General features: G+C 46.1%; 44 protein-coding genes, 15 tRNA genes, 2 rRNA genes and 1 pseudogene (1 of these 62 running past the window's edge). 41 read left to right on the forward strand and 21 right to left on the reverse strand.

Features of this window, described 5'->3' with window-relative positions; all coding sequences use genetic code 11:
- The 17 genes from J2T20_RS18250 to J2T20_RS18330 all read left to right on the forward strand — a co-directional run.
- A 23S ribosomal RNA gene (locus J2T20_RS18250) occupies positions 1-88 on the forward strand; the annotation flags it as partial.
- 69 nt (positions 89-157) lie between these two features.
- A 5S ribosomal RNA gene (gene rrf, locus J2T20_RS18255) occupies positions 158-274 on the forward strand.
- 57 nt (positions 275-331) lie between these two features.
- A tRNA-Ile gene (locus tag J2T20_RS18260) sits at positions 332-408 on the forward strand.
- A gap of 3 nt (positions 409-411) precedes the next feature.
- Positions 412-487 (forward strand) — tRNA-Asn (locus J2T20_RS18265).
- Between the two features lie 4 nt (positions 488-491).
- A tRNA-Ser gene (locus J2T20_RS18270) sits at positions 492-581 on the forward strand.
- 70 nt (positions 582-651) lie between these two features.
- Positions 652-723 (forward strand) — tRNA-Glu (locus J2T20_RS18275).
- A gap of 6 nt (positions 724-729) precedes the next feature.
- Positions 730-805: transfer RNA gene (locus J2T20_RS18280), tRNA-Val, on the forward strand.
- Between the two features lie 20 nt (positions 806-825).
- Positions 826-902, forward strand: a tRNA-Met gene (locus J2T20_RS18285).
- Between the two features lie 71 nt (positions 903-973).
- Positions 974-1050, forward strand: a tRNA-Met gene (locus J2T20_RS18290).
- Positions 1051-1074: 24 nt separating this feature from the next.
- A tRNA-Asp gene (locus J2T20_RS18295) sits at positions 1075-1152 on the forward strand.
- A gap of 90 nt (positions 1153-1242) precedes the next feature.
- Positions 1243-1317 (forward strand) — tRNA-Gln (locus J2T20_RS18300).
- 68 nt (positions 1318-1385) lie between these two features.
- Positions 1386-1458 (forward strand) — tRNA-Lys (locus J2T20_RS18305).
- Between the two features lie 16 nt (positions 1459-1474).
- Positions 1475-1558, forward strand: a tRNA-Leu gene (locus tag J2T20_RS18310).
- 6 nt (positions 1559-1564) lie between these two features.
- Positions 1565-1639, forward strand: a tRNA-Gly gene (locus tag J2T20_RS18315).
- Between the two features lie 10 nt (positions 1640-1649).
- A tRNA-Arg gene (locus tag J2T20_RS18320) sits at positions 1650-1726 on the forward strand.
- Positions 1727-1753: 27 nt separating this feature from the next.
- Positions 1754-1827 (forward strand) — tRNA-Pro (locus tag J2T20_RS18325).
- Between the two features lie 12 nt (positions 1828-1839).
- Positions 1840-1910: transfer RNA gene (locus tag J2T20_RS18330), tRNA-Gly, on the forward strand.
- Between the two features lie 125 nt (positions 1911-2035).
- Here the strand turns inward: J2T20_RS18330 and J2T20_RS18335 are convergent.
- Together J2T20_RS18335 and katA are read right to left on the reverse strand one after the other, a co-directional pair.
- On the reverse strand, positions 2036-3823 hold the full coding sequence (locus tag J2T20_RS18335; protein ID WP_307590790.1) for a stalk domain-containing protein: 1788 nt from the start codon (positions 3821-3823) through the stop codon (positions 2036-2038).
- Positions 3824-3999: 176 nt separating this feature from the next.
- Positions 4000-5454: a catalase KatA gene (gene katA, locus J2T20_RS18340; protein ID WP_307590791.1), complete on the reverse strand. Its 1455-nt coding sequence runs from the start codon at positions 5452-5454 to the stop codon at positions 4000-4002.
- 192 nt (positions 5455-5646) lie between these two features.
- Between katA and J2T20_RS18345 the strand changes: the two genes are divergently transcribed.
- Positions 5647-6897: a GGDEF domain-containing protein gene (locus tag J2T20_RS18345; protein ID WP_307590792.1), complete on the forward strand. Its 1251-nt coding sequence runs from the start codon at positions 5647-5649 to the stop codon at positions 6895-6897.
- 37 nt (positions 6898-6934) lie between these two features.
- On the opposite strand, the gene glgP is transcribed toward J2T20_RS18345, so the two are convergent.
- On the reverse strand, positions 6935-8551 hold the full coding sequence (gene glgP / locus J2T20_RS18350) for an alpha-glucan family phosphorylase (protein WP_307590793.1): 1617 nt from the start codon (positions 8549-8551) through the stop codon (positions 6935-6937).
- A 320-nt stretch (positions 8552-8871) separates the two neighbouring features.
- Between glgP and J2T20_RS18355 the strand changes: the two genes are divergently transcribed.
- From J2T20_RS18355 to rbsK, 3 genes are all read left to right on the forward strand, one after another.
- Positions 8872-9738: a copper amine oxidase N-terminal domain-containing protein gene (locus tag J2T20_RS18355; protein ID WP_307590794.1), complete on the forward strand. Its 867-nt coding sequence runs from the start codon at positions 8872-8874 to the stop codon at positions 9736-9738.
- A 207-nt stretch (positions 9739-9945) separates the two neighbouring features.
- The gene (gene aroD / locus J2T20_RS18360; protein ID WP_307590795.1) at positions 9946-10710 is read left to right on the forward strand and encodes a type I 3-dehydroquinate dehydratase; all 765 of its coding nucleotides are present in this window, start codon (positions 9946-9948) and stop codon (positions 10708-10710) included.
- Between the two features lie 45 nt (positions 10711-10755).
- Positions 10756-11676, forward strand: a complete 921-nt coding sequence (rbsK, locus tag J2T20_RS18365; RefSeq protein WP_307590796.1) for a ribokinase — start codon at positions 10756-10758, stop codon at positions 11674-11676.
- Positions 11677-11736: 60 nt separating this feature from the next.
- Here the strand turns inward: rbsK and J2T20_RS18370 are convergent, their stop codons facing one another.
- Both J2T20_RS18370 and J2T20_RS18375 read right to left on the reverse strand, forming a co-directional pair.
- The gene (locus tag J2T20_RS18370) at positions 11737-12516 is read right to left on the reverse strand and encodes a MerR family transcriptional regulator (protein WP_307590848.1); all 780 of its coding nucleotides are present in this window, start codon (positions 12514-12516) and stop codon (positions 11737-11739) included.
- A 172-nt stretch (positions 12517-12688) separates the two neighbouring features.
- Entirely contained in the window at positions 12689-13438 is a 750-nt protein-coding gene (locus J2T20_RS18375) for a 3'-5' exonuclease (RefSeq protein ID WP_307590797.1), read from the reverse strand.
- 232 nt (positions 13439-13670) lie between these two features.
- Here J2T20_RS18375 and J2T20_RS18380 point away from each other — a divergent pair, with 232 nt between their 5' ends.
- Positions 13671-14888, forward strand: coding sequence for a chromate transporter (locus tag J2T20_RS18380; protein WP_307590798.1), 1218 nt, complete (start codon positions 13671-13673; stop codon positions 14886-14888).
- Positions 14889-16272: 1384 nt separating this feature from the next.
- Here J2T20_RS18380 and J2T20_RS18385 read toward each other — a convergent pair.
- From J2T20_RS18385 to J2T20_RS18405, 5 genes are all read right to left on the reverse strand, one after another.
- Positions 16273-17766 (reverse strand): response regulator transcription factor, encoded by a 1494-nt coding sequence (locus J2T20_RS18385; RefSeq protein ID WP_307590799.1) that lies wholly within the window; start codon positions 17764-17766, stop codon positions 16273-16275.
- Positions 17767-17793: 27 nt separating this feature from the next.
- Positions 17794-19611 carry a sensor histidine kinase gene (locus tag J2T20_RS18390; RefSeq protein ID WP_307590800.1) on the reverse strand — a complete coding sequence of 606 codons (1818 nt, stop codon included), beginning with the start codon at positions 19609-19611 and terminating at the stop codon, positions 17794-17796.
- Between the two features lie 27 nt (positions 19612-19638).
- The gene (locus tag J2T20_RS18395) at positions 19639-20472 is read right to left on the reverse strand and encodes a carbohydrate ABC transporter permease (RefSeq protein WP_307590801.1); all 834 of its coding nucleotides are present in this window, start codon (positions 20470-20472) and stop codon (positions 19639-19641) included.
- A 2-nt stretch (positions 20473-20474) separates the two neighbouring features.
- Positions 20475-21368, reverse strand: a complete 894-nt coding sequence (locus tag J2T20_RS18400) for a carbohydrate ABC transporter permease (RefSeq protein WP_307590802.1) — start codon at positions 21366-21368, stop codon at positions 20475-20477.
- Between the two features lie 139 nt (positions 21369-21507).
- The gene (locus tag J2T20_RS18405) at positions 21508-22845 is read right to left on the reverse strand and encodes an ABC transporter substrate-binding protein (protein WP_307590803.1); all 1338 of its coding nucleotides are present in this window, start codon (positions 22843-22845) and stop codon (positions 21508-21510) included.
- A gap of 242 nt (positions 22846-23087) precedes the next feature.
- Here J2T20_RS18405 and J2T20_RS18410 point away from each other — a divergent pair, with 242 nt between their 5' ends.
- The 6 genes from J2T20_RS18410 (at position 23088) to J2T20_RS18435 (ending at position 32865) form a co-directional block, all read left to right on the forward strand.
- Positions 23088-25640 (forward strand): beta-mannosidase, encoded by a 2553-nt coding sequence (locus J2T20_RS18410; protein ID WP_307590804.1) that lies wholly within the window; start codon positions 23088-23090, stop codon positions 25638-25640.
- A gap of 42 nt (positions 25641-25682) precedes the next feature.
- Complete coding sequence (locus tag J2T20_RS18415; protein WP_307590805.1) at positions 25683-27848, forward strand: alpha-galactosidase; 2166 nt, start codon at positions 25683-25685, stop codon at positions 27846-27848.
- A gap of 912 nt (positions 27849-28760) precedes the next feature.
- Entirely contained in the window at positions 28761-29264 is a 504-nt protein-coding gene (locus tag J2T20_RS18420; protein WP_307590806.1) for a CYTH domain-containing protein, read from the forward strand.
- Positions 29265-29407: 143 nt separating this feature from the next.
- The gene (thrC, locus tag J2T20_RS18425) at positions 29408-30802 is read left to right on the forward strand and encodes a threonine synthase (RefSeq protein WP_307590807.1); all 1395 of its coding nucleotides are present in this window, start codon (positions 29408-29410) and stop codon (positions 30800-30802) included.
- A gap of 165 nt (positions 30803-30967) precedes the next feature.
- Positions 30968-31954 (forward strand): Gfo/Idh/MocA family protein, encoded by a 987-nt coding sequence (locus J2T20_RS18430; RefSeq protein WP_307590808.1) that lies wholly within the window; start codon positions 30968-30970, stop codon positions 31952-31954.
- Between the two features lie 35 nt (positions 31955-31989).
- The gene (locus tag J2T20_RS18435) at positions 31990-32865 is read left to right on the forward strand and encodes a radical SAM/SPASM domain-containing protein (protein ID WP_307590809.1); all 876 of its coding nucleotides are present in this window, start codon (positions 31990-31992) and stop codon (positions 32863-32865) included.
- 5 nt (positions 32866-32870) lie between these two features.
- Here the strand turns inward: J2T20_RS18435 and J2T20_RS18440 are convergent, their stop codons facing one another.
- Positions 32871-33788 carry an AraC family transcriptional regulator gene (locus J2T20_RS18440; protein WP_307590810.1) on the reverse strand — a complete coding sequence of 306 codons (918 nt, stop codon included), beginning with the start codon at positions 33786-33788 and terminating at the stop codon, positions 32871-32873.
- A 127-nt stretch (positions 33789-33915) separates the two neighbouring features.
- On the opposite strand from J2T20_RS18440, the gene yicI reads away from it, so the two are divergent.
- Positions 33916-36237 (forward strand): alpha-xylosidase, encoded by a 2322-nt coding sequence (gene yicI, locus J2T20_RS18445; protein WP_307590811.1) that lies wholly within the window; start codon positions 33916-33918, stop codon positions 36235-36237.
- Positions 36238-36305: 68 nt separating this feature from the next.
- Here the strand turns inward: yicI and J2T20_RS18450 are convergent, their stop codons facing one another.
- Genes J2T20_RS18450 through J2T20_RS18460 form a run of 3 tightly spaced genes read right to left on the reverse strand, consistent with a single transcriptional unit; the run spans position 36306 to position 40817 of the window.
- Positions 36306-37664: an ABC transporter permease gene (locus J2T20_RS18450; protein ID WP_307590812.1), complete on the reverse strand. Its 1359-nt coding sequence runs from the start codon at positions 37662-37664 to the stop codon at positions 36306-36308.
- Positions 37651-40098, reverse strand: coding sequence for a COG1361 S-layer family protein (locus J2T20_RS18455; protein WP_307590813.1), 2448 nt, complete (start codon positions 40096-40098; stop codon positions 37651-37653). The genes J2T20_RS18450 and J2T20_RS18455 overlap by 14 nt, the downstream gene beginning before the upstream one ends.
- A complete protein-coding gene (locus tag J2T20_RS18460) occupies positions 40095-40817 on the reverse strand; it encodes an ABC transporter ATP-binding protein (RefSeq protein ID WP_307590814.1) in 723 nt (240 codons plus the stop codon). Before J2T20_RS18460 ends, J2T20_RS18455 begins: the two co-directional genes overlap by 4 nt.
- 400 nt (positions 40818-41217) lie before the next feature.
- Here J2T20_RS18460 and J2T20_RS18465 point away from each other — a divergent pair.
- Both J2T20_RS18465 and J2T20_RS18470 read left to right on the forward strand, forming a co-directional pair.
- Positions 41218-41544, forward strand: a pseudogene (locus tag J2T20_RS18465) (beta-galactosidase).
- Between the two features lie 159 nt (positions 41545-41703).
- Positions 41704-42360, forward strand: a complete 657-nt coding sequence (locus J2T20_RS18470) for a hypothetical protein (protein WP_307590815.1) — start codon at positions 41704-41706, stop codon at positions 42358-42360.
- Positions 42361-42916: 556 nt separating this feature from the next.
- On the opposite strand, the gene J2T20_RS18475 is transcribed toward J2T20_RS18470, so the two are convergent.
- On the reverse strand, positions 42917-43750 hold the full coding sequence (locus J2T20_RS18475; protein WP_307590816.1) for an AraC family transcriptional regulator: 834 nt from the start codon (positions 43748-43750) through the stop codon (positions 42917-42919).
- Positions 43751-43869: 119 nt separating this feature from the next.
- Between J2T20_RS18475 and J2T20_RS18480 the strand changes: the two genes are divergently transcribed.
- From J2T20_RS18480 to J2T20_RS18495, 4 genes are all read left to right on the forward strand, one after another.
- Positions 43870-45939 carry a beta-galactosidase gene (locus J2T20_RS18480; protein ID WP_307590817.1) on the forward strand — a complete coding sequence of 690 codons (2070 nt, stop codon included), beginning with the start codon at positions 43870-43872 and terminating at the stop codon, positions 45937-45939.
- Positions 45940-46120: 181 nt separating this feature from the next.
- Positions 46121-46576: a VOC family protein gene (locus J2T20_RS18485; RefSeq protein ID WP_307590818.1), complete on the forward strand. Its 456-nt coding sequence runs from the start codon at positions 46121-46123 to the stop codon at positions 46574-46576.
- Between the two features lie 38 nt (positions 46577-46614).
- Complete coding sequence (locus J2T20_RS18490; protein WP_307590819.1) at positions 46615-47316, forward strand: SDR family NAD(P)-dependent oxidoreductase; 702 nt, start codon at positions 46615-46617, stop codon at positions 47314-47316.
- A gap of 24 nt (positions 47317-47340) precedes the next feature.
- Positions 47341-48000, forward strand: coding sequence for a ThuA domain-containing protein (locus J2T20_RS18495; RefSeq protein WP_307590820.1), 660 nt, complete (start codon positions 47341-47343; stop codon positions 47998-48000).
- Between the two features lie 47 nt (positions 48001-48047).
- Here the strand turns inward: J2T20_RS18495 and J2T20_RS18500 are convergent, their stop codons facing one another.
- Entirely contained in the window at positions 48048-49061 is a 1014-nt protein-coding gene (locus tag J2T20_RS18500; protein WP_307590821.1) for a zinc-dependent alcohol dehydrogenase family protein, read from the reverse strand.
- 117 nt (positions 49062-49178) lie between these two features.
- On the opposite strand from J2T20_RS18500, the gene J2T20_RS18505 reads away from it, so the two are divergent.
- Together J2T20_RS18505 and J2T20_RS18510 are read left to right on the forward strand one after the other, a co-directional pair.
- Complete coding sequence (locus J2T20_RS18505) at positions 49179-49538, forward strand: winged helix-turn-helix transcriptional regulator (RefSeq protein ID WP_036650091.1); 360 nt, start codon at positions 49179-49181, stop codon at positions 49536-49538.
- A gap of 34 nt (positions 49539-49572) precedes the next feature.
- Positions 49573-50130: a DUF1273 domain-containing protein gene (locus J2T20_RS18510; RefSeq protein ID WP_307590822.1), complete on the forward strand. Its 558-nt coding sequence runs from the start codon at positions 49573-49575 to the stop codon at positions 50128-50130.
- A gap of 58 nt (positions 50131-50188) precedes the next feature.
- On the opposite strand, the gene J2T20_RS18515 is transcribed toward J2T20_RS18510, so the two are convergent.
- The 5 genes from J2T20_RS18515 to J2T20_RS18535 form a co-directional block, all read right to left on the reverse strand.
- The gene (locus J2T20_RS18515; RefSeq protein WP_307590823.1) at positions 50189-51646 is read right to left on the reverse strand and encodes an amidase family protein; all 1458 of its coding nucleotides are present in this window, start codon (positions 51644-51646) and stop codon (positions 50189-50191) included.
- Between the two features lie 188 nt (positions 51647-51834).
- A complete protein-coding gene (locus J2T20_RS18520) occupies positions 51835-52479 on the reverse strand; it encodes a hypothetical protein (RefSeq protein WP_307590824.1) in 645 nt (214 codons plus the stop codon).
- 145 nt (positions 52480-52624) lie between these two features.
- A complete protein-coding gene (locus J2T20_RS18525) occupies positions 52625-53122 on the reverse strand; it encodes a hypothetical protein (RefSeq protein ID WP_307590825.1) in 498 nt (165 codons plus the stop codon).
- Between the two features lie 93 nt (positions 53123-53215).
- Complete coding sequence (locus tag J2T20_RS18530) at positions 53216-54622, reverse strand: sensor histidine kinase (protein ID WP_307590826.1); 1407 nt, start codon at positions 54620-54622, stop codon at positions 53216-53218.
- Complete coding sequence (locus tag J2T20_RS18535) at positions 54610-55290, reverse strand: response regulator transcription factor (RefSeq protein WP_307590827.1); 681 nt, start codon at positions 55288-55290, stop codon at positions 54610-54612. The genes J2T20_RS18530 and J2T20_RS18535 overlap by 13 nt, the downstream gene beginning before the upstream one ends.
- Before the next feature lie 193 nt (positions 55291-55483).
- Here J2T20_RS18535 and J2T20_RS18540 point away from each other — a divergent pair, with 193 nt between their 5' ends.
- From J2T20_RS18540 to J2T20_RS18555, 4 genes are all read left to right on the forward strand, one after another.
- A complete protein-coding gene (locus J2T20_RS18540) occupies positions 55484-56215 on the forward strand; it encodes a YceI family protein (RefSeq protein WP_307590828.1) in 732 nt (243 codons plus the stop codon).
- Between the two features lie 120 nt (positions 56216-56335).
- Complete coding sequence (gene mutT / locus J2T20_RS18545) at positions 56336-56725, forward strand: 8-oxo-dGTP diphosphatase MutT (RefSeq protein WP_307590829.1); 390 nt, start codon at positions 56336-56338, stop codon at positions 56723-56725.
- Positions 56726-56768: 43 nt separating this feature from the next.
- On the forward strand, positions 56769-57092 hold the full coding sequence (locus J2T20_RS18550; protein WP_307590830.1) for a nucleoside triphosphate pyrophosphohydrolase: 324 nt from the start codon (positions 56769-56771) through the stop codon (positions 57090-57092).
- A gap of 50 nt (positions 57093-57142) precedes the next feature.
- A protein-coding gene (locus tag J2T20_RS18555) for a Gfo/Idh/MocA family protein (protein ID WP_307590831.1) crosses the window boundary here: on the forward strand, positions 57143-57671 show its 5' portion. The gene runs 470 nt beyond the window's last position; only the first 529 of its 999 coding nucleotides appear in the window; the start codon lies at positions 57143-57145; the stop codon falls past the right edge of the window.

The following is a 57671-nucleotide window of genomic DNA, read 5'->3' on the forward strand; positions in this document are numbered from 1 at the left end:
CTTGAAGACGACGAGGTAGATAGGTTGGAGGTGGAAGTGCAGCAATGCATGGAGCTGACCAATACTAATCGGTCGAGGGCTTATCCAAATATCTAGACGCAGATTCGTTTCGGATCCAGTTTTCAGGCATCAAGCCTGATATATTCTATGTAATTCGTTTGGTGGCGATAGCGGAGGGGTTCCACACGTACCCATCCCGAACACGACCGTTAAGACCTCCAGCGCCGATGGTACTTGGACCGAAGGGTCCTGGGAGAGTAGGACGCCGCCAAGCGAATAACCACAATGACTGTGGTATTTTTTTTGCTCATAACATTTATATACGTTAGAAGGGCCCTTAGCTCAGCTGGTTAGAGCGCACCCCTGATAAGGGTGAGGTCGGTGGTTCGAGTCCACTAGGGCCCACCATTTTCCCTGATAGCTCAGTTGGTAGAGCACTCGACTGTTAATCGAGTTGTCACAGGTTCGAGCCCTGTTCGGGGAGCCACTATGGAGAGGTGTCCGAGTTTGGCCGAAGGAGCACGATTGGAAATCGTGTAGGCGCCACAAGCGTCTCGAGGGTTCGAATCCCTCTCTCTCCGTTGCATTACTTCCTTAGCAAGGGATGAGAACCCTCAGAGGTTCATCGCAATATTATTTTCTTAGTAGTTTGGCCCGTTGGTCAAGGGGTTAAGACACCTCCCTTTCACGGAGGTAACATGGGTTCGAATCCCATACGGGTCATATCATGGAGGCTTAGCTCAGCTGGGAGAGCATCTGCCTTACAAGCAGAGGGTCGGGGGTTCGAACCCCTCAGCCTCCACCATAATTGTATATTGCTTATGACGCGGGGTGGAGCAGCCCGGTAGCTCGTCGGGCTCATAACCCGAAGGCCGCAGGTTCAAATCCTGCCCCCGCAACCAATTTTCTTTATGCCATATTTTCTTGGGTAATGGTAATATGGTATAGTGTAAACAAGCATATTAATTTCTGACGCGGGGTGGAGCAGCCCGGTAGCTCGTCGGGCTCATAACCCGAAGGCCGCAGGTTCAAATCCTGCCCCCGCAACCAATTCTTACTTATGCAATATATCATGGAACCGTGGTGTAGTTGGCCTAACATGCCTGCCTGTCACGCAGGAGATCGCGGGTTCGAATCCCGTCGGTTCCGCCATTTATTTTTCGACAGGGATGAGAACTAGAAAGTTGGGTTCCTTGGAGCATGGGAGTATCCAGTCAGTTCCGCCATTTCGTTAATTAGTATTGGGGATTAGCCAAGCGGTAAGGCAACGGACTTTGACTCCGTCATGCATAGGTTCAAATCCTATATCCCCAGCCACTTCACCCTATGATGTGAAGTTAAGCTTCAAAGGTAATCCGAGTAACTCTCGGACGCCTCTTATATGCGAGCCATTAGCTCAGTTGGTAGAGCACCTGACTTTTAATCAGGGTGTCGAAGGTTCGAGTCCTTCATGGCTCACTTTTATTAGTATCGTGCGCGTGTGGCGGAATGGCAGACGCACCAGACTTAGGATCTGGCGTTTCACGACGTGGGGGTTCAAGTCCCTTCACGCGCACCATATTTTGCGGACGTGGCTCAGCGGTAGAGCATCGCCTTGCCAAGGCGAGGGTCGCGGGTTCGATTCCCGTCGTCCGCTCCATATAGATTTTGCGCCCTTAGCTCAGCTGGATAGAGCGTTTGACTACGAATCAAAAGGTCGGGAGTTCGAATCTCTCAGGGCGCGCCATTTATATTCTTAACCCATTTATATTGTCGGGACGTAGCTCAGCTTGGTAGAGCACCTGGTTTGGGACCAGGGGGTCGCATGTTCAAATCGTGTCGTCCCGATTTTACATTTATGCGGGTGTAGTTCAATGGTAGAACTTTAGCCTTCCAAGCTAATAGCGTGGGTTCGATTCCCATCACCCGCTTACTGATAGACCAACATCATAGAATACATCATCTGGGAGCTGCGGATTACGCGGCTCTTTTTTGATTATTAACGAAAGAGAGCAGTCTAATCATGATCTCCATGAGTTAGACTGCCCTTTATTCTCTACTGAATTACTACGGTGAATGTCACTATTGCAGCCAAATCTGCTTTGGGTATGGAGCCAGGTGGATTATAGAGCGTAACCAGATAGGTTCCTGGGCCTTCACTGGGCTTAAACCGATAGGAGAAACCATCCTTAGTTATCGGAAATGATACAGGCTTGCTTTCGATGCTGCCCGTCTTGCGGTATGTTAATCGCAGGGAGGGGAAGTTGAAGCCGCCGGATTGAATACTACCGTTAATATCCACATAAGACGAGCTCTCAGCATAACCGGCCGGCCAGGCTTGCCCATCTTTAGAGGTCAACTTCAGCTTCATCTGCAGTGATTCGTATAATACGTACCCACTATAATTAAATGGGATATCCGCAGGTGATATATCTGCCGTTATAGGAATGGAGTTAATTACTCTTCCGTTGGAATTATCACGGTATACGAATTCGTTAGACCCAGGTAAAAGAGGAATGGTTACCTGCTCTATGGTATATTTGGACCCGTTATACCCCTGAGGGGGTTTGTGTTCAATATATCCCCATGAACCGGAAGACCCTAATCGGCTATTCTCATAGTTGAAAGAAGGCCCCACGGTAGTGAGAACGTTAAGAGTTGCTTCTGCTTTCACTGCCTTTTCCGGAATCCGAGAATTCGTAAACCAACTCTTATATAATAAGGTCACTTTTTTAGAAGTTGCATTATAACTAAGCTTCAGGCCAAATTGATCCCGTAAGAAGCTTAGCGGAACAAGTGTTGAACCACTCTTTTTCTTAACCGAAATTTGAGCAATCTTAGTGTTTTTTCTATAGACTTCCCCAGTCTTTAATTGGAGTCTAAGTGTATTATAATAGCCGTTCTCAGAGAAGTAGACAGCATTTTCTTGTGCAACATATTGCATCTGTCCTTTGATAAATTGGACGATATCCTTGAGAGGTAGATATACTGATCCGTCAATGACTGTAGGCGACGTACTGAGCGAAATAAATTCGTTCTCTCGAGACTGAAAGGCTTGTGAACGTCCGATTCCCAGTGTAAGCTCATCTTCAATGGGAAGCAGTACCACATCGGCGCTCTTGAGCAGATTAATAACGGGCCTGAAGCTGTAGAGCATAGAAATGAAATCAGAAAGAGAAGTCCTGCTCTCAAACGTATAGCCTACCTTATGATCAAAAGTCCAATAAGCGGAATAAGCTCTGTCTGCACCGGATCCGGTCACTGTCACAATACCGTCTGTCCCGGGAAATGGGATGCTGAATTTGGTTGCATTAGTAAAGGCTTTAGTGAGCTTCTGTTTCTGGGTCACTTTACCGCCAGCTGCCTGATCGGCATAGAAGCTCCATTTGTCTTTTTGGTGCAAAAAAATATCGGATGTTGCCATCGTTTGGGCGTTACCGGCTGAGATTTGAAAAAGAGCGTGCTTGGAGTCAGGTGGAGTACTGGGAGTATTGGATGTGGACGGCAGCGTACTGTTTTTAGAGGGTAGAAGTGTACTCTTAAATACCTCAATCTTATAACCATCCTCCAGCAGCTTGCTCGATATTGCGAAATACTGCCAGTCCGAGTCGGGTAAGCGAGTAGGTAAATAAGAGATGACCGGACTTTGAGTATACAACTGATTAGCTAGCGGTTCCCAGATACTCCGGTAGCCGTAACCCGGATCCAACACGACACGCTCAGTATTGCTGCCCGGTTGTGCTGCATGTACTTCTATTGATGAGGTAAGAGACAAGGAGCTTATGAGTAAAAGAGCTGCAAGTGTTAGAGTAATCCATCTTCGTGCTTTTCTAAATTGGACCACTATGGTACCTCCTTAATAAAGTGTAATAGGGATGGTTATTTTCAATATAGACGCTATGATTTCCAAAAAGTTGCAATTATGGTCAAGGTTAAGGGGCGTCCCAGCGGCCATTACATGGCGTGGAACACCCCTTTAGCTATAACATACTAGATTCAACTGTATGGTCGGTTTTCCCTTTATACTTCCTGCGGAGCAGGTAAACCAAGCCCGGCGGCGATACGTCGCCCGAACTCCGGATCGGCTTTGAAGAAATGCCCGATTTGGCGAATTTTGATATCATCTCTGTCGACGGGAGCCATGGCACCCACGATATTGTGCACTAGCCGTAAACGCTCCTCTTCACTGAGCAGACGGTATAAGTCACCAGGCTGTGTGTAATGATCGTTATGATCATAGGCAACGCTGTCTGCTAAGCCGGATACTTCAAAGGGAAGAGATTTATGTTGCGGAGATTCTGTCGGTCCGCCGTAGCTGTTAGGCTCGTAATAAACGGAACCGCCACCGTTATTGCCGTTAGTCATGGAGCCGTCCCTTTGATAGTTCTTCACTTCTGCCTTGGGTTGATTAATGGGCAGACTGTTATGATTGGCACCTACACGGTAGCGATGGGCGTCGGAGTAGGCAAACAGGCGGCCTTGCAGCATTTTATCAGGAGAGGCTTCAATTCCCGGTACGAAAGAGCCAGGAGAGAAGGTAGCCTGTTCGACTTCTGCAAAATAGTTCTCCGGATTACGGTCGAGCACCATGCGCCCCACTTCAATTAGAGGGTAATCCTTCTGCGACCATACCTTTGTAACATCAAACGGATCAAAACGATACGTAGTTGCGTCTTCGATCGGCATAATTTGCACATGCAATCTCCAGGCTGGAAAGTCTCCTTTATCAATTGCGTTGAACAAATCCTCAGTATGATAATCCGGGTTTTCCCCGGCTATTTTAGGAGCCAAATCCACATCTAAATTCTGTACGCCCTGTTCTGTTTTGAAATGATATTTTACCCAGACTGCGCCACCCTCCGCATTTACCCATTTAAACGTGTGGCTTCCGAAGCCGTGCATATGTCTCAGTGTAGCCGGTATTCCACGGTCTGACATTAGTATAGATACCTGGTGCAGAGACTCAGGAGATAGAGACCAGAAGTCCCAGACGGCATTCGGATTCTTCAGGTGGGTCTGAGGATGACGTTTCTGTGTATGAATAAAGTCGGGGAATTTGATGGCATCACGAATAAAAAAGACCGGTGTATTATTCCCTACAAGGTCATAATTTCCTTCCTCTGTATAGAATTTAACGGCAAAGCCGCGTGGATCACGCACCGTATCAGCAGAGCCCAGCTCGCCGGCAACTGTAGAGAAACGAATGAACATGGGTGTACGTTTTCCTAATTCGGATAAAAAGCTCGCCTTGGTATATTGGGATAGATCATTGGTTACCTCAAAATATCCATGGGCTCCAGCACCCTTAGCATGGACAACACGTTCCGGGACACGCTCTCTGTTAAAATGCGCCAATTTCTCAAGTAAATGAACATCTTGTATTAAAGTTGGGCCACGGGAACCTGCTGTCATGGAATTTTGATTATCGCCTACAGGAGCACCCCAGCTCGTTGTAAGGTTGTTGTTGGAACTCATAAATAGGATCACCTCTTAGGATTTGATTTTAGATTAAGTATAAATACTATGATAACAATTCTCATTGAAATTGCAATCCTTTTTTATAATAATTTTAAATAAGCAACTCTATAGGATTAAAAAATATAAATTGTGCTATGTTTCCTGATCATATATTGTGGATATATTACAAGTCGAGAGATGGAGATCGTGATGCGAAGACTAATACATATGCCCTATGAATTTACATCGGAGGAATATTCATTCATACGGGAGTTAATGCTGGACGAGAATGTGCGGAGAAGTACATTATTCGCTAAAGTAATTATTGGAATAGAGACTGTTTTGGCGGTTGTAGATCTAGGTGCTTCTGTCTCCAATATCCATGGCAGCTTTCATTTTAGCTTTTATTTCATGATGTATATGCTGATGATCATCCTTAATATAGGCGTGTTAATCGTAGCTAAACGTTATGAGAAGTGGAAGGGACCGGTCCAGCAAAAGATTATCTGTTACGAGACGCTTTTTGTTATATATGCCGTAGTGTTCATGTTATGGGGCAGTATTATCACTTTGGTAGATCAAAGATTATATGGCCAGCTTATGGCCTTTGTGGTTAATGTTATCAGTCTCTCGGTAGTTTTTTATTTTAGAAATAGGCTCCTGCTCATTCCGTACATACTCTCGACCCTTGTGTTGTTTATTGGATTACCTTTTTATCAGACCTCGACCAATGTATTAATAGGCCATTATGTTAACATTAGTATTTTTTTATTTTTTTCGTGGGTGGCTACAAGAATTTTGTATATTACGTTCTTTGAAAGTCTATATAGAAAGGTACTCCTCAGTAAGAGTAACGAAAGATTGCAGGAGGAGATTGAAGAGAATAAGAGGGTGCATAGGCAGCTTACCAGTGTGAACGAGGAGTTAATGAGATTATCCTTTGTAGATGAGCTTACAGGCATACCCAATCGCAGGGCTCTTTATCAGAGGATAGAGAGGCTGCTGCTAGAGGAGCAAGAGCTCCACAACCCGGTTTCGCTCATTATGGTGGATATCGATTATTTTAAACCCTTTAATGATAATTATGGGCATGTAGAAGGAGATCGGGTCATCAAAGCCATCGGGCAGGAAATCAATATGGCTGTCAGACACTCTACAGATTTGGCTTGCCGGATAGGTGGAGAGGAGTTCCTGTTTGTAGCCTGCAACACTAAGGAGAACGAAATTGCCCGGCTGGCGGAGAATATCAGAAGAAGAATAAATGAGATGGCCATCAGACATGAATATTCTGCTATCAACGACTATGTTTCGGTAAGTCTCGGAACGGCAACGGGGATCATAAAGAACAGCAGACAATTTACAGATCTGATGCGCTTATCAGATGAATCGTTATATGTGGCTAAATCAGAGGGACGTAATTGCGTGAGAAGTAGTCCGAACTTAATCAATCCCACCCTATGATCAGAGTGGGATTGGGATTAGTTTTTGTGATGATAAGTTATTTTTTAATATACATTCTGTTGTAATACTCATCTAGCATACGTTCTGTCGCAAATTCAATTCGTGTGGTTTCGATACTTTTCTTCATCATTTCAACCCACTGATCACGTTGGTCATAATAGGTTGGAAGTACACGGTTCAGAAGAGTGTCGTATAGCGCATCACTATCATGCTGATCTAGGACTTTGAAGTCAGTGGTTTCGAAGCCGTCTCCAATTTGCCAGCCATTCTCACCATCTATACACGCTTCTGGCCACCATCCGTCCAGAATAGAACAGTTGAGCACACCATTCATTGCTGCTTTCATGCCGGAGGTCCCGCTGGCTTCCAACGGACGACGCGGATTGTTTAGCCAAATATCAGAGCCGCGGGTCAGCTGTGCCCCAATAGTCATATCGTAATTCTCCAAGAAGACGACGCTTTTCGGATATTTTTTCATCATAGCTACCAGGTTGCTGACAATCTTCTTGCCATTATCATCGAGTGGATGAGCCTTGCCGGAGAAGACGATCTGGATCTTACCACTTTCCAGATACGGCTCGATAATATCCGGCTGCGAGAAGATCAGGTCACTTCGTTTGTAAGGTGCAGCTCTGCGTGAGAAGCCAATCAGGAGATTGTCAGGATTCAAGGAAATCCCAGACCGATCTTTGATGAATTCAATTAACTCACCCTTGATCTCTGTATGTGTAGCCCACAGATCTCCACCCTCTTCGAAGGTTTGAGTTATACGTTCATCCACCCAGGTAGGGGTATGAATAGCATTGGTGATCCCGATAATTTCGGATCTGCCGGCGACTTCCTTCCACATTTTCCTTGCGGTCACGGCATGCAGTTGAGCTACAGCGTTGGAAATACGCGACAGACGTAGTCCGGCAACGGTCATATTGAACGGCTCGCCGCCAATGCGTTCCATTTGCTCGCGGGATAACCCGTTGAAAGCGCCCATATATTCTAGACGGTCCAGAGGATGGGCCTCATTCCCCTCCATAATGGGAGTGTGGGTAGTGAATACGACTTCTTCCCGTGTCGCTTTCCATGCTTCCTCAAACGTATGGCCCCCGGACATCTTTTCACGAATTAATTCAATAGCCGCCAGAGCAGCATGACCTTCGTTGAAATGATATACATCAATAGGTATATCCAAGGCCCGCATTGCTTTTACACCGCCGATACCAAGGACAATTTCCTGTGCGATCCGTTCCTCGCCGAACCAGCCGTATAACTGACCGGTAATCCAGGCATCGCTATTCTCTGGAATGTCTGTATCCAGCAAATATAACGGTTTGTTGCCGAATTGCTCCGTTTTCCACACCTTACAGATCACATCGATCTTTCTGACTTTTACTGTAACCCGTACTCCTGTGTCTTCCAGAAAATCGTATACATAATTATGATAGGAGTCGTATGGACGGCCTTCTGCATCAATCTTTTGATCGGTATAACCTTGCTTCCACTTCAAACCGATAGGGATGATCGGTGCATCAATATCCTTGGCGCCCTTGATGTAATCACCTGCCAGAATCCCCAGACCCCCGGCGTACATTTTAAAATCGGAATGCAGTCCATACTCCATACTGAAATAAGCCACTGTTGGTAATTTGGTCTCGTTCACTTGATAAGCCTCCTAATAACGAATTAGATTTAATAAAGGTAAATCTGTCGGCATTATCTTAGGTGCAAACGTTTGCTCAAAAATACATAATAGGACTTGCTGAAAGCGATTGCACATATATTCTAGCACACATGAAGCGGAAAAGCATATCGAAGTTTTTGAATCCTTTTTAAAGTAGGTCTGTTTGTCTAGTGCTGAAGTAGCGTTCCAATTCTTGCCCCGAGCTATATTTCCCAAATAATGCGTCTTCTATAACAAAGCCAAAGCATGTAACCGAAAATAATAAAGTTACATACAACAACCTGGGAGGTACAGAACACATGAAAAAAAGCTACATGATTCTTGTTAGCTGCGTTTTGGCAGTTAGCCTGACGTCGGGTGCTGCTTTGGCTAAATCCCCAAATGGGAATGGAAACGGAAATAAGCAGGGTGCCACAGAAACTAAGCCTGTTACTGCACCAACAAAAACTAACGACAAAGTGGTAAAAGACAAAGCAACCGTGACTTCCGCTACATACGCTACGTATGGAACTAACGGACACAATGGATATAAGGGACTTCTCAATGCGATCGAAAATGTTAAGGACAAGCCGGCCGGTGCCGTTATTGCCGACCTTTTGCTGACCAAGTATAATACTCAGCTTACTCCTGAAATGAAAGCTCAGCTTGAAGCGATTAAGGAAAAGGATGCGGCGTTATCAGCACTTGCCGACATTCTGGCCCAAAAAGGTAGCGTAACCGATGCGGTTTATGTGGAAAAAGAAGCTATTCTAGCCAATGTCAAAAACCTGGATTCCTATAAGAAGCTGGGCAAGCTGTACGAAAAAAGCGGTAAAAGAGGTGTGAAGCTATTCGTTAACGGTGTAGAGTCCTCTTCGGAAGTTGCTCCTATTCTAACATCCGGAAGCACATTAGTGCCGTTCCGTGCTATTTCTGAGGCATTACAAGCAGAGGTGGTCTGGAATCAGAAAGAACGCTCCGTTACCGTAACCCGCGATGGAGTTACTGTGAAGCTCATTATTGATAAAAAGACCGCATACGTCAACGGTCAACCTGTCGCGCTGCAAGTACCCGCATCCATTGTAAAAGGCAGCACAGTTGTACCTGTTCGCTTCGTGAGTGAAGCCCTGAAGGCTACTGTGAAGTGGGAGCCGGAATCCCAAACGGTTGTAATCTACGAAGAGTAGGGTTATAAACTGAGGTATACTAAGAATTGTAGAAGTATAAAGGTTAGTTAGAAGGGACACGGCATAGCTGCCGTGTCCTTTATTATTTCAGGATGGGTGAAACGGTTGGTTGATTAAACGGGTCAAAGCCAATAAGATAGAGATTATGAGCAATTAAGCAACCGAGGCGTGTAGCAGATATCACTTAAAGAAATAAGGAGCTGTAATATGAGCCGTACAGTAACCGTGAAAAATGTAATCATCGGTGAGGGTACACCGAAGATTTGTGTGCCGATTATGGGGGCCACCGTATTGGAATTGAAGCAGGAGGCGGAGTCGCTGAAATCGCTATCTCCCGATCTGGTCGAATGGAGGACAGATTTCTTTGAGCAAGTAGAGGATATTGAAGCCGTTAAGGAAGCACTATTAGAAATCCATTCTGTCATTCCAGACCTGCCGCTCATCTTCACCTTCCGCAGTGCCAAAGAAGGCGGTCAGAAGGGAATTAGCACAGAATATTATATCACGCTGAATAAGATGGCCGTCGAAAGCGGTCTAGTCGATATGATTGACGTTGAATTATTTAATGATGAAGCGGATGTCAAAGAAATCATTGCAGCCGCACATGCCAAGCATGTGTTCGTAATTATATCTAACCATGACTTTCATGGAACCCCTCCCAAGGAGGAAATCGTATCACGCCTGCGAAGAGCTCAGGAGCTTGGGGGAGATCTTCCCAAAATTGCGGTGATGCCAAACCATCCGGGGGATGTGCTGACTCTGCTGGAAGCCACCTATATCATGAAGGAACAATATGCAGACCGTCCGATTATAACGATGTCTATGGCGGGGACAGGCGTAATCAGCCGTCTTACGGGGGAAATATTCGGTTCGGCCCTGACTTTCGGCGCGGCTCATAAAGTCTCAGCACCGGGCCAGGTGGCCGTCGCTGAGATGAGGGATATGCTGTCCTTGTTACATCGAAATCTATAAGAACTTTCCGCCTTATCAAGAGACTCAACAAGGAGGAGGGATGAGATGAAGACACCTCATATAGTTGTAATCGGCAGTTTAAATATGGATATTGTCATAGAAGCAGATAGATCCCCACAGCTGGGAGAAACCATTCTAGGACATAATGCTCGGTTCATACCGGGCGGTAAGGGTGCGAATCAAGCGGTAGCGGCTGCTAGACTGGGAGCTAGAACGACAATGATCGGCGCAGTCGGAGCAGACAGCTTTGGTCAAGATCTCCTGCTGGCCTTGGATACCGATAAGATCCACAGAGGTTCCGTTAAAGTCGTTGAGGGCAGCTCCACGGGAGTAGCTTCTATCTTTATCACTGGCGGCGATAATAGCATTGTGGTTGTACCGGGTGCTAATTACAAGCTGCTGCCTGAGGATATCGACAAATATGATGACATTATTCAGGAAGCAGATATCGTTCTTCTGCAGCTGGAGATTCCACTTGAAATGGTGCGTCACGCGGTAACAAAAGCCAAAGCCATGGGCAAGACAATCATTTTGAATCCTGCACCTGCACAGGCTTTACCTGAGGATCTGCTGAGAAATGTGGATTACATTACGCCTAACCGGTCAGAACTAAGTTTACTTACGGGGATGAACACCGAAGGCAAAGCGCTGGAAGCTGCAATGAGAACTCTAGCACAACTGGGAAGTAATGTAGTGACAACCCTTGGGGAAGAGGGATCAGCTTTTCTGGAAGAGAAGAGCACTCTTCAAAAGGTATCCGGTTATAAAGTTCCAGTTATTGATACTACCGGTGCAGGAGATTCGTTCAATGCGGGATTAGCCTATTCGCTGGCATTAGGGAACAGCTTGGAGCAATCCGTTGCATTCGCAGCTAAGGTATCTGCATTAGCCGTTACCCGATTTGGGGCCCAAGCAGGTATGCCTAGCCTAGAGGAAGTAACGATGTTCGGAAATAATACGTTGTGATTTGAATGTAAAAAGAAGTCGCTCCTATTAGAGAGCGATTTCTTTTTTTAACTTAGTTAATTACTTTTCCGTCCCCGTATAATGATGCACAGCATCTCTGAGGAAAGCTGCAAGGCCGGGCTGCCGCTTGTCGTAATACGCGGTAAACCGTTCATCGTCTACATACATCTGTGCAACTCCGGCATGAGCTTCCTTGGAATACGTGCCCCAGTAGAAGGATAAGCATTGACGGTGCAGGTCGGCTGCTTTTTGTGCCAATACACTTGCCGGGTCGCCTCCTTCCATGGCATCAACTAACGATTCAAACATCTCCTCCTCCAGCCTTTGGATATCCGCATGTTGTTCTTCCGTCATGTTTTTCACTTTTTGATTCGATTGATCTATAGCGCTATCGCCGTATTTCTCACGTATTTCTTGTCCATATTTTTCCTCATTGTCATCAATCAGCTTTTGCTTGAAACCCTCGAATTTTTCTTTATCACTCATTGTTATTCTCCCTTCTGTAGATGCCAGTGTTTTTTCGACGTTGGCGATTAACAGGTTTAGTTGTTTTCTTTTCTCCAACAGCTTGTCGTGGTGTTCCTGCAATGCTTTAGCCCCATCAAATGAAGGTGCGGTTACAATGTCCTTGATGCTCTCTAGACTTAAGCCAAGCTCACGGTAAAAAAGAATCTGCTGAAGTCGGTCTACCTCGGCCTGCCCATAAATTCGGTAACCGGATGAGTTGATTCTTGCCGGCTTAAGAATTCCAAACTCATCGTAGTAACGCAGTGTTCGAGTGCTTATCCCTGCCAGCGTTCCCAGCTTTTGCACGGTGTATTCCGTAGTACCACCCCCCAGATCTGTTGTCAGCTTGTGCTTACAAATTAACTGTACTCCTTTACGTAACGGCAATGTCAAACCCTTATTTTGAAAAAGTAGATCCGTATGTAAAACAGCGCCAGTTCCCTATCGGATGAAGCTCTAGGGAGACTGCCGCTGTTATTTTGGAGAATCAGAAGTAGGATGGAGATTAGCCCTTATTAACCTGTGCCGCAAAATAATCCTGCAGCTCTGCTAGCTTGCGGGGATCAGCCAACACCTTTTCCGGGAAATAATGCTCAGCCACAAGATCCCAGGTAGGAACAATTTTTTGAGCTGTGATGGCTTTGATAGCGATCTTCACCGTTTTGCGTTCTCTGGCATTGGAGAAGGTATCCTTGTAATGCTGTATCCGTTCAAAGTCCAGTTCGTTGAAGACCGCCCGGAAAATCTCTGAGGTCATCCGCGCATCATCCAGTGCACGGTGTGCAGAGCCTGAAGGATCAAGCTCAAACAATGCCATTGCGCCCTCTACACTAATATCGTTACTAAGGCCGCGAGCCCGCAGAACGCCCTTCAGCAGGTCGAAATAAGGAGCAGCCAGCCAGTAGGAAACATCCATTTTGTGTATACGGACATCCTGTATAATCCGCTTCATATCCTCGCCGCCCCATGTAAGCAGTAGAACTCCATCTGTGCTTAGGTCGAGCCATTCTCTAAAATCGGTGATAACCTTGGGGAAGCGATCGGCTACGTCGATCTCCTCTTGGGGAATACCGGTCTTTTTCTTAATAAAGGAATTCAGGGTCGAGAAATATATGGGTTTGATCAAGGAAGAGAATTCATCCTTATACTGCAATGAAGAGTCTAACCGGACGGCTCCAATCTCAATGACCTCCATAGGGTGGTCGCTGGCAAACTTACGGCCGTTGAATTCGATGTCCAGAATAATATAATCCACAGGTACTTGCCTCCGTTTCCGTGACTGACGCGTAACACGTGCTTGCGCCGACAACTCTATTTTAACAAAAAAAGCGGGACAACGGGGAATAAGGAAGTAAATCAAGTATGTGATGCTTGCTAAGATTGTATCCTTCGTTTGTAAAGTTTTCGTAAAAGGGTTGAATTAAACCGAAGGGACAGCTTAAACTAAATTGAAATTCATGTTATTAGAAAAGGAGTAACCTACCTGTATGGAAACGGACCCACAAGCAGAAGTAACACCGGGCATCGGCAAGGGGAAGTTATCGGCACTTATTGAGGTATGGGGTGTCTCTACAAAACTCGGATTAACCTCTTTCGGAGGGCCCATTGCGCACCTTGGTTATTTCCATGACGAGTATATTCGGCGGCGTAAATGGATGGATGAACGAAGCTACGCCGATCTGGTTGCCCTCTGTCAGTTCCTTCCCGGTCCTGCAAGTAGTCAGGTTGGGATTGGTATCGGAGTCGTAAGAGCTGGACTGCTGGGCGGCATCGTTGCATGGTTAGGCTTTACGTTACCTTCTGTCATAGCTTTAGTGGCTTTTGCGTATCTTCTTCAAGGCTTCGATATTGGACATGCAGGCTGGATCCATGGATTGAAAATCGTAGCTGTAGCAATTGTAGCTCATGCCATCTGGGGTATGGGGCAGAAACTTACTCCGGACCCTGTTCGGGTCACCCTAGCGGTTATTGCCATGGCAATCACTTTGTCTTGGCAAACGGCTTACAGTCAGGTCATTATTATTCTTGCCGCTGGAGGTATTGGTTTAGGGTTGTATCGCAAAAAAGCTATAGAGGGTACGCAGAGCTTGCCCATTAAGATAAGCAGAACGTTTGGTGTGGTGTGCCTTACTTTATTCTTCGCTCTGATTCTATTGCTGCCGTTATTCAGACAGTGGGGGGACAGCAAAGGCTTGTCGATGATTGACAGCTTTTACCGTTCAGGATCCTTGGTTTTTGGCGGGGGGCACGTTGTGCTGCCGCTTTTGCAGCAGGAAGTGGTTCCTGCGGGCTGGGTTACACAGGCGAATTTTTTGGCAGGGTATGGAGCCACTCAGGCTGTCCCAGGTCCTCTTTTTACATTTGCGGGTTATCTTGGAGCTATGGCGGGAGGCGTGCCCGGGGCCATCATTGCTGTCTTAGCCATTTTCCTGCCGGCCTTTCTTCTTGTCGTTGGGGTGTTGCCTTTTTGGAACGGCTTAAGAAATAATCCGAAGATCCAAGGTGCATTGATGGGTGTAAATGCGGCTGTCGTTGGAATCTTGCTGGCGGCTCTATATGATCCCCTTTGGACTACGGCCATTCTGCAACCTATGGATTTTGTATTAGCTGTTTTATTGTTTACCATGCTTGTGTTTTGGAAGCTGCCCCCTTGGATGATTGTTCTAACGGGAGCTGCCGGAGGGTTGGTGCTTGGTTTTATTTAAGCAAATAACAGGATATTTCCGGATCAACCGCAAAATCAGTGCTTGACTATGTAGCCGACAAAATGGGGCTTAGCACCAAACGGGTGTATAGCAAAAATGAGGTTAGCTTGGATCTAGCCTTATGAGGAGGAAAGCGAACAATAGCGTCATTGGAGGGACTTGACTAATAAGTGGACACGGTAAATGCAACCCAGGATAATAGAATAGACTCTAGAAGATGTAGTACCTGCGGTTGAGCGTCAACGTTATAAAAATGAATTCCGTCAATCGCCCTTAGATGGTGCATTCCGCTAAATGAGATGTAAAAGTGCAATTGAATCGCCCTCGGATAGCGGATTCGGCTAAATGAGATGTAAAAGTGCAATTGAATCGCCCTCGGATAGCGGATTCGGCTAAATGAGATGTAAAAGTGCAATTGAATCGCCCTCAGATGGTGCATTCCGCTAAATGAGATGTAAAAGTGCAATTGAATCGCCCTCGGATAGTGGATTCTGCTAAATGAGATGTAAAAGTGCAATTAAATTGCCCTCGGATGGTGCATTCCGCTAAATGAGATGTAAAAGTGCAATTGAATCGCCCTCAGATGGTGCATTCCGCTAAATGAGATGTAAAAGTGCAGGAATCGGTGGGAATCGGGTGTGTCAAGAGCTGAAATGTTGTAGAAAGTGCAGGAATTAGTGGGAATCGGGTGTGTCAAGAGCTGAAATGTTGTAGAAAGTGCAGGAATTAGTGGGAATCGGGTGTGTTAGGAGCTGAAATGTTGTAGAAAGTGCAGGAATCGGTGGGAATCGGGTGTGTTAAGAGCTGAAATGTTGTATAAACTGCAGGAATTAGTGGGAATCGGGTGTGTTAAGAGCTGAAATGTTGTAGAAAGTGCAGGAATTAGTGGGAATGAGATGTAAAAGTGCAATTGAATCGCCCTCAGAGGGTGCATTCCGCCAAATGAGATGTAAAAGTGCAATTGAATCGCCCTCAGATGGTGCATTCCGCTAAATGAGCTGTAAAAGTGCAATTGAATCGCCCTCAGAGGGTGCATTCTGCTAAATGAGATGTAAAAGTGCAATTGAATCGCCCTCAGATGGTGCATTCGCCAAATGAGATGTAAAAGTGCTATTGAATCGCCCTCGGATAGTGGATTCGGCTAAATGAGATGTAAAGTGCAATTGAATCGCCTCGGATGGTGCAATCCGCTAACGGAGTCCGTTATTCTCCAAATGTAACCTTTTTGAAGCAAATAAGGGCTTTGGTGTCCGTAGCTCCAGAAAGAGGAGAATTTAAATAAAAAGACACCCTCTTCTAATCAAGAGAGTGCCTTAACAGAGTTTACATCATTTCTGGAGAAGCTGAGATTCCTGATAGGGGAACTGTAGTTGTTAGTACAAGGCTAGATAGAAATTCGCTTGTATTCATTCGGTGTCACACCTACTACACGCTTGAAGAGTTTGTTGAAATAAGCAGGATCGGGATATCCGACTTCGCTACCTATTTCGTGAACCTTTAGATCAGGAGAGTTTTTGAGCAGCTGTTTAGCTTTACGGATTCGGATTTCAATAATGTAATCAGTCAGAGTCAACCCCGTCTCCTGCTTGAACAGTTTGCTCAAATAACTTGGCGTCAAGAATACCATGTTTGCCAGATGATTAAGCTCCGCATGCTGATTATAGTTGGCTGTTATCCAGCGCTTCACCGTCTCTACTGCTGTACCTGACATTTCTAGGCGGTTGGTTCGTATTTCGTTCAATGCAGACGAGAAGACGGAGGTAAAGAGGTTCTCCATTTCCTTGAAGCTCGTACAGGACTGAATGTTTTCCTGCAACCGGATGTGGGTTACTCTTTTATAAACAGCCTCGAACTCCTGCAGCTCCTTGCTTGCAGTCTCCTCAATGAGATGACAGATCTGCAGAATTTGATCCGAATAAGCTTGTTGTGCTCTTAACTCTGAAAACATTTTATGAACAGAATCCATTACTCCCGTTACATTCAGAATTTGCAAGTCATGAATCAGAGACTCATTAAAAGCAGAAAAGGGAGCTGTAGTTACAGCCTCAGACTTGCTAATCTCTTGGATATTCGCGTAATGGAAAGTCTTAGGGCTGTAGATACCGGCATCACACGCCTGTTTGGCTTCTAGATAGGCTTGTCTTAGCTTGGAAGGATCATTATAGGAGCAACTGGAACCTAAATGCTGAACATGCTCTGGGGATTCTCCCATGATTAGATCAGCTATATCCTTCATCTCATCAAAGGTGAGTTTCCGTTCCGAATACCAAATCAAGACATGGAGACCTTTATGAACTTCTATATCGTCGAACAGAAATTCCTTCTCTTGCCGCAGACTGTCTGCACAAAAACAGACCGCTTCTTGACAGCTTTCCTTAAGAACAAATGTCGTGAAATAAGGCTGGGGCAAGGTAAGGCCGGTCATTAGAATGGAAGAAGGTTCTTCAATATGAAGCAGTGACAGCAGCAGACCGGATCGGTGCCCCGCCTCTTTCTCCAGCTGTTGTCTCCGTTCTTCATTGAGGCGGTACAACAATTCAAACAGCTGCTCTTTATCGATAGGCTTTAGTAAATAGTCCACAGCTGAACTGCGAATAGCTTCCCGGGCATAATTAAACTCAACAAATCCGCTCATCAAAATAGAACGAATCTGAGGGTGGCTGGCTTTCAGCCTTTTTATAAGCTCCAGGCCGTCGATTTGCGGCATGCGGATATCCGTTATCACAACATCAAAATGGAGCTCCGGCATCCCATCAAGAACTTGTTTGCCATCGGGATACGTTCCAACTATCAGAAAATTATTACTTTCTTTACTGATCATCCGGGCCAGACCTTCACGAATCAGGACCTCGTCATCTACAATCACAATTCGCAGCAAAACAGTTAACCCCTTTCCAAGCATGTATTATTCTTCGCCGGCCTTAGTCGAAGGGTCCTCAATCCTTAAGATAACACGGGTTCCTATGCCAAGTTCGCTCTCCACACGGAGACCAAACGCACTTCCGTAATGCAGTCGAATTCGTTCATTCACATTTCTTAGCCCGATTCCGAATTTTTCTCCCGTGGCACCATCTATTAAGCTGTTATTCAAAGAAATCAGTGTATTCTCATCCATTCCGACACCGTTATCCTCCACACAAAATACAGCATGACCACTCTCGAACTTAGCGGAGATCATCAGCATACCAGGACCTTCCTTTTGATCCAAACCATGAAAAACTGCATTCTCAACAATCGGTTGAAAAACCAGCTTGATCATAGGAAGACTTAAGAAAACTTCCGGAACCTCAATCTCGAGCTTGAATTTGTCGGGAAACCGGATTTGCAGCAGGTGAAAATAATTTTTCACATGCTCTAATTCATGTTTGACCGTAACCGTCTCGTCGCTGCGGGTAATACTATAACGCATCTGAAGCCCGAGCAGATAGGTAAGCTTAGCTACCCGTGGATCATCATTGCTCTCCGCAAGCATACGGATGGATTCTAAAGTATTGTAAATAAAATGGGGATTAATCTGATTCTGAAGCGCCCGCATATCCGCTTTTTGTTTGCGTTTCTCTGTAACGGATACTTCCTGTAGCAGATCCTTAACCCTAATAATCATCCGGTTAAAATGACTGCCGAGCATTCCAATCTCATCGTTATATTTAGGGTGCAGCCAAACATCAAGATTACCATGCTGCACTTGCTTCATTAGGCGGACCATTGATTTCAGAGGTTTGGTCAACGCGTGTGAAATTACTGTAGCTACGAAGAGTGCAAATGCTACAATAACTAAGGTAGTGAAAAGAAGCGTATTCCGGTTTTTCTCTACAGGTGACAGGATACGGTCTTCTGGAATTGCAACCAATGTAGTCCAACCCGTCTGCTTAGATATGGTGTATACCACCAAGTAGGACTGGTCATCCAGGTCCATTTGAAAATGTCCCTCTGGCTGGGTTGCCTTCTTCAGTAGTTGCTGCGTGTTAAGGGACAGCTTCTTATCCGCTTGTTCTCCATTGACAGCATCATCATAGATTAGCCCACCTTTGTTATCTACAATCAGCGTATTTCCCTGAGTAACGGCGTTGACGGGATCAATAATCCCTTTAAAGAGATTAATGTCCACATCAAATGCGATAATGCCGATTTTCTTCAAGGTATTCACAGAATTTACAGTACGTAGAATGCTGAATACTTCCCGTTGTTCACTAGAGTTCACATGGATGGTGTGTCTGCCCTGAATGACCGGGGCCACTCCGGCAGCTTCAGTTAGACTTTTCCATTCCATTTGTTGTTCCTCAGGAAACAATTGATTAATACCTGGATCTCTATTATAAAAAACAGAGCCGTACCTATCCACTAGGTAAACGGCAAGAATCTCTTCCTTTGTATGATGCAGATAGCTGAGGAACATATCCAATTTAGTGTTCTTATCCCAGTCTGTAATCTTCTGCTCCAGATAGAACTGGACGTCCGTATTATACAGCGGAAGAGCAGTATACCGCTTTAAGTCGGCAATATAACGGTCAATGGTATCGGAGGCGTTAGAAGTCATTTGGCTAGCACTCTCGGTTGCATTGACCAAAACAGAATTAACCATAGAGCGGGAAGTCAGATAGCTCACATACGTTATAGGTATCGAGACTAGAAATACAAATACGACGATGAGTTTCCGCTCCATAGGCAGGTTGGCTAGGAATAACCATATGTTGCGTAATATCCTCCGGATGTATGACACCATAGCTGTTATTCCTTTCCGTATTCTGCCTTACTTCACTGCGCCGCTGGTTACTCCTTCAAAAATATAACGTTGGAGGAAGATGTATAGGATTACCGTAGGTAATAGAATGATCAGAATGGCCGCACAGATGAGATTCCACTCTCCTGAATTGACCCCCTGAAAACGCATAAGGACGGTAGTAACTACACCCAGACTTTGTTTGGGCATATAAAGATAAGGGATGTACATGTCATTGTAAATACCGATGGTCTTCAGTATAACCAAAGTAGCTGTAGCCGGTGTCAGCAGAGGAAAGATGATCGACCGGTATATTTTAAATAGGGAAGCACCTTCAACCATCGCATTTTCATCGAGATCAAAAGGGATATTCCGGATAAACTGCATATATAGAATGATCTGGATAACGTCTGCACCAATATAAAGAACGATAGGAGCGCCCAGGGTGTTGTAGAGGCCTAGATCCTTGATAATACCGAAGGTCGCGACTTGTGTAGTAATGCTCGGTATAATCGTAGCCACTAGATAAGCACCGAATACCATCGGCTTCATCTTAAAGGAGAAGCGACCAAGCACGTACGCTACCATTGTCCCAAAGAGAATGTTCAGGGTCAATGTAATTATGATAATGAACAATACATTACCAAATCCGCTAAGTAAACCTCCGCGCTCAAACACGGCAACAAAGTTGTCAAAGTTTAGAAAGCTTTTCGGAAGAGCCGTGGAACTGGTTGCATTAAACTCATCCGTAGACTTAAAGGCATTGACAATGACTACATAGGGAGGGAAGAGCACTACGAATACGCCGATCAGCAGCGAAAAGTATTTAATGAAATCAATGAAGCGGAATTTTGTATGTGCCATATCTACTTATCTCCTCCCCGGTTAAGAACAAGCTGCTGTATCAGCAGTACAAACACTACAAAGAATAGCAAGATAATACTCATGGCCGAAGCAAGGCCGTAATTGTTGTAAGCAAAGGCTGTATCCACTACGCGCATTACATAAGTTTGGCTGGCACCCGCTGGACCACCCTTAGTGAGTACGAATGGCAGGTCGAATACCTCTAATGCGCCGGTAACGGTAAGGAATAAGTTCAACTGTATAACAGCTTTCATATTAGGCAGTGTAATTCTCCAAAGCGTCTGAAAAGTGCCAGCACCGTCAATTTTGGCAGCCTCATAAATATCTCTAGGAATAGCCTGTAAAGAGGCGATGTAGATAACCATGTTATAACCCATAAAACGCCAAAAGCCAATTGAAGCAAGCGAATAGTTGACGAGCCCTTCGGTTCCGAGCCAACTAGTCTCACTAAGACCACTCAGGCCAATGCTGTTCAGTAACATGTTTAATGAACCATTGGTGGTATCGAAGACGTAACCGAACATGAAGGCCACGGCCACACCGTTCATAATATAAGGGAGGAACAGCATAATTCGAAATGCATTTTTACCCCGAAGCTTGCTATTCAGAACAACCGCGAAATAAATGGCAACAATATTCTGGATAATACCCATTACGAAGTATGCGAAATTGTGTTTAAACACTAAGAAGATATCCGGAGTAGAGAAAACCTCACGGTAATTGGCCAGACCGACCCAAGGTTTCTCGGGGCTATAACCGTCCCAGTTGGTAAAGCTATAATAGATCAGTTTGATAGCTGGATAATAAGTAAAAGTTCCAAGCAAGATCAGTGGAATTAGCAAGAATGAAACGATGATTATATTTTTCTGTTTATTATAGGAAAGTGTTCCAAACATCACGGCACCCTTCTTTCATGGATATTGACAACAAAATGGATTATCCACAAAGGCGATAATCCATTCTGCGCCATCATACGTTTTACTGCAATAGTGCAGCTTCTAGTTGTATTCCTTCAGTTCATAGGATCCTTGGTTCTTAGTAACCCAGATCTTTTTTTGCTTTAGCCCAAGATTTATTCCATTTGTCAATTACACTTTGTGGATCTTTAGCAAGTACGAATTCTTGAACAACAGCTGGCAGATCCAATTGGGCTTTGTTACTGATTTCAGTAACCTTAGGATCATCAACTGTACCTTCTACAAGCTCAACACCAGTAGATTGGAACTCTTTAAGTTGTGCCAAAGTGGATTCTTTACCTTTAATCGGTGAGATAAATCCTGCAAAATCTTCATAGCCGGATTCTTCAATCATCCATTTAACGAATGCTTTGGCAGCATCCAGACTCTTACTGTCTTTAGATACAGCATAGAAGAAGTCAGGGCTAAGAGTTGCAGTAGGTGTGCCTGAATTGTCATAAGGAAGCGGGAAGAAACCTACATTATCAGCTGGAGCGCCTGCTCCGATAACTTGGTTGATAACCCAGTTGCCAAGATAGTACATAGCGAACTTGCCAGATGCGATATCTTTCTTGGACTGCTCCCAGTTGGTGGAGTTGATATCCTTTTCCAAGTAACCTTTTTCATTCAGTTCTCTAAGCAGGCTGAACGATTTACCGTAACCGTTATCCATAGTGAACGGAGTTTCTGTGTTCAATTTTTCGTTAGGGAAATCGGCTTTGCCTTCAATAAGGCGTGGTGTATCATATGCCCAGCTTCCAAGCGGCCATTTATCCTTGAAGTTGGAAGCGAGAGGAACGATGCCTTTTGCTTTCAGCTTTTCGCAGGCAGCGAGGAACTCGTCCCAAGTTTTTGGAACTTCAGTGATTCCTGCATCGGCGAATGCTTTTTTGTTATAAACGATACCAGAAGTGGAGTTACCAGTTGTAATTCCGTACAGTTGACCTTCATGGGATCTGAAGTCTTTGAAAGTGATTTGGTCAGTCAGACCCAGATCATCAAGGGATGCAAAGTATTTTGGCAGATCAGAGTTAGGAATAGTAGGGATGAACATAACATCAGGAAGCTCACCGCTGGCCATTCTTACTTTTGCTTGTTGGTTATAGTCGGTTTGAGAAGCCTCAAATTCAACTTGAATGTTTGGATATTTTTCATTAAAGCGTTTTACATATTCGTCATACTCTTTACCGATCATATCTGTTCTGTTTGTCAGGAAGGTGATCTTGCCGCTGATATCAGCTCCACCTGCTGCGGGTTCAGCGGTTGCATCGCCTGCTGCTGGTTCAGTTGTTGCATTTGCTGCAGGCTTTTCTGTTGTTTCAGCATTGTTGTTATTGTTGCTGGAACCACAACCTGTCAGCGATACAGATAAAATCAGAATAATAACAAAACATAACGAAAATAACTTTGTTTTCATTTAATTTTCCCCTTTTCGTTTGTTGTTAGCGCTTACTTCATCAGTATAACGTTAATATTGTACCTGTTAAATGGATTCAATTATTATTTATTGTCTTTATTTGTTTTAATTATAGGTCTATAATTAGTGTTGTGCTAACAATAATATAACAAATTACAATGAATACCAAATGGATTCAATGAAAAATGAAAAAGTCCGTGGTATTTTGATTAAGTGCCATCACACAACATTATGGAGGTATTATGAGACAACAACAAATTAGCCTTTCGAATTGGGAATTTAGAGCCTGCGGTGATAAGAATTGGCTTTCAGCGACAGTACCAGGTACGGTCCACACGGATCTGCTGAAGAATGAAATGATTCCAGAGCCCTTTTATGGAAAGAATGAGCATGAATTGCAATGGATAGATAAGAAAGATTGGGAATATAGAACAACAATTCAGCTTGATGATCAATGGGAAAGTTTAGCCAGTACTGAGTTAACGTTTAAAGGCCTGGATACGTACGCTGACGTTTATATTAATGAGGAACTTGCTCTCTCGGCAGACAACATGTTCAAAGAATGGAGGCTTAATGTAAAAGGACTGCTAAAGGCAGGTGAGAATGAAATTAGGGTGAAGTTTCGTTCAGTGGTAACGGAAGACCTGCCGAAGCTTGAGCAATTGGGATATGCCCTGCCTGCTGCGAATGACCAATCAGAGCTGGGCGGGCTTGAAGAGAAGCGAATTAGTATCTTTGCCCGAAAAGCTCCATATCATTATGGTTGGGATTGGGGTCCGAGATTCGTAACCAGCGGGATTTGGCGTGAGGTAATTCTGGAAGGACGCGACACTGCGGCAATAGCTGACCTATATATTCGCCAGAACCATATAACGGAGAAGGAAGCGCGTCTGACGGCTGTATTAGATGTAGCTACTCCGGAAGCATGGGAAGGATTGCTGCGTATATCCGCAGACGGACAGGAATGGATGCGGGCGGTCTCACTGAAAGCCGGCAAGCAAACCGTTGAAATGGATATCGTCGTGGATCAGCCGCGCCTATGGTGGTGCCGGGGTCTGGGTGACCCTCATTTGTACAGCTTTCAAGCGGAATTGGTTCAAGGTAGAGAAACCGCAGCGAGTGCAAGTGTACGAACCGGACTTCGGGAGATCAAGCTTATTCGGAAAAAGGATGAGCGGGGGACTTCATTTGCTTTTGAATTAAATGGGGTATCGGTCTTTGCCAAAGGTTCTAATCATATTCCGAATGACAGTTTCTCCACAGAAGTTACTGAGGAACGTTACCGTCATGAAATCGCAACCGCAGTGGAATCTAATATGAACATGCTGAGAGTATGGGGCGGCGGGATTTATGAGGAGGATATCTTTTATCGTCTATGTGATGAATACGGAATACTGGTATGGCAAGACTTTATGTTCGCCTGCAGCATGTATCCCGGGGATGAACAATTTTTGGAGAGTGTTCGTGGAGAAGCAGAATATAATGTGAAAAGATTGCGGAACCACCCGTGCATGGCCTTATGGTGCGGCAATAATGAGATCGATTCGGCTTGGGCGCATTACGGAGAAAATATGGGTTGGGGTTGGAAAAAAGAGTATAGCCCTGAAATTCGGGATGTAATGTGGGGACATTACCAGGAAATTTTCCATCGTATTCTGCCTGAAGCTGTTGAAGCCTATCACTCCGGTATCGATTACTGGCCTTCTTCTCCTCTGCGCGATCTTACGGGGGATATTAATCAACATGCTACACGCACCACAGGTGAAGGGGATGTCCATTATTGGGGTGTTTGGCACGCAACGGAGCCTTTTGAGAACTATAATCTGAATGTCGGCCGCTTCATGAGTGAATATGGCTTCCAGTCGTTCCCTGAGCTGAAGTCAGTGATGAGTTATACGGAAGAACAGGATATGGAGCTTACCTCGGATGTTATGATGGCCCACCAAAAAAATGGACGCGGCAACCTATTGATTAAGGATTATATGGATATGTATTTGCCGAAGCCAAAAGATTTCACGGCCTTCCTATATATGAGCCAGCTTCTGCAGGCTGAAGCGATACGCATCGCCATCGAAAGTCACAGAAGAAACAAGCCATTTTGCATGGGTACCCTGTACTGGCAAATGAACGATTGCTGGCCGGTAGCCTCTTGGGCGGGTATGGATTATTACGGGCGCTGGAAGGCTTTGCAATACGCGGTACGTAAAAGTTTTCAGGAAGTTATTCTCTCTGTTAAGACTACGGATGCCGGGCAACTGGATGTTCATGCCGTTTCAGATTTAAGAGAAGCGCTGAACACGGAGTTGTCTATTAAGTTATATCAATTGGATGGTTCAGTACTTGATGAATGGTCCCAATCGGTAGATCTTGAAGCAGACTCTGCGGCTGTTATATTTTCGATTCCGGTTGCTGAACTGCTGAATGGACATGCGCAAGAGAATGTAGTGTTATCTCTCGAGTTGGTATCAGAGGATCAAACCTTGGATCGCAAAGAGCACTATATGGTTCCGGCAAAAGATATGAAGTTCAGCAAACCTGAAATTACGATCGTTGAAACTCCGGGCAGCGGGGGTCTCAGCTTTACAGTTACGAGTGACATTCTCTCCAGAGGCGTTTATTTAACTTCAGAGGACGAGGGGATATTCTCGGATAACTTCTTTGATCTTCTGCCGGGTCAATCCAAAACGGTGGAGTTCTCCCAACGGGGTACAGGCGATAAGGACTGGATTCCAACGGCACCTAAGGGGCTGAAGGTTCAATCGATGGCTGATTTTATAGATGAGAGTTTGCTATAAGTCCTGTTAAGAATATGTATCTTATGGAGAGAAGGTTAGTGCATGGGGATTACGGTACAGGAAGAAAAGGGACTTTTTCATTTACAGAGTAAAGGCATGAGTTACATTGTCCAGCTTATCAATGGATATCCGGTTCACGTTTATTGGGGTAAACCATTGCGGAATGATAGCAACTTGGAAGGTATGTTAAATCAGGGCGGGTACACCGGCTTGGACCGTCTACCGCAGGAATATCCTCAATACGGATCAGGCGATTTCCGGAATCCGGCCTATCAAGCCCGTTTAGAAGATGGAACACGGGTAACCGAACTGCGATACAACAGTTACCAGGTTATAGCGGGAAAACCCTCCTTGGAGGGGCTGCCTTCGGTCTATGTGGAGTCTGCAGAGGAAGCTGATACTCTGGAGTTAACGTTGACGGATGATTACGCGAAGCTGACCGTTATTCTTCGTTATACGGTTTACCATGAGATGGATGTGATCGCCCGTTCGGTACAATTCGTGAATCACGGAGAGTCTAAGCTGCAACTTCTTCGTGCACTCAGCGCCAGTGTCGATTTGCCAGCTGGTGAGCTGGATATGATCTATTTAGCAGGAGCATGGGCAAGAGAGGGCAATCTTACCCGCAGACGTCTGATGCAAGGTGGGACTAATATTGAGAGCCGCAGAGGCATGAGCGGTCATCAGTTGAATCCGTTTGCAGCTCTTGCAAAACCCGGAACGGATGAGAATCAGGGAGAGGTATACGGCTTCAGTCTGGTGTACAGCGGTAATTTTGAGGCGGAAGCGGAAGTTGATTCCTTCGGGTCTACGCGCTTTTCCATCGGGTTGAATTCTTTCGACTTTAACTGGCTGCTGGAGCCCGGGGAGAAATTCCAAACCCCTGAAGTGGTTATGGTTTACTCCGCACAAGGGATTGGCGAAATGTCTCGGGTCTATCATCGGTTATACCGGACTCGGCTATGCCGGGGGTCTTTCAGAGATAAGGAACGCCCAATACTAGTGAATAACTGGGAAGCGACATACTTTAACTTCAATACAGATAAGCTGGAGTCCATTGCAGCCGAAGCCTCGAAGCTGGGTATTGAGCTGTTCGTACTGGATGACGGCTGGTTCGGCAAAAGAGATGCCGATAATTCCTCCCTCGGAGACTGGGTAGAAGATCTCCGCAAGCTGCCCGGTGGACTGAATGATCTGGCCCAACGTGTGAACGGACTGGGGCTACAGTTCGGCCTATGGGTAGAACCGGAAATGATCTCGCCGGATAGCGATTTATACCGCCAGCATCCCGACTGGTGTCTGCATGTGCCGGGCCGACGCCGGAGTGAATTGCGCTGGCAGTTGGTTCTGGATTACACCAGAGAAGAGGTAAGGGAGTATATTTATGAGTCACTGAGCCGTATTTTCTCTACTGTTCCTGTCTCTTATGTAAAATGGGATATGAATCGTTGTCTAACGGAGATTGGTTCAGCCCAGATTGCTCCTGATCGTCAGGGTGAAACTGCACATCGTTATGTGCTCGGCTTATATGAATTGCTAGAAAGTTTGACGGCTAGATTCCCTAAGATCTTGTTCGAGAGCTGCTGCAGCGGAGGAGGACGTTTCGACCCCGGGATGCTGTATTATATGCCGCAGACCTGGACGAGCGATAATACCGATGCGGTTGAACGTCTGAAGATCCAGTACGGGACGAGTCTAGTGTATCCTGTCAGTGCTATGGGAGCGCATGTATCCGCTGTCCCGAACCACCAGGTAGGACGTATTACGCCGCTCTCCTTCCGTGGAGATGTTGCTATGTCCGGTAACTTTGGCTATGAGCTGGATCTTACCAAATTCACCGCAGAAGAGAAGGAACTCGTTAAGGAGCAAGTCGCGAATTACAAAGAAATCCGCACCCTTGTTCAACAGGGCAACCTGTATCGGCTGCAAAGTCCATTCGAGGGGAATGAGACGGCATGGATGTTCGTGACCGATGATCAACGTGAGGCATTGGTCTATTACTTCCGAGTGATGGCTGTGCCCAACCCACCGCACCGTAGTTTGAAGCTGAACGGCTTAAATCCAGATTTCAACTATACGCTGGAAGAGTGTGGAGAAGTGTATGGCGGTGACCGACTGATGCAGGCAGGACTATCGCTGCCGGATGAACAAAGAGATTATGTTAGTGGTTGTTATAAGTTGAAGGCAGTAGACAAGACCGCTCAATAGGAAATGTGCATTACAAAGGCAAGCCAAGAATCCTTGGCTTGCCTTTATGCGTGTATGACTCGAGCGGAATGAAGTGCAAAAGTACATTTGAATTGGCGGAAACGAGCTACTGGAGCAGAATGAAGTGTATAAGTACATTAGAGTTGGTTAAAATGGATCGCTAGGGTCACTAGGGCCGAATGAAGTGTATAAGTACATTTGAATTGGTGTAATTGAGCTGCTGAAGCCGAAAGAAGTGTAAAAGTACATTTGAATTGGTGGAAACGAGCTACTGGAGCGGAATGAAGTGTATAAGTACATTAGAATTGGTGTAATTGAGCTGCTGAAGCCGAAAGAAGTGTAAAAGTACATTTGAATTGGTGGAAACGAGCTACTGGAGCTGAATGAAGTGTATAAGTACATTTGAATTGGTGTAATTGAGCTGCTGAAGCCGAAAGAAGTGTAAAAGTACATTTGAATTGGTGGAAACGAGCTACTGGAGCGGAATGAAGTGTATAAGTACATTAGAATTGGTGTAATTGAGCTGCTGAAGCCGAAAGAAGTGTAAAAGTACATTTGAATTGGTGAAAACGTGCTACTGGAGTGGAATGAAGTGTAAAAGTACATTTGAATTGGTTAAAATGGATCGCAGGGGCCGATTGAAGTGTATAAGTACATTTGAATTGGTGAAAACGTGCTACTGGAGTGGAATGAAGTGTATAAGTACATTTGAATTGGTGAAAACGACCTACTGGAGCGGAATGAAGTGTATAAGTACATTTGAATTGGTGAAAACGACCTACTGGAGCGGAATGAAGAGTGTATTTTCCCTGAATATTCCCTACAGGTTTCCTCACTTCACATTGACTTGAATAATCCTCACCCCTATGATGATTAATAAAAGAAAAGAGAAGACGAGGAGTGTCAGACATCATGGCTTTGGAGATTGAACGCAAGTTTCTGCTGCCGGAATATCCGGAACAGCGTATACAAGATGGAGAGCTTAAGATTCACACCCAGCAGAATATTGATCAGACCTATCTGGCGATTGAGGATGGTCAGGAGCTCCGGGTACGCAAAATTACGGATCTCGACTCAGGAGAGGTAACCTTTACGCATACGTTCAAGGATGGCAAAGGGATTAGCCGCGAAGAGATTGAATATTTCATCTCTGAGGGTCTATATAATCAAATGATTGAGGCAGTCAAGGCTGTACCGCTGATCAAAAAACGCCTCACAGGCGAATGGAACGGCACAACAGTAGAGATTGACGTATATACTCAACTGGAGCTGTCCGTGCTGGAGGTGGAATTCGATTCACTGGAGGAAGCGGAGAGCTTCAAGGCACCGGAATGGTTCGGCGAGGACGTTAGCACAGACCGGAAGTACAGCAACAAAACCGTTTGGAAAGAGCTCCAGAATAAATCCTCCAGATAAATATCCGGAGGCCAAAGCTGACATAAAAATAACGGACTTTAACGCGTAAACGTGTTACTATGTAAAGTGAATTTAAGCATCATACTGTAAGGCTTAAATTCAGCTTATATAGGTTAAATAAAGAGGGGTTCAGGAGGATGAGTATGAAGTATATAAGCACAAGAGGCAATGTGGAAGCTAAGGGCTTTATTGATACTGTCTTAATGGGATTGGCTGATGACGGTGGATTGATGATTCCCTCCGAGATTCCGGTGATTTCGGCAGCTACTTTGGAAGAGTGGAGAAGCTTGACCTACCAGGAGTTGTTTCTGAAGATTTTCTCTTATTATACGAACGATGAGATTCCATATGAAGATTTGAAGGAAATGGTGTACACCAGCTATGCCAATTTCCGTGCACCGGAAGTAACGCCTGTTCATCCAATCAATGATTCTTTATACGTGCTGGAGCTGTTCCACGGACCTACCTTTGCGTTCAAGGATGTAGCGCTGCAATTTATGGGTGAGCTGTATTCCTATATCTCCAAAAAACAGAACAAAATCATCCATATCCTCGGCGCGACCTCGGGGGATACCGGAGCGGCGGCCATTCAGGGTGTTCGCGGCAAGGAAGGCATCAAGATCTGTATCCTGCATCCGCATGGCAAAGTGAGTAAGGTGCAAGAGCTGCAAATGACAACAGTTGATGATAGTAACGTCTTGAATTTGTCTGTAAAAGGCAACTTTGACGATTGCCAAAAGGTGATCAAGGATCTGTTCGCGGATCTGGACTTCAAGAGCAAATATCACCTGCGTGCGATTAACTCTATCAACTTTGTGCGTATTTTGGCTCAGACGGTTTATTACTTCTATGCTTACCTGCAGGTTGAGGGAAGTGCAGACAAGAAGATCAATATTAGTGTACCTTCCGGTAACTTTGGTAATATCTTTTCGGGATATCTCGCGAAAAAAATGGGGCTTCCGATTAACAAGCTGATCATCGCAACGAACGAAAATAACATTCTGGAACGCTTTGTGAATACTGGGGAATACAAGCCCGGTGGTTTTACAAGCACATATAGTCCTTCAATGGATATTCAGGTGGCGAGCAACTTTGAGCGGTATCTATATTATCTGATTGGCGAAGATACCGAGAAGCTGTCCTCGTATATGTCTGCCCTGCAGACTGACGGCAAAATCACTATCGAAGGTGAAACCCTTCAGCAGGTTCAATCGGACTTTGCAGCACTCGGCGTAAAAAATGAACTGTGTCTCGATACGATCAGCAAATACCAGAAAGATCACGGATATCTGCTTGACCCGCATACTGCCTGCGGCATCGCGGCTTATGAAGCCTTTAACGGCCCGGACGAGCTGGGTATCACCTTTGCGACTGCGCATCCGGCTAAATTTGATGAAGCAATTACCCTAATCGACATTAAGCAGGAGTTCCCGGACGAAATAGAAGCGCTGTTCTTGATGCCTCAACACCAGACGGTGGTAGATCACAACAAGGATGAGATCGTACAGCTCCTGAAGTTCTTTTATGAATCCAATTAGCTTGTAACATATGCTGTGCAACAAACCTCGTGCTTGGTTAAGGCGGGGTTTGTTCGTTTATCATAAATTGTCGGAATTTTGTCGTAAAAAGTAGACATTACTACCTCGAGAATGAGAAAATAGAATTTAGAGTCAGTAAGAACAAAAAAAGGACGGGATATTATTATGTCAATTCGATTCGGGGTTGTAGGAACAAACTGGATTACAGACCGCTTCGTTCAAGCCGGCCTGGAGAATGAGGAGTTTATCCTGACTGCGGTGTACTCCCGTACAGAAGATAAGGGACAATCATTTGCAGCGAAATATGGCGGAGCTGCTATTTACACTAACCTAGAAGAGATGGTGTCCAGCAGTGATGTGGATGCAGTATATATTGCCAGCCCTAACTCCATGCACGCGGAGCAGGCCATCATCTGTCTGAATCATGGGAAGCATGTGATATGTGAGAAGCCGATTGCTTCCAACAGCGCAGAACTGAAAAGAATGATTGAGGCAGCGCGGAATAATGATGTGTTGCTGATGGAGGCCTTGAAATCTACCTTCATGCCTAACTTTAGAATTGTAAAAGATAACCTGTATAAAATCGGGCGTGTTCGGCGCTATTTTGCAAGCTACTGTCAATACTCTTCGCGTTATGATGCATTCCGGCAGGGAACGGTGTTAAATGCTTTCAATCCTGCTTATTCCAACGGCTCACTAATGGATCTGGGCATCTATTGTCTGTATCCGATGGTAGCACTCTTCGGCAAGCCGGAATCCGTTCAGGCAACGGGTGTTTTGTTGTCCTCGGGAGTAGACGGAGAGGGAAGTATGGTCATGCGTTATTCAGACATGGATGCAGTTGTTATGCATTCCAAGATTGCTGATTCCTATTTGTCTGCAGAGATTCAAGGTGAGAACGGTACAATCGTTATCGATAAAATTAATCAGCCCTACGAGGTAAAAATACATTACCGTGACGGAACGATTGAGGAGCTAACCCAACCTCAGGTGTATGAGTCCATGTATTATGAGATTGAGGAGTTTATCACGTTGCTTAAGAACGGTGAACGGGAGAGTGGGATTAACAGTCATGCCAACTCTTTGGCAGTAGCTGAGGTTATGGAAGAAGCGAGAGCACAAATCGGACTCCGGTATACCTCTGATCTTTAGGGCCTTACAACTTTGGGACGAATGGGGAGCAGAACTTGAAAACTTTTAAAAAGGTATACATCGAGATTACAAGCGTCTGCAACCTGGCCTGCAGCTTTTGTCCGCAAACCGCTAGGCAGAAGAATTTCATGAAGCTCGATACGTTTAATACCATACTGGATGAAATTAAACCGCACAGTAATCATATTTACCTTCATGTCAAAGGCGAGCCACTGCTGCATCCTAAGATTGGGGAGCTGCTGGATGCAGCTCATGCCAAGGGGTTCAAAGTCAACATTACCACCAATGGAACGCTGATTCATAAAGCGGGACCTAAGATTATCGGCAAGCCGGCTTTGCGTCAGATGAACTTTTCTCTGCACAGCTTTGACGGGCATGAAGGCTCCGAGAACCGCGAGGAGTATTTGGCTGAGATCATTTCTTTTGTAAAAGAGGCAGCTGCACAGGGAGTCATTATCTCTTTCCGGTTATGGAATCTTACAGAGGACAACCGGACGAATCTGGAGAAGAAACGTAACCGGGAGACTTTGACGGTTCTAGAGAAAGCCTTTGACCTCGATTTTAATATTGATGAAAAGGTCGTACCGGGCAGCGGTGTTAAAATCGCAGAACGGATCTATCTCAATCAGGATCATGAATTCAGGTGGCCGAGCCTTGATGAGCCGGAAGATGACGGCAAGGGCTTTTGCCATGCGCTTCGCGGTCAAGCGGCGATACTGGTCGACGGTACGGTGGTACCGTGTTGTCTGGATGGTGAGGGTGTAATTAACCTTGGGAACATTCACGAGACGCCATTCTCCGAGATTGTAGAGGGTGAGCGGGCCAATAATCTGTTCTATGGATTTTCCCGCAGAGAGGCCGTGGAGGAATTATGCCGTAAATGCGGGTACCGTCAGCGGTTCGGGACTTGATTGATTTAAGAGTGCAGTTGTCCCATACCGGCGGATTGCCCTGACCCCTTCCTGAATTCGGAGGGGGAGCATTTCATCGCTTTGCGGAACACTTTAATGAAATAACTTACGTTATCAAATCCGACATCGAGTGCGATGTCGGATATTTTTCGTTCACTTTGGCGTAATAAATCCGCAGCCTGGCGAATTCGGTAGGAATTAATATAATCCACCGGTGTTTTACGAGTCATTGTTTTGAAGAAACGGCAGAATTGCCCTTCACTCATCGGAATAAGCTCGGACAAATCACGGGTACGGATGGGGTCGCGGTAGTTGTCTTGGATGTAGATAATGATTTTTTTGAGACGGTTGATCTTGGTGGTATCGGCATCATCGGATTGGCTGCGGTTCACTGACCGTCCGTCGACAGCGATTTGAGAGAGCATTATGAGCAAGGAGCCTTTCATAAAAGCTTCGAATCCGGGTACTTTAGAATCGTAGGCTTCCATCATGCGTTCCAAATGACGGAGAACCTCCTGCTGCCAGGGAATGTCGGGTTTAATGTGCCGGGGGAAGCTCTGGCGTTTCTCCTGAAGCGGCAAAATGGTATTCTGCTGTATCGTATCATATTGGGCGCTGGCTAATAGATCAGGGTGAAAGACTAACGCACAGAATTTACAGGGAGACTCGTTCAGTACATAGGCGGCATGTATATCACCGGATTCGATAAATACAGCTTCACCTGCCTGTACCGGAAAGTATTCGGTATCCACCTGAAATAGGATTTCTCCTTCTAGGAGCATGAAAAACTCAGCTTCCTCGTGCCAATGCGTATCGAGAACATGAGCCCCGGACGGGAGTTCAACCCAATAGGCAGCCAGAGGAAACATAACATCACCATGTACCCGGTCTTCTTTTAGCAAACGTTGGGATGTTCGATCCATATTGCGCCTCCTTCTATGAAAAAACATCAAAATAGTGTTATAAATTAGCTATATTATATTAGTTTTGTGTTTTTATTATCGGTATAATACAATTATAAACACCAAATTGAAGGGTGGCAAGTATGAAATGAAATTTACAGACGGTCTTTGGCTGGTTCGCGACGGAATCACGATTAACGGAGCAGTACAAAATTATGCTGTGGAAAAGACTTCCGAAGGCTTGACGGCAATTACCCAAACGACTCCCATTACAGGGCGAGCAGCAACTCTGAACTCAACTCTGCTTACAGTGAAATTCCATTCCCCACTTCCGGGCGTAGTAGGAATCAAGATTATTCACCATGATGGTGTACAGGAACGCGGACCGGTCTTTGAACTGACTAAAGGAACCGGAGATCATGTGAAAATAGAAGAAACTGAGCTAGAGACGGTACTGATCAGCGGTGGACTACGTGTAGTGATTCGCAAGGGAGCGCAATGGGCAGTTGATTTCTACCGCGGCACCGAGCGGATTACAGGCAGCGGTTATAAATCGATGGCCTATATCACAGATAAGGACGGCAATACGTTCATGCGTGAAGAGCTGGATATCGGCGTGGGCGAATTTGTCTACGGTCTGGGCGAGCGTTTTACCGCTTTTGTAAAGAACGGACAGGTTGTTGATCTCTGGAACAAGGATGGCGGCACCAGCTCCGAGCAGGCATATAAGAACATTCCTTTTTATGTAACAAGCAAAGGCTATGGTGTATTTGTTAATCATCCTGAGCTAGTGTCCTATGAAATTGCTTCGGAAAAAGTGAAGAAAGCCCAGTTCAGCGTAGCCGGCGAAAGCCTGGAATACTTTGTAATCGAAGGACCTACTATTAAAGAGGTTATCACCAAGTATACTTCCCTGACCGGTAAGCCAGCCCTGCCGCCGGCATGGACTTTTGGCCTGTGGCTGACGACTTCATTCACCACCGACTACGATGAAGCAACAGTAAACTCCTTCGTCGAAGGTATGGCAGAGCGTGATCTGCCGCTGCACGTATTCCACTTCGACTGCTTCTGGATGCGTGAATATCAATGGACAGATTTCCAGTGGGATGAGCGTGTATTCCCGGATCCAAAGGGTATGCTGGGACGCCTGAAGGAAAAAGGACTCAAAATCTGCGTATGGATCAACTCCTATATCGGGCAGCGTTCGCCTTTGTTTGAAGAAGGTAGAAAAAATGGTTACCTGATCAAAAAACCAAACGGTGACGTATATCAAACTGACCTATGGCAAGCGGGTATGGGGATCGTGGACTTCACAAACCCTGCTGCTTGTGAATGGTATGCCGGTTACCTGCGTGACCTGGTGGATATGGGTGTAGACAGCTTCAAGACCGACTTCGGCGAGCGTATCCCAACGGATGTTGTATACTTCGACGGTTCGGACCCGCAGAAAATGCATAACTACTACACTCAATTGTACAACAAGGTTGTCTTTGGAGTTCTGGAAGAGAAGCTTGGCAAAAATGAGGCAGCTGTATTTGCACGTTCGGCAACAGCCGGCGGGCAGCAGTTCCCGGTTCACTGGGGCGGCGACTGTTATGCGGATTATGAGTCGATGGCAGAGAGCCTTCGCGGCGGGTTGTCGCTTGGTCTGTCCGGGTTCGGCTTCTGGAGCCATGATATCGGAGGTTTTGAGAATACCGCTCCGGCGCATGTCTTCAAACGTTGGCTTGCGTTTGGTCTTCTGTCCAGTCACAGCCGTCTGCACGGAAGCACCTCGTATCGTGTGCCTTGGGCGTATGATGACGAAGCTGTTGATGTTACCCGCTTCTTCACCAAGCTCAAATGCAGCTTGATGCCTTACCTGTATGATGTTGCCGGTCAGGCCGCAGAATATGGCTGGGCTTCGCAGCGTGCGATGGTCATGGAATTTCCGGAAGATCCTACTTGTGAAGTGTTGGATCGTCAATACATGTTAGGTGAATCCTTGCTTGTAGCTCCAATCTTTCAGGAAAGCGGCGACGTTAAGTATTATCTGCCGGAAGGACGTTGGACGCATCTGCTCAGCGGAGAAACTGTGCAAGGCGGCTCATGGCGCAAAGAGCAACACGATTTCTTCAGTCTGCCGCTCTTCGTTCGTCCGAACACTTTGCTGGCAACAGGCAGTGTTGACAACCGTCCGGATTATGATTTTGCAGAAGGTGTGAAATTTAGCCTCTACTCACTTGAAGATGGTACTACAACTTCGGCAACCGTTCGCGATCTGAAAGGTGCACCAGAGTTGACAGTGAAAGCTGAACGTAAGGGCAGCACATTAACAATCTCTGCTGAAGGCAGCGGTAAAGAGTTTACATTCGCATTGAAGGATCTGGGAGCTATTGCTTCGGTTCAAGGAGCAGAGCAACTCGATGAAACAGCAGTGAAGGTAAGCGCAGGCAGCAAGTCCTTCTCTTTCACCATTACGCTGAAATAGGAACAAATGTAAAGGCACTCCCCGCCGCTCATCAATGATGGGCGAGACGGGAGTGCCTTTGTTAATTGTTACTCCGTCTTGATCGCTTCTAGTGCACTGAGCCGCATAGCCCGGCGGGCTGGATAAAATCCAGACACAAGTCCAACCAAGGTTGCAAAAGCAATAGATGAGAGCATCAGCCAAAACGGTATTACGGAAATATTAGTTTGGATGGCGTTAGGATCCACCATTCCACCGCCAAGCGAGCCAAGCAGTCCGCCGCCGAACTTGTTCAGCACGAAAGAGGCAGCCAAGCTGAACAGGACTCCGGATAATCCTCCAAGGAAGCCGATGAACCCGGCTTCCATCAGGAACAGCTTTCTTATATCTCCCAGTTCGCAGCCAAGTACTTTCATGATGCCGATTTCGCGTGTACGCTCGTAGATGGACATTACCATCGTGTTGGTAATGCCCAGGGCGGCAACCAGCAGGGAAATGGCACCAATACCGCCGAGAATCATCTGAATGGTACGCGAGGTTTCCTGCATACCCTTCAAGACATCGGTCAAGGCGCTGGTGCCGAAGCCCAGACTCTTGATCTTCTCTCGTACCGGCTCAACATCCTTCATGTCCTTCACCCGGACAATGGCTTGCTGATAGCCTTGCTGCATAGAAGCAGCCATTCCCTGATCCTTTTGGGTTTTTGCATTTTCACGCAGCAGCTTTTGCAGATAATCAATATTTATATAAACGGACCAATCCTTTTCGTTTTTGGCTTCAGCCAACATCCCGACTGCCTTGACCTTATACAGCTTAGCTGGCTTTTTGTTTCCATCTGGTCCTGTTCCTTCTGGAGTTTGCTGCTGCTTGTCGCCATAAGCCATATCAAAGGTCATTTGCATTTTTTCCTTCATGACATCTACGGGTGGGGCTTGGCCGTAACCCATCGATGATTTCGGGTTATAGAAACCTAAGGAAAGCTGGGAACCGAACAGCAGCTCATCGTTGTCAAGCGAGGTCAGCAGTCGACCGCTTGCGGGAATGAAATCAAGTTTCTCCAGCGCTTCCGGCCGGATGCCTACCAGATTCATATAAGTCAGGTACTTGCCAGCTTCCAATTTGGCGGAGGTCATGATCATGGGTGTGGCTACATCTACACCCTCGAAGCCGGAGATGGTCTGAATTGCGCGATCATCAAGCTTTCCGCTCATGCCGGTTCCACCGCTTTTTCCGCCCATACCGCCGCCTTCCAAAAAAACGTTGATGATCGTGAGACTGCCCATCTGGCTGACCTGCTGCTTGAAGCTTTCATTCATGCCGATGCCGAGCGACAGCATCACCACGATGGCTGCCGTGCCGATTACTACACCAAGGATGGTGAGGAAGGAACGGACCTTACTGCGCAGGAAATTAATCAGCGCCAGATGAATTAGATCAAAAGTCGTCATCCAGTTCCAATTCCTTTCGTTTGCGGCGTTTGCCCTTTAGGACTGCCACTGCCGTGATTCCCGCCAAGATCAGAAATGCCGGAATGCCAATAAGCAGATAAGTACGCAGCTTGCCAGAGGAGGAGTCCGGTCCTTCGAGCGGCTGGTCTGGTGGGAAATTCTCCATCGGCGGCATCTCATTAACATTTACTGTGAACGGCTTTCGGATTACGGTGGGTTTGCCCGCCGCGTCCTCGAAAGTAAATACGATCTCTCCGCTGAGTTCTCCCGTTGCCTCTGGAGTAATGGAAGGCTCGAAGGTATCACTGCGACCAGAGGCGAAGTTGCCGACATAATAATTTCCGTTAGAAGTTTGGAAGTCACCTTCTACCGTTACCATCAGGTTGTATAGTATGGACTTACCCATATTGTAAAATTGAAGCGAAAGCGGCACAGGCTGCATCGGAAAAGCCTCGCCCAGCACGCTGACCTCCCCGGCAGTCAGTCGGGCAGCCTGAAGTACGGGGATACTGACCGTTTCTTTAGATGTATACGGATTACCCTTCTCATCCTCATATTCGAAATTAAGCGATAGGGCGTACATCTTAGGTTCGGCGTCCCCTTTGGCTCGCAGTGTTAAAGTTTCTTCAACCGCGGTCCGCGTAGGAATACTTTCGAAATAGAATGTATTGCTGCCGTCTACAGTAAAGGTACCGTCATCGGAGGTGACGCTCAATTTAATGTTCCCTATATTCATTAAGCTGCTCGTATTCAGGAAGGACAGTGAAAGCTTGGTATCTTCTCCGGCCAGCACTTCTACAGGGTTCAGGGCATACTTGTTCACGATAATGCGCGGTACGGTTTTTTTCTCATCACCAGCGGCTTTGGTTCCTTCTACGTAGATGCCAGCATACTGGAGCAGCGAGGTTTTAACGGGCTGTCCCCCTTGAATCGTCTCATAATCCACAGCGATGGAGACCGGATAGCTCTTGGTAGGCGCATCTGGTGCTACGGACAGATCAAAGCTCAACTTCTTGCTTTGGCCTGGTGTAAGGGAAGGGATAATGATGTTGCTAAGGGAGACGGGCACCAGCTCTTTATCAGCGGTGACAGCCACCTTTACATTTTGAACCTTGCTCCCGCCGGTGTTTGTCACTTTGAAGCTGATATTGAACTTATCCTTCGGCAATAGCGTGGCATTCGGTGATCGCAGGCTCTCGATTACCACGGCGGCAGAAGAACTGTCACTACTTTTGACAGGTATAAATATTTGACTCTCTTCACTCACTGCCGTGCCAGTCTCGTCTTTGTAATCCCATTTGATGCCTAATGGCTGGGCACCTCCAGCTAAGGCAGGGGAGACCGTAAGGTTGAACGTTTGCTCTTGTATCATGCCACCACTAATTCTCGATATTCTACGGGTTCCGGTATCCTCATCCAGCGCGAAGCCTTCTGATTTCAATCCGGTAAGGCTCAGTTTGATATCCTTGGCCTCCAACGTGCCTTCATTGAGTACGCGGACGGTAAGCTTCAGCTTGCTGCCTGGTACGGCCTGGGCTGGCAGATTGGTGATTCCTGCAAGAGACAGCCGCACGGGTGAACTGTTGTTATTTACTCGGATGTATAGCCCTTCACTGGAAGTGAAAGGATCGCCAAAGGCGTTGCTATACTGGCCGTTCAGCTTCAGCGCGTAAACCCCGGATGCGATATCTGGTTTAATGGCCAGGTTGAATGTAACTACCTTCAGCTCGTTACCGAGCATCCCTGAGATAGATTGGGTCAAGTTAATCATGTTTGGCAGATAGGGAATCTTGTTCTTGTCTTCTGGCTCCAGCGTCAAACTAATGTCTTTTGCCGATTGGACGGTTAGGTTCTTGATGGGTATTTTCAACTCCAGAGTTTTACCTGCTTCCACGGTTGGCATGACATCGCTGCCCGTAATGACAAGCTTGGGTGCAAATTTGGACGTATCCACCGGCTGAGGTGCAGGAGTTGCGGTAGCCTCGGGAACGGTCGGTACAGCCTGGGTGATCGTTAAGGTCTGTCTAGGACCGGTAACAGTCACTCCGCTCTTTTCATAGATTAAGCTTGTGGTGAGTTGAGACCCTTTTCCGCTGTAGACTACCGTAAGATCCACCGTGAAGGTTTGTTTACCGCTTGCATAGGAGAGATCTGAGATTTCATTGCTGGCTTTTCCGTAAAAAGAGCTGGAGTCCTCGATTTGCATCCGGGTTGGCACGTAGATGTCTTTGTCCGGATTTACCACCGTCAACTGCAGCGTAACTTCTGTATTCTCTTGGATTTGCGAGGTGTTCCCTTTAATGATTTTATAGCCTGTGACCTTAAGTGTGTTGTCGTCAGAAGCCGAAGTTGCGTATGAAATATCGTAATTTCTAAAGGTAATAGTAAATAGACATAGGATCGCCAGCAGTAGTGCAGTAATTTTTCGTTTCATTGTTCGTCCACCCCGAATGCTTCATTTTGTACGATAATTTCCTGAATATTGCCGTCGATGATGCGTACCACCCGGTCGGCATATCGGGCGATCTCATTGTCATGTGTGACCATAACCAGCGTTTGTTCCCGCTTGCGGGCGAGGGTCTTCATCAGCTCAAGAACCTCAAGCGTGGTCCGCGAATCAAGATTACCTGTGGGCTCGTCAGCAAAAATAATGGACGGAGACGCTGCGAACGCACGCGCGATGCCGACTCGCTGCTGTTGACCGCCGCTCATCTGCGACGGCTTATGTTTGGCATGTGAAGATAGGCCGACTGCCGCCAATAACTGTTCCGCTCTTCGCTCCCGTACTTTGCGAGAGATTCCCTTGAAGGTAAGCGGGAGGGCGACATTTTCGAGGGCCGTTAACGCTGGAAGAAGATTATAAGATTGAAAAATGAAGCCGAGATAATCCTGACGAAATCGAGCGAGGTTTTTCTCCGACATGGTGCTGATCATTTGACCACGGATTTTAACTGTACCTCTTGTCGGCTTCTCCAGCCCAGCCATCATATTCAGTAGCGTAGACTTCCCCGATCCTGAAGTACCGAGCAAGCAGCAGAATTCGCCCTTCTGAATTGAGAGAGCGATAGAATTCAGCGCAACCACCTTTTCGGTGCCGATCCGGTACACCTTACGCAGATTGTCCACTTTGATAATTGCAGCAGGGTTATTCACAATATAGCGATTCTCCTTTGGCGGTATCCGCTCAATCTATGTATTACACCGCGTAGACGTGCCTTCGCTAGTTTATATAGGGATTATATGGGAGGAACGCGCTATATTTGTTTCAATTTTTTCTTATATGATTCACAATTTCTTAACCAATACATCAATTCTATGGAAATATGATTCGTTCTATTAAGCGGAAAACTGTTATCTATAACGAATAGAACTTCAATCCTACTACATTTAGAGAGTTCTTTAGGTAGTTTACAATGTTGTGATAATTTGCACATTACAAAGATAAGAGAGAGAAGCATTTTTTAAAGCGGGATTTATAATGGACAGGATAAGCAGTGACAGGTAACTATGAGCAGCTCGAACCAGACTACGAAAACGGAGTGTGATTTCATACATGTCCATTAAAAATTACCAAAACGTACAAATTGGTGTGGATTATTACCCCGAACAATGGGATGAGTCCCTATGGGAGACAGATATTAAGCTAATGCAGGAGACTGGAGTCAAAATAGTCCGTGTAGCTTAATTTGCCTGGAGCCGACTGGACCCAAGCGAAGGGAATTATCAACTTGCGTGGTTGGACAGAGCGATTCACCTTTTTTACCAGTATGGGCTGAAGGTTGTTATTGGAACTCCTGCAGCAACACCGCCAAGTTGGTTGACGACGAATTATTCGGATGTACTTCCGGTATTTGCAGACGGGCATACCTTGAGCTGCTGAGGCCGAATGAAGTGTAAAAGTACACTTGAATTGGTTGAAATGGGCCGCTGAGGCCGAATGAAGTGTAAAAGTACATTTGAATTGGTGGAAACGAGCTACTGGAGCGGAATCAAGTGTATAAGTACATTTAAATTGGTGGAAACGAGCTACTGGGGAAGAATGAAGTGTAAAAGTACACTTGGATTGGTGGAAACGAGCTGCTGGGGAAGAATGAAGTGTAAAAGTACACTAGAATTGGTTGAAATGAGCTACTGGGGCCGAATGAAGTGTAAAAGTACACTTGAATTGGTGGAAACGAGCTACTGGGGCCGAATGAAGTGTATAAGTACACTTGAATTGGTGGAAACGAGCTACTGGGGCCGAATGAAGTGTATAAGTACACTTGAATTGGTGGAAACGAGCTGCTGGAGCGGAATGAAGTGTAAAAGCACACTAGAATTGGTAGAAATGAGCTACTGGGGCCGAATGAAGTGTAAAAGTACACTTGAATTGGTGGAAACGAGCTGCTGGAGCGGAATGAAGTGTAAAAGTACATTTGAATTGGTTGAAATGGGCTACTGGAGCCGAATGAAGTGTAAAAGAACACTTGAATTGGTGGAAACGAGCAACTGGAGCGGAATGAAGTGTAAAAGAACACTTGAATTGGTGGAAACGAGCAACTGGAGCGGAATGAAGTGTAAAAGTACACTAGAATTGGTGGAAACGAGCAACTGGGGCCGAATGAAGTGTAAAAGTACACTTGAATTGGTGGAAACGAGCTGCTTGAGCCGAATGAAGTGTAAAAGTACACTTGAATTGGTTGAAATGGGCCGCTGAGGCCAAATGAAGTGTAAAAGTACATTTGAATTGGTGGAAACGAGCCGCAGGGTGGAATCAAGTGTAAAAGTGCACTTGAATTGGTGGAAACGAGCTACTGAGGCCAAATGAAGTGTAAAAGTACATTTGAATTGGTGGAAACGAGCTGCTTGAGCCGAATGAAGTGTAAAAGTACACTTGAATTGGCTTCTGCGAGCGTAGCGATGCTAATGAGAGGCAATGGTACATTTTATTTGTGTTCGGCGGCAGGATTGAGGCCAATCGAGGGCACACTTGCCCTTCCCCACCCCACACTGTGTTCTAAAAGTGTGGGGTTTTATTGTCTTGAACTACATTGAATGTATAAAAAACAGGATTGGCGGAACGAAGAGAAATTTTGGAACTGTAGAAGCGGTAGCGTTCGCCTTTATAATCAGATTTCAACCGCACGATGCGGCTTGAAATAAAGAAATCTGATTATAACAGCGATCGAAAGTCCAAAACTTTATCGCAGTGCCGCCCCGATTCTGTATTAACCCATACTGGTGCAGTTCATTCCAATAGAGTCACCGCAAATTTAGTGCAGTCTCCTAAATTGCTCAGGCGTAGTCCCCGACTGCTTACGGAACGTGGCCACGAAATGGCTGACATCGCGAAACCCAACCAACTGGGAGATGGTTTTAACCGTCATAGCCGGTTGGCTCACCAGCATCTCCTTCGCTTTCCGCATACGCATACGCACAAAATAGGCGTATGGAGACAATCCAAAGGTCTGCATAAATAAGCTGTTGAGATAGCGACCGGATACCCCGAGTTGGGTGGAGAGGTCATATAAGCCAATATCGGGGTCCCCGAAATTGAGGTCCATCCATTTTAGCAAAGGCTGAAGCTTATCGATATTACGGGAAATCGCCGCATTATTATGAAGCTGTCCATATTTACTGAGGGTAATTAAGAAATGATAAGCATCCGTGGAGGCCTGAAGGCCGAACATATCTTGATGTTCTTCCTGCCAGGCCAGCATATCGTTCAGCATGTCCGACAGGGGGGCTTCATTCTCCCAACGATATAAAGAGGAGGACTTGATGCCTAATGTCTCCAGAATCTGGCGAGTAGAGCTGCCTCCAAAGGTTAAGTAATAGGTCTGCCAATCTGAAGTTACGCCTTCATAACGGTGAGGGGTATGGGGAGGCAGAAGCACACCGCTTCCTTCCCTTAGATTGAGCGTATTATTTTCAAAATATATATTGCCCTCACCGCATACGGTCTGAATCCAGTGGTACACAGGATAACCGTCGGGGCGGGTTACTTTTTCCTGTTCGGGATTGTGTCCTACACTATCTAGTGTAATAGGCAAATGTTGTCCACCCTCTTGATTGAACACAATTCTGCGATGAACTGTATCCGGCATGTAATCATCTCCAATTAAGTTCCATATTATTATATTATCTTGATAAAATATTATATTTAAAGGCGGTATTGTCAGGTTTACAATAGATATATACTTATACTATAAAGGATGTGTAGACCTTGATCAACGATAAATTGCCGAAGATTTGGTATGGTGGAGATTACAATCCTGAACAGTGGGAAGCTCCCGATTGGGCAGAAGATGAGCGGATGTTCAAGCTGGCAGGGATAGATGTTGCTACAATCAATGTGTTTTCCTGGGCGCTGATTCAGCCTTCTGAGGACACTTATGATTTCTCCGGACTTGATGCAATGATGGATAGATTATATAAGAACGGCACCTATGTTTGTCTGGCTACGGCAACCGGTGCACATCCGGCTTGGATGGCGCATCGCTATCCTGAAGTAACCCGGGTAGACGTACAAGGCAGAAAACGTAAATTTGGAGGACGCCACAACTCTAATCCGAACAGCCCGGTCTACCGTAAATATGCGGCACTGTTGGCTGGCAAGCTGGCTCTGCGGTACAAGGATCATCCGGCGCTGGTAGCTTGGCATATCTCCAATGAATATGGTGGATATGATTATTCCGAACAATCCGCTGCCGCCTTCCGCGTATGGCTACAGGAACGTTATGGTACACTGGATGCCCTGAATAAAGCATGGAATACCCGCTTCTGGGGTCACACCTTCTATGATTGGGAAGAAATCGTTGTACCAAATGAGCTGAGTGAAGAGTGGAACGGTAATCGTACCAACTTCCAAGGGATCTCACTGGATTACCGCAGATTTATGTCGTACAGCTTGTTGGAATGCTACAAGATTGAATATGAAGCCATCAAGGAACACAGCAAGAACATTCCGGTTACTACGAATCTAATGGGCTTCTATCCGGAGCTGGATTATTTCGAATGGGCCAAGCATATGGATATTATTTCTTGGGACAATTACCCTTCACTGGATACACCGGTCAGCCATACCGCGATGACCCATGATTTGATGCGTGGACTCAAGAACGGACAGCCGTTCATGCTGATGGAGCAAACGCCAAGCCAGCAAAACTGGCAGCCGTATAACTCCTTGAAACGTCCAGGCGTTATGCGTTTGTGGAGCTATCAGGCTGTGGCACGGGGTGCAGATACGGTGTTGTTCTTCCAGCTCCGCCGTTCCATAGGTGCCTGCGAGAAGTACCACGGCGCAGTTATCGAGCATGTGGGTCATGAGAACACACGCGTGTTCCGTGAATGTGCAGAACTGGGCAGAGAATTGGAGCGGCTTGGAGATCAATTGCTGGATGCCCGCAGTGAGGCGGAGATCGGGATCATCTACGATTGGGAGAACCGTTGGGCGCTTGATCTTTCGAGCGGACCGTCGGTAGCCATGGATTATGTCAATGAAGTCCATAAATATTATGACGCATTGTATCAACAGAACATTGAAGCAGACATGATAGGTGTTGAAGAGAATCTCACTAAATACAAGATTGTCATTGCACCTGTGTTATACATGATTAAACCGGGTTTTGCACAGAAGGTAGAAGCTTTTGTTCAGGCCGGGGGCACTTTTATTACGACCTATTTCAGCGGTATTGTAAATGAAAACGATCTTGTAACTGTAGGCGGTTATCCGGGGGAATTGCGGAAGGTGCTGGGGATTTGGGCGGAAGAAATTGACGCACTGCTGCCAGGCATGAGTAATCAAATCGTGATGAACAAGGAGTGGGGCGGACTTAACGGTACTTACACATGTGATCTGCTCTGTGATTTGATTCATTCCGAGGGTGCGGAAGTACTGGGTCAATACGGATCCGATTTCTACAAAGGCATGCCTGCGCTCACGGTCAACTCTTTCGGTGAAGGTAAAGCTTATTATGTTGCCACAAGTCCGGAGGCTGGCTTCCTGCAAGGCTTCCTGGCAAATGTTTGCGCTGAGAATAATATTAAGCCGCTAGTTCAAGCACCGGAAGGTATCGAATCCGTTCAACGTGTGAAGGATGGAGTATCCTACCTGTTCCTGCTGAATCACACCGAAGCAGATCTAAGCGCCGAAATGGGTTCTGCTTTGCGTACGGATTTGTTAACTGGTCAGACGGTAAGCGGTTCAGCTGTTGTTCCTAGCCGTGGCGTATTGATTCTAAAAGGTATAAGTAACAGCAAAGCTGCCGATCTGTATTCTTCAGTTGGCGACTAATAAAAATGCGGTGGAGTAATCTGAAAAAAAGATTAACCATCGCATTTTTACTTTTTTAGAAATAATCAATGTCCAAAAATATTCAGGAGATTATATATGGACAGCCCAGCAAGCTAGGTGTAAATTAGAGCCACAAATGAACGCATGTTCATTGTGAATGCGCATACAAAGGAGAGGCGAAATGGACAAGAATATATTAGGTACTCAAATTGTTACACAGATCGGAATAATCGTTAATGACATCGAGAAAGTATCGCAAAGCTACGCTAATTTCTTTGGTATTGAGAAGCCGGAATGGTTCTGGACGGATACGGTGGATGTTGCCCAGACTGAATTTAACGGGGAATCATCCATTGCACGTTCCAAGTTGGCTTTTATAGATGGTGGACAATTACAGATTGAATTAATCGAACCCGACCATAACCCTTCGACTTGGCGCGAGTTTCTGGATGAGAAGGGTGAAGGCGTTCACCACATAGCTTTTGGAATCAAAGGGATGAAAGAGAAGATTGAACTGCTGAACCGCAACAGGATGCCGTTAATTCAAAAAGGGGAATACACCGGCGGACGATATGCTTACATGGATTCCTTTGATGAATTAAAAGTGCTGATTGAACTGCTGGAGAATGATAACTAATCAATAATGAATCCATTACATTCAGGAGGACATGGAGAATGATCATACTTATAACTGGGGCCGGCCAAGGTCTAGGTCTGGAAACGGTACGAGCGGCTGTTGAACGTGGTCACCAAGTTATTGCAGGGATTCGCAGTCCAGCCAAAGATAACGAACAGCTTAGGGAATTGCAAAATACTTTCGAAGGCAAGCTCACAGTTATACAGCTGGATGTCAATGATGAGGAGGCCATAAGTAAAGCGAAGGATATTATTGAAAAACAGTTTGGGAGTATCGACGCCCTTATTAATAACGCAGGGATTCTGATTGCTCGGGAGATTCCTATTGAAGAGCTGGATTTTGCAGATGTGGAACAATCGATGCTAACCAACCTGTATGGACCGATGAAAGTCGTAAAGCACTTCTTACCCATGCTTCGCCAAAGTGCTTCTCCTTGTATTATCAATATCAGTTCTGAAGCAGGAAGCTTCAGCGGGGCTTATGGCAAGGATTATCCGTATGCCTTATCGAAAAGCGGCCTGACCTATTTCTCAGCTCAGTTGCGGAAGGCCCTTACACCTGAAGGTTTCGTTGTGTATTCTGTTCATCCCGGTTGGATCCGAACGTGTATGGGCGGGGAGCAAGCTACTGGGGATCCTAAGGATTCAGCTTTGGGGCTGGTTCAACTTGCAGAGAGAGAAGTTATACCTGCACAAGAATGTTGGATGATCAATTATAAAGGGGAGCCAATGTCTTTCTAATCTTATATAAGGGGAAGGGTTAAAATGAAGAATATTGTAGCCATTGTCGGAGATTACTACCATGATTATGAACTCGCGAAGCAATCTCTGGATCAAATTCTAATGCCCTATGTAGATGAAGAGATTGTGAAGGTCAGCTATGTATCCGTTCAACAAATTTCTGCTGAGCTGGAGAAGCAGCCGGATGTGGTGATCCTTTTCGCAGGGGACCGCACCGATCCCCAGAATCAGCCGGAGGCACGCTGGATGACTAGCGTAGTCTCTCAGCAGATCGAATCCTTTGTGAATCAAGGCGGATCATGGATTGCCTGGCATTCCGGCCTTGCTTCTTATCCAGAAGATAGTGAGTACGTGAAGATGCTTCGAGGATATTTTCTTTCTCATCCTTCCGAACATTCGGAAGTCACCTACTCGCCGATTGTAGGGTCGAGGCTTGGATTGACGGGTGAATCCTTTAGCTTCAAGGATGAACATTATTTTGTTGAATGTGCGGAGGATAAGACGGAAGTGTTCCTGCGGTCCACCTCTACAGATGGTGCTTCAGCAGCTGGATGGGCCCATTTTTTTGGGAGAGGTCGAGTTGGATGTATTACCCCGGCACATTTAGCAGAAGGGCTGTTAAATCCGGATTTTATCGCAGTGATGAGACAGCTGTTTCTCTGGTGTGCTGACCTAGCTGAATAAAACAACTTACATCCCGAGCTGCCCAAAGTGGCTCGGGATGTTGTTGTTTAAAATACAATGCATATCTTCCCGAAATATGAACCCTCAGCTAAATGATGCAAAGCCTCTATGGCCCTGTCAAAAGGGAATATGCTGTCTACTACAGGACGTAGGTTGTGCTGCTCGACTGCGAGGTTCATGTTCTCAAACATAGCACGGCTGCCAACATTAATCGCTTGAAGACGTGCTTTCTTCATGATGGCGGGAACAAGAGCAAAGTCTTCGACGCTGGCACCTGAAAGAATACCGACGATGCTAATCTGTCCGCCTACCTTTAGCGCCGAGATCGAGCGATTTAGTGTAGACGCGCCACCTAGGTCTAAGATATGATCAGCTCCCCGTCCTTGGGTGTAATCGAGAATGGCTTTATCCCAATCTGTATTTCGCTTATAGTTAATACCATAATCAGCACCCATCAACTTGGCGCGTTCTAGCTTCTCATCACTGCTTGAGATTACAATTACCTTTGCCCCTTGGAGCTTGGCGAATTGTAGAGCGAATAAGGAAACACCACCGGTTCCTTGAACAACTACCGTATCACCCACCTTGACCTTGCCTTCTTCCACGATGGCATGCCAGGCTGTTACTCCGGCACATGGCAGCGTAGCGGCTTCTTTGTCAGTCAAATGTTCGGGTACGCATATCAGCCCTTCCTCCGGTAGTAGCACATATTCGGCAAGCATTCCATCAAGCGGACTCCCTAGTGTAGTCACCCAATTGGCCTGTGTCGGTTCACCTCCCGTCCAACTTTGGGTAAAGATTCCGCATGCCCTATCTCCTATTTGAAACCTGGAGACATTCTCTCCTATAGCAATAACCTCACCGACTCCATCAGACACTGGAATAAGAGGAACGGTCAGATTGGGGTTATAAAACCCATCAATGACTCCTAGATCACGTGAGTTAAGAGCTACGGCTCTCATACGGAGTAGAACTTCACCCGTTCCTGGAGTCGGAACAGGACGATTGACTTCAATGAGGTGATCTATGCCAAAGCCACCTTGAATAACATATGCTTTCATTATATAATTCCTCCTTCACGGGTTATAGACACACATTAACTCATGGACTAAAATTTAGTAAGAGGGCACTTTAAAGTAGGCTACGAACCCAAAAGTACGTGAGGAGGATTAAAAAGTATGAAAATACCGGATATTTCAATATCGGCTTGCGGTTACAGCCAGGTGCTTGAAATTATATCTAACAAGTGGGCCGGATCGGTCATTTATGCCTTAGAGGATGGAACCCTCCGGTATGGAGAGGTGAAGAATCGTATAGAAGATATTTCGCAGAAGATGCTAACCCAAACCTTAAAACAATTAGAACGGGATGGGCTGGTAAGAAGAGAGGTCAAACCATCCGTCCCACCCATCGTTGAATACTCATTGACAGATTTAGGAGAAACATTGATTCCCTGCATGAGGATGTTGAAGGGCTGGGCGTTGAATCATTATTCTTCAGTCAATAAGGCTAGAGAGGAATATGACCGGACAAATTAAGGCTTATAGATAGTAAGAAGGAAAGAGGCACCTTATGAAAACCCTACTGGTCACAGGCTACCGTGCCCATGAGCTCGGAATTTTTGATAACAAGCACCCGGGAATTCCTTATATCAAAAAAGCGTTGGCTGCCAGAATCGTTCCGTTTGTTGAAGAAGGCGTTGAATGGATTATAACCCCCGGGCAATACGGTGTGGATCTATGGGCCTGCGAGGTTGTCATTGAATTGAAGCACCAATATCCAGACCTGAAGCTGGGCATTATTACAGCTCATGCTTCACCGGAGGAAAAGTGGAAGGAAGATAAGCAGGACCAGTACCGGCGGATAGTAGCAGGTGCGGATTACTACGGGGCGGTCAGTAATGCTCCTTATGACGGACCTTGGCAATTTCGGGCTAGAGATGATTTGTTGTTCCGTAAAAGTGATGGGATTCTGCTCTTTTATGATGAAGACGCCGCGGAGGGAAGTCCTAAGTTTTTTAAGGAACGTGCTTTGAGGCTGCATGCGGACAGTGATTACGGGTTGTTTCTGATTCATTCTGAAGAGATTCAGAATATTGCGGATGAGGAGAACCAGCGGGGTTATGATTGAAAAAAATCCGCAGCCATGAGCTGCGGATCAGGTTATAGTATTTATGAGTGCAACTACTTTAAATAAAGCTGCGCAATGATGGCGGTTTCCGGACCTTGGAGGCCTGTTCAAACGCATAAGCCATCTTAATGAGTTGAGGTTCTTGGTATGCCTTAGCGGAGAAGGTTACACCGAAAGGTGCACCTACCCCTGTATAACCAGAAGGTACGACAATGGATGGATATCCTGCTCTGGAAGTGATTCTGGCACCGAAGTCTGCCGGGAAAAGCAGCGCATCCAGCTGGTGCTCTTTCATCACAGCATCAATGCCTTCTTCCTTGCATAACTTCAGGTCGGTAGCTCGGTCACGAATATATTGCGGTTCGGTAAATGTGCCGGAGGTGGTATATTCAGCCTCAATCAGCGTAATCTGACCGTATTTTAACGTTTCTATGGGGTGGGCGTGGTTATAATCTATGATTTGCTTCAAGGTTCGTATAGGCGCACCCGGTCCCAAACGGGACAGATATGCATTCAAGGAAGTTTTGAACTCGTTCAATACGACTGAGGAATAGCTGATTTCCCGTGCGGTTCTAATATCGGCAGGATCGACAATGGTTGCACCCATCTCCCTCATTAGCTGGGCGGAAGCGTTGAAGAGGGCTAGCTGTTCCTCCGTCAATTCCTCGAAATAATAATCGCGCGGAATACCGATTCGTACCCCTTGCAGTCCGTCCTTATCGAGAAAAGCCGTGTAATCCTCATGAATCCTGCCGTAGTTTGACCCCATCGCAGCGTCACTATCATCTCTCCCGAGCATGGCATTCAGCATCAGCACAGCATCCGTAACTGTTCTAGCCATCGGACCCGCTGTGTCTTGCGTATTGGAGAGTGGTAGAATACCAGAGCGGCTTAAGAGTCCCACAGTAGGTTTAATACCGATTACAGAGCCTAAGTTCCCAGGGTTCAGGATGGAGCCGGACGTTTCGGTTCCCACAGACACCGTGCAGAAATTGCAGGCTACTGCGACTGCAGAGCCTGCGCTTGAGCCGCCAGTGGGTGTTGAAATATTATAAGGATTCAGCACTTGACCCCCGCGGGAGCTGTAACCTGAAGGCATCCCATTGGTCATAAAGTTGGCGAACTCAGTCATATTGGCTTTGCCCATAATAATAGCCCCGGCTTCCCGCAGCTTCGTTACAATAAATGCATCTTCTAAGGCAAAAGAATCCGCCAAGGCTAAGGATCCGGCACTCGTATGCATTTTATCACCTGTATTGATGTTGTCCTTTAATAAGACAGGTATGCCGTGCATTGGACCTCGGGCTCCATGTAATGTTCGTTCTACATCCAGAGATTCTGCGATAAATAGCGCATCAGGGTTGATCTCCAGTACGGAGTTGATCGTAAGGCCATTTTTGTCATGATCAGCTATGCGTTCAAGATACATAAGCACTAATTGCTTCGACGTAATTTCTCCGGCATCCAAAGCAGCTTGAATGTCCGTAATGGTGGCCTCAACGATTTCAAAGCTCATGCGTGATCTCACTTCTTTCTCTGATTAGGGTATTGTACGATAATTATAACCACAGTTTGCCTTTGTCTCATAGTCCTTCTTTTACGACCTGTATTTTCACATTTCCTCTAACCAAACAGCAGCATCTTTCATCAAAAAAAGACAGCGAAAACCCGCTGCCTTAACCTGAAACTAACCGATTCGTTGAATTAAAAACCGAATGGGGAAATACCGCTCATTATGCCCCCAATGGCTCCTACAACAACTGAAGTGATTAGCTTATAAAATATGTATGCTGTGACTGCGTTAACGATAAATACACTGAAAAGGGTGTCGATCGGACCTGCGGAATGACCTAGTGGATATTGGAACAATACCGCATTTATGGCCACAAATATGAAGAGATAGGACAGGACCAGCAAGGACAGCGAGAAGGTGAAAAGACTGCAAACTAGAAAGAAAATAGATAGTAAAAGAATAGCAATAACCGGTACCAGCAGTGTGCCGAATCTAGCCAGCAGTAATTTGGGTGCAAAGCTCACCTTTTCCATACGAAGTACGGCGTACATTAAGCTGTAGGCTACGGCAATGCCAACGGCAGTAAAGAGAAGAGGTTTTATAAAGCCAGGGCCAAAGGCGGGGGAAATATCCCACTTCATAAACCAGAAAAGAAAATAAAATGATGAGAATAGAGCCGTTAATGCCATGCTGATGATTCCATTAAGCGTTTGTTCTTCTTCGACGGTTCTCATGCTGCGGTAGGGATGTAAGAGTGCACCCAGAAAAAAGTTAAAATACTGCTTACTTACCTTTTTGGCTTGCTGGACGCGTTCATCTTTCAGTAGCATGTTCAATGGATCAGTCTCCCTTTCAAAATAGAAATTGAGTTAATTTGTTCCAGTATAAAAGGCTTGGAATAAAATTACTATGTAAAAAATAGAAAAAGCCTGCTATCCTGCGAATTATGCGCAGGACAGCAGGCCTAAGCTGGATAATCATCTACACTTGCTCAGCAGCAAAGTCTTCTTCCGCCAAGTATTCCTTGGCTTCCTCAATCGTTTCAAACGCCATCTCCAGATGAAGGCCTGCATAGAGATACCACAGATCTTCTTCAAACCTGAGGGTAAGTTCGTTTCCCTCCGAATCCTTCCAGAGAGTCTCCCCTTGGGCAGCAGCCTTGGCTTTCTTTCTTTTGCCTAAGACTGGAGCTTCCGGTATTTTGACTGATAAAGAGGTAATGGAAGCCTCAAGTAGACTCCGCAGCTCCGACTCCGAGAAATCGCGGATGTTCACAAATCCTTTATCGTCCGTCTCATAACCTCTTAACAAGCCTGCAAAAACGTAGCCGTTCCCGTTCGGATGAAGGTGGAAGGCGACTGTTTTTTTATCATGCTGGCTTTCCTCGAAGTGATAGTTCACGCGTCCCAGCGAGACGTTCTTACGCTCCAGCTCAGGATATGAATCCAAAATCACTAATTTTTGTTCGAATGTTAACATAAACAGCCTCCGGTTCACGGTTTCATTGTGCAAGTGATTATATCATGTTGTCCTGAAGCCGACTACTTTAAAAGTGTTCTCTTCATGATCCGATTAACGTTGGAGCGGTAAAGTTAATACAAAGGTACAACCGGCCTCCTGGAAGTCATGATCACGAAGCTTCAGGCTTCCACTCATAGACTCTGCAAGCAATGAGCTGAAGGTAAGTCCGAGACCCAGACCGCGAAGAGTGCTCTGCTTGTAGCCACCCCGGAAAAAAGCCTCGAAAATAAGCCCCCTATGCTCCGCTAATATACCTTTTCCGTTATCGGTGATGATGATTTCAGCTGTACCGCGCCCTGTGTTGTGGAGTTCAATGGTAAGCTTGAGCGGGATGCCCTGCTGCTTGGCTTGGACGCTATTGTTCAGTAGATTCACAATGATTTGCTGAACCCGCAGCGGGTCTCCCCTCAGAAATAAAGGTGTATCGGGTAGAGTAAGTTCCGGCTCGGACACATCACTATCCTGTGTAAGGAACCATTGATATACGATTTCGGACAGAAGCGGGACAGCGGCAATCCTATCATGCCGGATGGAAATAACCCCTGCAGCTAGTGCATTGTAATCCAAGAGGTCAGCCACCATACGCTGCAGCTTCCCGGCTTCCAGTAGAGCGATATCCAGAAACTCATCAGCCTCTTCCCCTTCAACGACCTTTTCGCGCACCGCATGAATAAGTCCCTTGATAGAGGTAACCGGTGTTTTCAGCTCATGGGATACCCCTGCCAGCATAATAGCCCGGGAGTGCTCGAGTTGCTTCAGCCGGCCTGCCATCTCCTGAAAGGATACAATCAGCTCATTGATCTCTCTTTCCTTGGCATTCGCCTGGATAGCGATATTATATTGGCCGCTGCTGATTTGGCCTGCAGCTGTAGCCACCTTTAGAATAGGCCGGGCCAGTTTGCGGGACAGGAGATATATAGTCAGCCAGCTCAGGATGATCAGGAACAATAACATGATAGCAAAAAAGCCGATTTCCGCTTGCGGGATATGCTTCAGCGTTTTCTTGGATTGCAGCACGAACACTTTACCCAGTATGGTGTCACCTGTCTGAATGGAGGCTGTAGCCGCTTTGTATTCCGGAGAACGGACATCGTCTAACTCATCGTTCAGCTTATGCTGCATCTCTTCCTCAGTTAGAGGGGGCATGGAGAACAGAAGCTGACCCTTATTATTAGTGATGATGACACACATTTCTACGGTTAGTTTGAAGAATCGTTTTCTGTTTTCAATGAGTGCTTTTAAATTTTGGCTTACTTCGATATTGCCGTCCGGCCCCACGCTCCGATCAGCGATTTCCTGCGCAAGCAGTCCCGTAGTTTGCATCCGGTTATCCATTGCTTCCTGCTTAATCCACCAAAAGGTAGTCAGTGCTGTAACCAGCAGCCCAATACTTATTATGATCAAGTAACGGATGGTCCAGTAGGAGAGAATAGAGGTCTGTTTTTTTAAGTTGTCCATAATTGATACCCGACTCCTCTCAGCGTACGGATTTCTCCTTCGCTAGCCGGCCAATGCGACAGCGCTTGGCGAAGCCTTTTGATCGACAAATCCACGGCTCTGTCGCTTCCCTCATAGTCCATCTCCCATACATGTTCAATTAACTGGTCTCTTCTGCAGATCTGGTTGGGGCGTTCGGCAAGAAAGAGTAGTACGGATAAATCCCGAGGAGAGAGGTTCACCTCTGCTCCGTTCAGAAGGACGCTTCTCGCTGAGTAATCTATGAATAAGCTTCCAAAATGCCTTTTACTGCTGCCATCCGACCATTGAGAGGGGCGGCGCAGTACTGCATTTACACGAGCCACTACCTCCTCGGGGATAAATGGCTTGGACATATAATCGTCAGCACCCCCGTCTAAGCCGGCAAGACGATCCTTTATTTCATCTTTTGCCGTCAGCATGATAATAGGGCAGCTGCTTTTCTCACGAATGAGCTGTAGCAGCTCGAAGCCGTCCATATTCGGCAGCATGATATCAAGAAGAATAAGCGATGGCGGCGATAGCTCGAAGGCCTCCAGTGCCATTCGTCCATCGGGAACGCGGGTAACGTTGAAGCCAGCCTTTTTCAAATAAACGCTTAGAACTCTTGAAATCGCCTCTTCATCTTCTACTATAAGAATGGATTTCAAAGTCAGTTTACCTCCTTGCTATGCAAAAAGCGTATCCAGATTCCACGGGATTTCTGCTTCTGTTTGCTTAAAATTATGACAAGTTTACCACATCTGACAGCCCCGTGCTTTGACATCTTCCCGACATATTGCTTTGTTAGAATGAGGAACGAGCAAAAGTACAAACTATAAAAAGATAGGTGGAGGAATAAGGATGAAGAAAAAACCTATAGTGCTGGTTGCTGCCGGTATTGTGATCGTGGCCGTTATCTCGGGTTATACAATGCTGAACAAAACACTGGGCAATAATGTGGAAATTGAGTCCGTGATTCCTGCACAGAGTCAGGCGACAGACACCGCGGGTAATAAGGAGGTTGCTTCAGCCGAGGGGTCAACAGGAGCAGCGGCAGGTGCCGCGGTTACAGCAGAGCAACTAAACGGAAACTGGACGATCGCTGACACCTCCAAGGTGTACTGGTCGGTTACAACCTCCAAAGAAACAGTGAATTTCGTGAACCCTACGGTTACGGGCAGCTGGAATGTGAATTTGGAAGATGTGGCATCCATGACAGGTGAAGGCACAGTGAACATGGCTACGCTGGATTCCGGCAATGGCCAAAGAGATGGACATGTAAAAGGCAAAGATTTTCTAGACGTAGAAGCCTTTCCTCAATCCACTTTTACAGCTAAATCATTCTCTGAGCTTCCTACTGAATGGGTAGAGGGAACAGCGGTACCGATGGAGCTGCAAGGGACTTTGACGGTAAAAGGGATCGCTAAAGACGTCACTTTTCAGACCGAAGCGGCTTATAGCGGTGGGCAGTTAATGCTATCCGGAACCACAACGGTTAACTTCTCTGATTTTGGAATGAGCAACCCGCACACGGTAGTCCTAGATACTGAAAATACGCTAGAGGTACGCCTCGAGCTTGTGTTAACCAAATAAAAATGATTTGTACGAGCAGGGACTCTTCCACAACCGTTTAGGTTTGGAGGGTCCTTTTTGCATTGCTGCAGATCTATGATTAAATAGGAGTATTCACGGCTAGGGAAAAGGGGTATTTCAGTGATTGAAGTAGCGGCAGCGATCATATATAACGGAGAAGGACAGCTATTGATCGCCCGGAGGCGGGAGGATAAATCACAGGGAGGTCTTTGGGAATTCCCCGGCGGCAAAATCGAACCAGGCGAGAGTGTTCAGCATTGTCTGCAAAGGGAGCTGATGGAGGAGATGAGCATCTCTATCCTACCCTATGAATTTTTTGGGACGAATAAGCACAGCTATGGAAACTTACATATCGAACTGATCGCTTGGAAAGCGGAGTATCTGGAAGGGGAAATGCAACTGGTGGATCATGATGATTACCAATGGGTGCTGCCCAAGGAACTGGGGCGGTTTGTCTTTGCTCCGGCGGATGTTCCATTTGTAGAGCGGCTGCTGAAGGAGTCAAGGTAAACAAATCTTAGTTCGATCAATATTAAGCAGAAAGGGGATTTCTATGCCTTCATATAACAAGCTGGTGCGTGATGGGATACCGAAGCTGATCACTTCTCAGGGTAAAGCATTCAACACGAGAAGACTGGATGCAGAGGAGTACTTACGCGAGCTGCGAACGAAGTTAACAGAGGAGTGCAATGAGTATTTTGCCGCAGGTAGCGATAAAGAGGCTATCGAAGAACTTGCGGATATGATAGAGGTCATCTTGGCATTAGCGGAGGCTCACGGGAGTGATGGCGAGACTTTAGAGAGGATACGTGCCAAAAAGGCGGAGCAGCGCGGCGGGTTTAATGAAAGGGTATTTTTGCTGGATGTAGAGGATTAGTTTTGATACAATCAAAATGATAGAATGTATGACTGGGAGGAGAAACGTTAATGGCTGGGGACAACGCTTACAAGGTAAAATGGGGTATCATCAGTACCGGCTGGATCGCTCATCAGTTCGTAACGGATTTAGTTCATAGTTCTAATGGTGTGGCCTATGCAGTGGGGTCTCGTTCGCAGGAAAGTGCGGATGAATTTGCCCGCAATCACGGCATATCCAAGGCGTATGCAACCTATGAGGATTTAGTAAATGACCCTGAAGTGGATGCCGTTTATATTGGAACACCACACCCTTTTCATAAAGAGAATGCTCTCTTGGCGCTGCGTGCAGGCAAAGCCGTGTTGTGCGAGAAGCCTTTTACAGTAAATAGCCGTGAATTAGAGGAAGTTGTGGCTTACGCGCGTGAGCATAAGCTGTTTCTAATGGAGGCCATGTGGAGCCGCTACATTCCGGCGATAGCTAAAGTCAGAGAGTGGATTGCCGAAGGACGGATCGGTGAAGTGCGTCTGGTAAAAGCGGATCTGGGTTTCCGGACGGATTGGAATCCTGAAGGAAGATTGCTTAATCCGAAGCTCGGAG

The sequence above is a fragment of the Paenibacillus wynnii genome (assembly GCF_030812855.1).
Lineage (GTDB): Bacteria > Bacillota > Bacilli > Paenibacillales > Paenibacillaceae > Paenibacillus_AQ > Paenibacillus_AQ wynnii_A.

Coding starts and splice junctions, on each gene's coding strand:
- katA (WP_307590791.1), bottom strand. CDS start 5,454: ATGAGTTCCAACAACAACCTTACAACGAGCTGGGGTGCTCCTGTAGGC.
- J2T20_RS18345 (WP_307590792.1), top strand. CDS start 5,647: ATGCGAAGACTAATACATATGCCCTATGAATTTACATCGGAGGAATAT.
- J2T20_RS18355 (WP_307590794.1), top strand. CDS start 8,872: ATGAAAAAAAGCTACATGATTCTTGTTAGCTGCGTTTTGGCAGTTAGC.
- aroD (WP_307590795.1), top strand. CDS start 9,946: ATGAGCCGTACAGTAACCGTGAAAAATGTAATCATCGGTGAGGGTACA.
- rbsK (WP_307590796.1), top strand. CDS start 10,756: ATGAAGACACCTCATATAGTTGTAATCGGCAGTTTAAATATGGATATT.
- J2T20_RS18380 (WP_307590798.1), top strand. CDS start 13,671: ATGGAAACGGACCCACAAGCAGAAGTAACACCGGGCATCGGCAAGGGG.
- J2T20_RS18390 (WP_307590800.1), bottom strand. CDS start 19,611: ATGGTGTCATACATCCGGAGGATATTACGCAACATATGGTTATTCCTA.
- J2T20_RS18395 (WP_307590801.1), bottom strand. CDS start 20,472: ATGGCACATACAAAATTCCGCTTCATTGATTTCATTAAATACTTTTCG.
- J2T20_RS18400 (WP_307590802.1), bottom strand. CDS start 21,368: ATGTTTGGAACACTTTCCTATAATAAACAGAAAAATATAATCATCGTT.
- J2T20_RS18405 (WP_307590803.1), bottom strand. CDS start 22,845: ATGAAAACAAAGTTATTTTCGTTATGTTTTGTTATTATTCTGATTTTA.
- J2T20_RS18410 (WP_307590804.1), top strand. CDS start 23,088: ATGAGACAACAACAAATTAGCCTTTCGAATTGGGAATTTAGAGCCTGC.
- J2T20_RS18415 (WP_307590805.1), top strand. CDS start 25,683: ATGGGGATTACGGTACAGGAAGAAAAGGGACTTTTTCATTTACAGAGT.
- J2T20_RS18420 (WP_307590806.1), top strand. CDS start 28,761: ATGGCTTTGGAGATTGAACGCAAGTTTCTGCTGCCGGAATATCCGGAA.
- thrC (WP_307590807.1), top strand. CDS start 29,408: ATGAAGTATATAAGCACAAGAGGCAATGTGGAAGCTAAGGGCTTTATT.
- J2T20_RS18430 (WP_307590808.1), top strand. CDS start 30,968: ATGTCAATTCGATTCGGGGTTGTAGGAACAAACTGGATTACAGACCGC.
- J2T20_RS18440 (WP_307590810.1), bottom strand. CDS start 33,788: ATGGATCGAACATCCCAACGTTTGCTAAAAGAAGACCGGGTACATGGT.
- yicI (WP_307590811.1), top strand. CDS start 33,916: ATGAAATTTACAGACGGTCTTTGGCTGGTTCGCGACGGAATCACGATT.
- J2T20_RS18450 (WP_307590812.1), bottom strand. CDS start 37,664: ATGACGACTTTTGATCTAATTCATCTGGCGCTGATTAATTTCCTGCGC.
- J2T20_RS18455 (WP_307590813.1), bottom strand. CDS start 40,098: ATGAAACGAAAAATTACTGCACTACTGCTGGCGATCCTATGTCTATTT.
- J2T20_RS18470 (WP_307590815.1), top strand. CDS start 41,704: ATGAAGTGTAAAAGTACACTTGGATTGGTGGAAACGAGCTGCTGGGGA.
- J2T20_RS18475 (WP_307590816.1), bottom strand. CDS start 43,750: ATGCCGGATACAGTTCATCGCAGAATTGTGTTCAATCAAGAGGGTGGA.
- J2T20_RS18485 (WP_307590818.1), top strand. CDS start 46,121: ATGGACAAGAATATATTAGGTACTCAAATTGTTACACAGATCGGAATA.
- J2T20_RS18490 (WP_307590819.1), top strand. CDS start 46,615: ATGATCATACTTATAACTGGGGCCGGCCAAGGTCTAGGTCTGGAAACG.
- J2T20_RS18495 (WP_307590820.1), top strand. CDS start 47,341: ATGAAGAATATTGTAGCCATTGTCGGAGATTACTACCATGATTATGAA.
- J2T20_RS18500 (WP_307590821.1), bottom strand. CDS start 49,061: ATGAAAGCATATGTTATTCAAGGTGGCTTTGGCATAGATCACCTCATT.
- J2T20_RS18505 (WP_036650091.1), top strand. CDS start 49,179: ATGAAAATACCGGATATTTCAATATCGGCTTGCGGTTACAGCCAGGTG.
- J2T20_RS18510 (WP_307590822.1), top strand. CDS start 49,573: ATGAAAACCCTACTGGTCACAGGCTACCGTGCCCATGAGCTCGGAATT.
- J2T20_RS18515 (WP_307590823.1), bottom strand. CDS start 51,646: ATGAGCTTTGAAATCGTTGAGGCCACCATTACGGACATTCAAGCTGCT.
- J2T20_RS18525 (WP_307590825.1), bottom strand. CDS start 53,122: ATGTTAACATTCGAACAAAAATTAGTGATTTTGGATTCATATCCTGAG.
- J2T20_RS18530 (WP_307590826.1), bottom strand. CDS start 54,622: ATGGACAACTTAAAAAAACAGACCTCTATTCTCTCCTACTGGACCATC.
- J2T20_RS18540 (WP_307590828.1), top strand. CDS start 55,484: ATGAAGAAAAAACCTATAGTGCTGGTTGCTGCCGGTATTGTGATCGTG.
- J2T20_RS18550 (WP_307590830.1), top strand. CDS start 56,769: ATGCCTTCATATAACAAGCTGGTGCGTGATGGGATACCGAAGCTGATC.